45 protein-coding genes, 1 tRNA gene and 4 pseudogenes (1 of these 50 running past the window's edge) are annotated in these 57,671 nt (G+C 54.4%); 21 read left to right on the plus strand and 29 right to left on the minus strand.

The annotated features are described in order from the left end of the window. The first annotated feature begins 602 nt into the window (after window positions 1-602). The gene (gene dinB / locus FNY10_RS00005) at window positions 603-1,658 is read left to right on the plus strand and encodes a DNA polymerase IV (protein ID WP_131050412.1); all 1,056 of its coding nucleotides are present in this window, start codon (window positions 603-605) and stop codon (window positions 1,656-1,658) included. Window positions 1,659-1,663: 5 nt separating this feature from the next. Then, window positions 1,664-2,116, plus strand: a complete 453-nt coding sequence (locus tag FNY10_RS00010; RefSeq protein WP_227699383.1) for a GNAT family N-acetyltransferase — start codon at window positions 1,664-1,666, stop codon at window positions 2,114-2,116. Window positions 2,117-2,156: 40 nt separating this feature from the next. On the opposite strand, the gene pepD is transcribed toward FNY10_RS00010, so the two are convergent. Beyond that, window positions 2,157-3,614 (minus strand): cytosol nonspecific dipeptidase, encoded by a 1,458-nt coding sequence (pepD, locus tag FNY10_RS00015; RefSeq protein ID WP_141965277.1) that lies wholly within the window; start codon window positions 3,612-3,614, stop codon window positions 2,157-2,159. 257 nt (window positions 3,615-3,871) lie between these two features. On the opposite strand from pepD, the gene gpt reads away from it, so the two are divergent. From gpt to crl, 3 genes are all read left to right on the plus strand, one after another. Next, entirely contained in the window at window positions 3,872-4,330 is a 459-nt protein-coding gene (gpt, locus tag FNY10_RS00020; RefSeq protein ID WP_004858267.1) for a xanthine phosphoribosyltransferase, read from the plus strand. A 107-nt stretch (window positions 4,331-4,437) separates the two neighbouring features. Further along, the gene (gene frsA / locus FNY10_RS00025) at window positions 4,438-5,682 is read left to right on the plus strand and encodes an esterase FrsA (protein ID WP_141965276.1); all 1,245 of its coding nucleotides are present in this window, start codon (window positions 4,438-4,440) and stop codon (window positions 5,680-5,682) included. 57 nt (window positions 5,683-5,739) lie between these two features. Continuing rightward, window positions 5,740-6,138, plus strand: a complete 399-nt coding sequence (gene crl, locus FNY10_RS00030) for a sigma factor-binding protein Crl (RefSeq protein WP_100684745.1) — start codon at window positions 5,740-5,742, stop codon at window positions 6,136-6,138. A gap of 140 nt (window positions 6,139-6,278) precedes the next feature. Here the strand turns inward: crl and gabD are convergent, their stop codons facing one another. Together gabD and gstA are read right to left on the minus strand one after the other, a co-directional pair. Beyond that, the gene (gene gabD / locus FNY10_RS00035; RefSeq protein WP_100684744.1) at window positions 6,279-7,727 is read right to left on the minus strand and encodes an NADP-dependent succinate-semialdehyde dehydrogenase; all 1,449 of its coding nucleotides are present in this window, start codon (window positions 7,725-7,727) and stop codon (window positions 6,279-6,281) included. Window positions 7,728-8,062: 335 nt separating this feature from the next. Further along, a complete protein-coding gene (gene gstA, locus FNY10_RS00040; RefSeq protein WP_141965275.1) occupies window positions 8,063-8,701 on the minus strand; it encodes a glutathione transferase GstA in 639 nt (212 codons plus the stop codon). 130 nt (window positions 8,702-8,831) lie between these two features. Here gstA and FNY10_RS00045 point away from each other — a divergent pair, with 130 nt between their 5' ends. Beyond that, window positions 8,832-9,167, plus strand: coding sequence for a winged helix-turn-helix transcriptional regulator (locus FNY10_RS00045; protein WP_131050403.1), 336 nt, complete (start codon window positions 8,832-8,834; stop codon window positions 9,165-9,167). A gap of 26 nt (window positions 9,168-9,193) precedes the next feature. Here FNY10_RS00045 and FNY10_RS26705 read toward each other — a convergent pair. The 4 genes and pseudogenes from FNY10_RS26705 to FNY10_RS00065 all read right to left on the minus strand — a co-directional run. Beyond that, window positions 9,194-9,322, minus strand: a pseudogene (locus FNY10_RS26705) (transcriptional regulator); the annotation flags it as partial. 211 nt (window positions 9,323-9,533) lie between these two features. Beyond that, entirely contained in the window at window positions 9,534-10,199 is a 666-nt protein-coding gene (locus FNY10_RS00055; protein ID WP_131050402.1) for a DUF799 domain-containing protein, read from the minus strand. A 12-nt stretch (window positions 10,200-10,211) separates the two neighbouring features. Continuing rightward, window positions 10,212-10,556 carry a DUF4810 domain-containing protein gene (locus FNY10_RS00060; protein WP_131050401.1) on the minus strand — a complete coding sequence of 115 codons (345 nt, stop codon included), beginning with the start codon at window positions 10,554-10,556 and terminating at the stop codon, window positions 10,212-10,214. A 12-nt stretch (window positions 10,557-10,568) separates the two neighbouring features. Then, the gene (locus FNY10_RS00065) at window positions 10,569-11,246 is read right to left on the minus strand and encodes a CsgG/HfaB family protein (protein WP_141965274.1); all 678 of its coding nucleotides are present in this window, start codon (window positions 11,244-11,246) and stop codon (window positions 10,569-10,571) included. Window positions 11,247-11,896: 650 nt separating this feature from the next. Between FNY10_RS00065 and FNY10_RS00070 the strand changes: the two are divergent. The 3 genes and pseudogenes from FNY10_RS00070 to FNY10_RS00080 form a co-directional block, all read left to right on the plus strand. Beyond that, window positions 11,897-12,110: pseudogene (locus FNY10_RS00070) on the plus strand (transposase); the annotation flags it as partial. A gap of 10 nt (window positions 12,111-12,120) precedes the next feature. After that, complete coding sequence (locus tag FNY10_RS00075; protein WP_160702253.1) at window positions 12,121-12,429, plus strand: SymE family type I addiction module toxin; 309 nt, start codon at window positions 12,121-12,123, stop codon at window positions 12,427-12,429. 139 nt (window positions 12,430-12,568) lie between these two features. Continuing rightward, window positions 12,569-13,111: an RNA 2'-phosphotransferase gene (locus FNY10_RS00080; protein WP_141965272.1), complete on the plus strand. Its 543-nt coding sequence runs from the start codon at window positions 12,569-12,571 to the stop codon at window positions 13,109-13,111. Between the two features lie 2 nt (window positions 13,112-13,113). Here FNY10_RS00080 and FNY10_RS00085 read toward each other — a convergent pair whose 3' ends face one another. The 3 genes and pseudogenes from FNY10_RS00085 to FNY10_RS27240 form a co-directional block, all read right to left on the minus strand. Next, entirely contained in the window at window positions 13,114-13,542 is a 429-nt protein-coding gene (locus FNY10_RS00085) for a hypothetical protein (protein ID WP_141965271.1), read from the minus strand. A gap of 248 nt (window positions 13,543-13,790) precedes the next feature. Next, window positions 13,791-14,021 (minus strand): annotated as a pseudogene (locus tag FNY10_RS00090) (integrase core domain-containing protein); the annotation flags it as partial. A 1-nt stretch (window position 14,022) separates the two neighbouring features. Then, a pseudogene (locus tag FNY10_RS27240) lies at window positions 14,023-14,218 on the minus strand (hypothetical protein); the annotation flags it as partial. A 336-nt stretch (window positions 14,219-14,554) separates the two neighbouring features. On the opposite strand from FNY10_RS27240, the gene FNY10_RS00095 reads away from it, so the two are divergent. Then, window positions 14,555-15,001 (plus strand): SymE family type I addiction module toxin, encoded by a 447-nt coding sequence (locus tag FNY10_RS00095; RefSeq protein WP_141965270.1) that lies wholly within the window; start codon window positions 14,555-14,557, stop codon window positions 14,999-15,001. A 46-nt stretch (window positions 15,002-15,047) separates the two neighbouring features. Here FNY10_RS00095 and FNY10_RS00100 read toward each other — a convergent pair whose 3' ends face one another. The 11 genes from FNY10_RS00100 to FNY10_RS00145 form a co-directional block, all read right to left on the minus strand. Beyond that, window positions 15,048-15,431: a hypothetical protein gene (locus FNY10_RS00100; RefSeq protein ID WP_141965269.1), complete on the minus strand. Its 384-nt coding sequence runs from the start codon at window positions 15,429-15,431 to the stop codon at window positions 15,048-15,050. Between the two features lie 405 nt (window positions 15,432-15,836). Continuing rightward, window positions 15,837-16,154: a contact-dependent growth inhibition system immunity protein gene (locus tag FNY10_RS00105; RefSeq protein ID WP_160702251.1), complete on the minus strand. Its 318-nt coding sequence runs from the start codon at window positions 16,152-16,154 to the stop codon at window positions 15,837-15,839. A gap of 94 nt (window positions 16,155-16,248) precedes the next feature. Continuing rightward, window positions 16,249-16,689: a contact-dependent growth inhibition system immunity protein gene (locus FNY10_RS00110; protein WP_228267437.1), complete on the minus strand. Its 441-nt coding sequence runs from the start codon at window positions 16,687-16,689 to the stop codon at window positions 16,249-16,251. Window positions 16,690-16,751: 62 nt separating this feature from the next. Continuing rightward, window positions 16,752-16,943 carry a hypothetical protein gene (locus tag FNY10_RS27245; protein ID WP_141965268.1) on the minus strand — a complete coding sequence of 64 codons (192 nt, stop codon included), beginning with the start codon at window positions 16,941-16,943 and terminating at the stop codon, window positions 16,752-16,754. Beyond that, window positions 16,900-17,232 carry an immunity protein YezG family protein gene (locus tag FNY10_RS00115; protein WP_141965267.1) on the minus strand — a complete coding sequence of 111 codons (333 nt, stop codon included), beginning with the start codon at window positions 17,230-17,232 and terminating at the stop codon, window positions 16,900-16,902. The genes FNY10_RS27245 and FNY10_RS00115 overlap by 44 nt, the downstream gene beginning before the upstream one ends. Further along, the gene (locus tag FNY10_RS00120; protein WP_160702249.1) at window positions 17,232-27,215 is read right to left on the minus strand and encodes a hemagglutinin repeat-containing protein; all 9,984 of its coding nucleotides are present in this window, start codon (window positions 27,213-27,215) and stop codon (window positions 17,232-17,234) included. Before FNY10_RS00120 ends, FNY10_RS00115 begins: the two co-directional genes overlap by 1 nt. 12 nt (window positions 27,216-27,227) lie before the next feature. Continuing rightward, on the minus strand, window positions 27,228-28,889 hold the full coding sequence (locus tag FNY10_RS00125; RefSeq protein ID WP_160702247.1) for a ShlB/FhaC/HecB family hemolysin secretion/activation protein: 1,662 nt from the start codon (window positions 28,887-28,889) through the stop codon (window positions 27,228-27,230). Window positions 28,890-29,240: 351 nt separating this feature from the next. Then, a complete protein-coding gene (gene lpdA / locus FNY10_RS00130) occupies window positions 29,241-30,638 on the minus strand; it encodes a dihydrolipoyl dehydrogenase (protein WP_141965264.1) in 1,398 nt (465 codons plus the stop codon). Beyond that, window positions 30,628-32,163, minus strand: a complete 1,536-nt coding sequence (locus tag FNY10_RS00135; RefSeq protein ID WP_160702245.1) for a 2-oxo acid dehydrogenase subunit E2 — start codon at window positions 32,161-32,163, stop codon at window positions 30,628-30,630. Before FNY10_RS00135 ends, lpdA begins: the two co-directional genes overlap by 11 nt. A gap of 3 nt (window positions 32,164-32,166) precedes the next feature. Further along, window positions 32,167-33,186 carry an alpha-ketoacid dehydrogenase subunit beta gene (locus FNY10_RS00140; RefSeq protein WP_160702243.1) on the minus strand — a complete coding sequence of 340 codons (1,020 nt, stop codon included), beginning with the start codon at window positions 33,184-33,186 and terminating at the stop codon, window positions 32,167-32,169. Between the two features lie 11 nt (window positions 33,187-33,197). Next, the gene (locus FNY10_RS00145) at window positions 33,198-34,157 is read right to left on the minus strand and encodes a thiamine pyrophosphate-dependent dehydrogenase E1 component subunit alpha (RefSeq protein ID WP_160702574.1); all 960 of its coding nucleotides are present in this window, start codon (window positions 34,155-34,157) and stop codon (window positions 33,198-33,200) included. Between the two features lie 254 nt (window positions 34,158-34,411). Between FNY10_RS00145 and FNY10_RS00150 the strand changes: the two genes are divergently transcribed. Beyond that, window positions 34,412-37,177 (plus strand): LuxR C-terminal-related transcriptional regulator, encoded by a 2,766-nt coding sequence (locus tag FNY10_RS00150; RefSeq protein ID WP_416309018.1) that lies wholly within the window; start codon window positions 34,412-34,414, stop codon window positions 37,175-37,177. Between the two features lie 411 nt (window positions 37,178-37,588). Here the strand turns inward: FNY10_RS00150 and FNY10_RS00155 are convergent. Further along, a tRNA-Thr gene (locus FNY10_RS00155) sits at window positions 37,589-37,664 on the minus strand. 340 nt (window positions 37,665-38,004) lie between these two features. On the opposite strand from FNY10_RS00155, the gene FNY10_RS00160 reads away from it, so the two are divergent. The 3 genes from FNY10_RS00160 to FNY10_RS00170 are packed head-to-tail and all read left to right on the plus strand — an operon-like array spanning window position 38,005 to window position 41,358. Continuing rightward, a complete protein-coding gene (locus FNY10_RS00160; protein ID WP_227521340.1) occupies window positions 38,005-38,379 on the plus strand; it encodes a GtrA family protein in 375 nt (124 codons plus the stop codon). Further along, entirely contained in the window at window positions 38,379-39,338 is a 960-nt protein-coding gene (locus FNY10_RS00165) for a glycosyltransferase family 2 protein (protein ID WP_100686554.1), read from the plus strand. The genes FNY10_RS00160 and FNY10_RS00165 overlap by 1 nt, the downstream gene beginning before the upstream one ends. Continuing rightward, the gene (locus FNY10_RS00170; protein WP_227699339.1) at window positions 39,328-41,358 is read left to right on the plus strand and encodes a hypothetical protein; all 2,031 of its coding nucleotides are present in this window, start codon (window positions 39,328-39,330) and stop codon (window positions 41,356-41,358) included. The genes FNY10_RS00165 and FNY10_RS00170 overlap by 11 nt, the downstream gene beginning before the upstream one ends. A gap of 49 nt (window positions 41,359-41,407) precedes the next feature. Here FNY10_RS00170 and proA read toward each other — a convergent pair whose 3' ends face one another. Then, a complete protein-coding gene (proA, locus tag FNY10_RS00175) occupies window positions 41,408-42,661 on the minus strand; it encodes a glutamate-5-semialdehyde dehydrogenase (protein WP_141965254.1) in 1,254 nt (417 codons plus the stop codon). Window positions 42,662-42,671: 10 nt separating this feature from the next. Further along, complete coding sequence (gene proB / locus FNY10_RS00180) at window positions 42,672-43,775, minus strand: glutamate 5-kinase (RefSeq protein WP_004858334.1); 1,104 nt, start codon at window positions 43,773-43,775, stop codon at window positions 42,672-42,674. 291 nt (window positions 43,776-44,066) lie between these two features. On the opposite strand from proB, the gene phoE reads away from it, so the two are divergent. After that, window positions 44,067-45,122 (plus strand): phosphoporin PhoE, encoded by a 1,056-nt coding sequence (gene phoE, locus FNY10_RS00185; protein WP_131049950.1) that lies wholly within the window; start codon window positions 44,067-44,069, stop codon window positions 45,120-45,122. An 86-nt stretch (window positions 45,123-45,208) separates the two neighbouring features. Here the strand turns inward: phoE and FNY10_RS00190 are convergent, their stop codons facing one another. After that, window positions 45,209-45,775, minus strand: a complete 567-nt coding sequence (locus FNY10_RS00190) for a C40 family peptidase (RefSeq protein WP_131049949.1) — start codon at window positions 45,773-45,775, stop codon at window positions 45,209-45,211. Between the two features lie 342 nt (window positions 45,776-46,117). On the opposite strand from FNY10_RS00190, the gene FNY10_RS00195 reads away from it, so the two are divergent. Beyond that, entirely contained in the window at window positions 46,118-47,062 is a 945-nt protein-coding gene (locus FNY10_RS00195; RefSeq protein WP_131049948.1) for a LysR family transcriptional regulator, read from the plus strand. On the opposite strand, the gene FNY10_RS00200 is transcribed toward FNY10_RS00195, so the two are convergent. Further along, window positions 47,059-48,123: an ABC transporter substrate-binding protein gene (locus FNY10_RS00200; protein ID WP_141965253.1), complete on the minus strand. Its 1,065-nt coding sequence runs from the start codon at window positions 48,121-48,123 to the stop codon at window positions 47,059-47,061. The genes FNY10_RS00195 and FNY10_RS00200 overlap by 4 nt on opposite strands. A gap of 220 nt (window positions 48,124-48,343) precedes the next feature. Between FNY10_RS00200 and FNY10_RS00205 the strand changes: the two genes are divergently transcribed. The 5 genes from FNY10_RS00205 to FNY10_RS00225 all read left to right on the plus strand — a co-directional run bounded on the left by FNY10_RS00205 (window position 48,344) and on the right by FNY10_RS00225 (window position 54,702). Next, complete coding sequence (locus FNY10_RS00205) at window positions 48,344-49,912, plus strand: ABC transporter permease (RefSeq protein ID WP_131049946.1); 1,569 nt, start codon at window positions 48,344-48,346, stop codon at window positions 49,910-49,912. Continuing rightward, a complete protein-coding gene (locus tag FNY10_RS00210) occupies window positions 49,909-50,652 on the plus strand; it encodes an ABC transporter ATP-binding protein (RefSeq protein WP_131049945.1) in 744 nt (247 codons plus the stop codon). The genes FNY10_RS00205 and FNY10_RS00210 overlap by 4 nt, the downstream gene beginning before the upstream one ends. A gap of 24 nt (window positions 50,653-50,676) precedes the next feature. Further along, entirely contained in the window at window positions 50,677-52,464 is a 1,788-nt protein-coding gene (locus FNY10_RS00215; protein WP_141965252.1) for an aryl-sulfate sulfotransferase, read from the plus strand. 307 nt (window positions 52,465-52,771) lie between these two features. After that, complete coding sequence (locus tag FNY10_RS00220) at window positions 52,772-53,434, plus strand: HAD family hydrolase (protein WP_100686549.1); 663 nt, start codon at window positions 52,772-52,774, stop codon at window positions 53,432-53,434. A gap of 245 nt (window positions 53,435-53,679) precedes the next feature. Beyond that, on the plus strand, window positions 53,680-54,702 hold the full coding sequence (locus FNY10_RS00225) for an IS110 family transposase (protein WP_160702067.1): 1,023 nt from the start codon (window positions 53,680-53,682) through the stop codon (window positions 54,700-54,702). Between the two features lie 306 nt (window positions 54,703-55,008). Here FNY10_RS00225 and phnE (FNY10_RS00230) read toward each other — a convergent pair whose 3' ends face one another. The 3 genes from phnE (FNY10_RS00230) to phnD form a co-directional block, all read right to left on the minus strand. Beyond that, complete coding sequence (gene phnE / locus FNY10_RS00230; RefSeq protein WP_141965251.1) at window positions 55,009-55,890, minus strand: phosphonate ABC transporter, permease protein PhnE; 882 nt, start codon at window positions 55,888-55,890, stop codon at window positions 55,009-55,011. After that, on the minus strand, window positions 55,887-56,759 hold the full coding sequence (gene phnE, locus FNY10_RS00235; protein WP_131049943.1) for a phosphonate ABC transporter, permease protein PhnE: 873 nt from the start codon (window positions 56,757-56,759) through the stop codon (window positions 55,887-55,889). Before phnE (FNY10_RS00235) ends, phnE (FNY10_RS00230) begins: the two co-directional genes overlap by 4 nt. 63 nt (window positions 56,760-56,822) lie before the next feature. After that, window positions 56,823-57,671, minus strand: the 3' portion of a protein-coding gene (gene phnD, locus FNY10_RS00240; RefSeq protein ID WP_131049942.1) for a phosphonate ABC transporter substrate-binding protein. 93 nt of this gene lie beyond the right edge of the window; 849 of the gene's 942 nt are visible here — the last part of the coding sequence; its start codon lies off the right edge, out of view; it ends in the stop codon at window positions 56,823-56,825.

Consider the following 57,671-nt stretch of genomic DNA (forward strand, 5'->3'; position numbering starts at 1 on the left):
TATCCTGTGGTTTTGTAGGCCCGGCAAACGCCGTGCCGCCGGGCAAAACGCCGGGTGACGCTGCGCTAACCCGGCCTGTTATCCTGTGGTTTTGTAGGCCCGGCAAACGCCGTGCCGCCGGGCAAAACGCCGGGTGACGCTGCGCTAACCCGGCCTGTTATCCTGTGGTTTTGTAGGCCCGGCAAACGCCGTGTCGCCGGGCAAAACGTCCGGAGGCGCTGCGCTAATACGGCCTGTTATCCTGTGGTTTTGTAGGCCCGGCAAACGCCGTGCCGCCGGGCAAAACGTCCGGAGGCGCTGCGCTAACCCGGCCTGTTATTCTGTGGTTTTGTAGGCCCGGCAAACGTAGTGCCGCCGGGCAAAACGTCCGGAGGCGCTGCGCTAATCCGGCCTGTTATCCTGTGGTTTTGTAGGCCCGGCAAACGTAGTGCCGCCGGGCAAAACGCCGGGTGACGCTGCACTAACCTGGCCTGTTATCCTGTGGTTTTGTCGGCCCGGCAAACGTAGTGCCGCCGGGCAGCCTTTCTCGCAGCCCCATTCCCGCACTTCTCATTGCTTGTTATTTTACTGTATACTTAACCAGTAATTATTGAGGGCTGAGTATGCGCAAAATTATCCATGTCGATATGGACTGCTTTTTTGCCGCCGTGGAAATGCGGGATAATCCGGCCCTGCGTGATATCCCCATTGCCATCGGCGGTAGCCGGGTACAGCGGGGCGTGATCAGCACGGCCAACTATCCGGCGCGTAAATTTGGCGTGCGTAGCGCGATGCCAACCGCGATGGCCCTCAAGCTTTGCCCGCATTTAACCCTGCTGCCCGGCCGCTTTGAAGCCTACAAACAGGCCTCGTCCCATATCCGGGAAATCTTCTCTCGCTACACATCATTGATTGAACCGCTGTCTCTGGATGAGGCATATCTCGACGTCAGCGATAGCGTACATTGCCAGGGCTCTGCCACACTGATTGCGGAAGAGATTCGCCAGAGCATTTATCACGAGCTTCAGCTGACCGCCTCCGCCGGTATCGCGCCGGTAAAATTTCTGGCGAAAATCGCCTCCGATATGAATAAACCCAATGGTCAGTTTGTGATTGCGCCGCATCAGGTCGCGGAGTTTGTCCGAACGCTGCCGCTGGCGAAGATCCCCGGCGTGGGGAAAGTCTCGGCCGCAAAGCTGGAAAGCATGGGGCTGCGCACCTGCGAAGATGTGCAGAAAAGCGACCTCGCCATGTTGCTTCGCCGCTTTGGTAAATTTGGTCGTATCCTGTGGGAGCGTAGCCAGGGAATTGATGAGCGGGAGATCAACAACACCCGACAGCGTAAATCGGTTGGCGTTGAACGTACGCTGGTGGAGGATATCCATGAGTGGTCTGCCTGTGAGAGCATCATCGAGAACCTTTATCAGGAGCTGGAGCGGCGGTTGCTGAAGGTCAAACCGGACCTGCTGATTGCCCGTCAGGGGATAAAGCTGAAATTCAATGATTTTCAACTGACCACTCAGGAGCACGTCTGGCCGCGCCTGAATAAAGAGGATTTGCTCTCCACCGCCTACAAAGCCTGGCACGAACGGCGGGGCGGCCGTGGAGTACGGCTGGTGGGGCTACACGTGACGCTGCTCGATCCCCAACTGGAGCGGCAACTGGTACTGGGATTATAACGATGCTGAAGATCAGACCCTATCGCGACGACGACTTTACGGCGCTGTGTGCCCTTTTTCTGCGCGCAGTACAAGAGACCGCCTGCCATGATTATTCCCCCCGCCAGATAGCCGCCTGGGCGCAGGTAGACGAGGCCCGCTGGCGACTCAAAATAAGGGATTCTGTGGTGTGGGTCGCAGTGATTGACCAGCATCCGGTGGGATTTATCACCGCCGTGGACCGCTATATCGATCTCCTGTTTGTGGCGCCGGAGTATGGCCGTCGGGGGATTGCCAGCGCGCTACTCAAGGAACTGTTTACCCGGATACCGCACGGTTCCCTGACGGTAGCCGCGAGCATTACGGCAAAACCGTGTTTTGAACGGCATGGTTTCAGGGTCGTGGAAGAACAGCAGGTGGTGGTACGCGGCGAGACGTTGATTAATTACCGGATGGAGAAGGTGAGACAGCCCGGATAAGGCGCCATGCGCCGCTATCCGGACCGTTTATTGCCGTAACTTACTTCGCCGGAATCGCTTTCAGCAGTTCCGTCAGCAGCGTCCAGTACTGGCCGACGCTTTCGATATGCACCTGCTCATCCGGGGAGTGCGGGCCGGTAATGGTTGGGCCGATAGAGACCATATCCATATTCGGGTACGGCTTCTTGAACAGACCGCATTCCAGACCGGCGTGAATAATCTGGATGTTTGGCGTCTTGTTGAACAGACGCTGATAGGTTTCACGCACCAGATGCATCACCGGCGAGTTCGCGTCCGGCTGCCAGCCTGGGTATGCCCCTTTGGCTTCGGTTTTCGCGCCCGCCAGTTTACCCAGTGAATCCAGCATGCTGACCACATAGTCTTTGCCGCTGTCGATCAGCGAACGAATCAGGCAGTGGATCTCAACATTGTCGTCAGTCATGGTGACCACGCCGACGTTCAGCGAGGTCTCTACAACGCCTTTTGCCACGTCAGAGTTACGAATCACGCCGTTTGGCGTGGCGTTGAGCAGACGCACAAAGCCGTCACGGGATTGCGCGGTCAGGGCCGCTTTGTCGTTGGCGACAGAGTCCAGCAGCAGCACCAGGTTTTTCTCTTTCGCCGCCAGTTCGTTTTTCAGGATGTCCTGATAGGCGACGACCAGCGTTTTCAGGGCATCGACTTTGTCGGCCGCGACGGCGACGGTGGCGAAAGCTTCACGCGGAATGGCGTTACGCAGGGTGCCGCCGTTGAAATCCACCAGACGCAGGTCCAGCTCTTGCGCATGGCCTGCGAGGAAGCGGGCCAGCAGCTTGTTGGCATTCCCCAGGCCGACGTGAATTTCGCCGCCGGAGTGACCGCCTTTCAGCCCTTTTAAGGTCAGTTTAAAGCTCTGGAAACCCGCCGGAACCGCTTCACGGGTCAAGGCCAGGTTTGAGGTAAAGTCGATACCGCCGGCGCAACCCATATAGATTTCGCCCTCTTCTTCAGAATCGGTATTGATCAGGATATCGGCCTGCAGCCAGTTAGCCTGAAGACCAAATGCGCCGTCCATACCGGCTTCTTCGGTCATGGTCAGCAGGACTTCCAGCGGACCATGTACGACGCTGTCATCAGCCAGCACGGCCAGCGCAGAAGCCATACCGATGCCGTTATCCGCGCCCAGCGTGGTGCCGCGCGCTTTGACCCACTCGCCATCGATATACGGCTGAATAGGATCTTTGGTGAAGTCGTGAACGGTGTCGTTGTTTTTCTGCGGGACCATATCAAGGTGCGCCTGTAGAACAACCGGTTTACGGTTTTCCATACCGGCCGTTGCGGCCTTACGAATCAGAATGTTGCCAACCTGATCGCGTTCAGCGTGTAAGCCTTTTTCTTTTGCCCAGCCCATGATGTGTTCAGCGAGTTGTTCTTCGTGATAGGACGGATGGGGAATGGAGCAGATTTTGGCAAAAATATCCCAGAGCGGCTGCGGGGATAATTGAGACAATTCAGACACGATGAGTCTCCTTACGATCGCCTGCAAAAGTCTTTTACAGGTCGAGGGTTAGCAATAAAAAATACAACAGGCGCAGGCTTGCGCGGTGGGGTTGAGAATACCACTTTCCACGCCGACTGGTAGTGGAAACAACGCAAAAAGCGCCGGTGAGGCCGCTTAACACTGGTTTTTAGTGCGTCAGATCTCTATAATCTCGCGCAACCATTTTCCCCCTCGAATATCATTTAAGCCGTATAACACAGGCTGGGACACTTCACATGAGCGAAAAATACGTCGTCACCTGGGACATGTTGCAGATTCACGCCCGCAAACTGGCCAATCGTCTGATGCCTTCTGAACAATGGAAAGGCATTATTGCCGTGAGCCGCGGTGGTCTGGTACCAGGCGCATTACTGGCGCGTGAACTGGGTATTCGTCATGTTGATACCGTTTGTATTTCCAGCTACGACCACGATAACCAGCGTGAGCTGACCGTACTGAAACGCGCTGAAGGTGATGGTGAAGGTTTCATCGTGATCGATGACCTGGTTGATACCGGCGGTACCGCCGTCGCTATTCGTGAAATGTACCCAAAAGCGCACTTCGTTACTATTTTTGCTAAACCGGCTGGTCGTCCGCTGGTTGATGATTATGTTGTTGATATTCCGCAGGATACCTGGATTGAACAACCGTGGGATATGGGCGTGGTGTTCGTACCGCCGATCTCAGGTCGTTAATTCATAAGGTGAGTGCTATTTACCACGCCCGGTTATGCCGGGCGTGGTTTTTTTTGCCCGTATGCAGGTTACAATAGCCCGGAGTGGCAACACGATGGAGGCTGCACATGTCACAAGCTAACCTTAGCGAAACACTGTTTAAACCTCGATTCAAACATCCAGAAACCTCTACGCTGGTGCGTCGGTTTGCGTCGGGTTCGCAACAGCCGATCCACTCCGCGCTCGACGGGAGCAATGTTGAGCACTGGTATCGCTTGATTAACCGGCTGATGTGGATCTGGCGCGGGGTGACGCCACAGGAGATCCTCGATGTGCAGGCGCGCATTGTGATGAGCGAGGCTGAGCGTACCGATCCGGGGCTTTATGACACCGTGGTGGGCTATCGTGGCGGCAACTGGATTTTCGAATGGGCCAAACAGGCGATGATCTGGCAGCAAAAGGCCGGGCTGGAAGCCGATCCGCTGACCAGCGGCCGCCACTGGCTGCATGCCTCAAATCTCTACAGCATTGCCGCCTATCCGCATATTAAAGGCGACGATTTGGCGGAGCAGGCGCAGGCGCTGGCTAACCGCGCTTATGAAGAGGCGGCACAACGCCTGCCGGGCGAGTTGCGCGAGCTGGAGTTTCCTGTGCCCGGCGGCGCGCCGGTGACCGGCTTTTTACATATGCCGAAAGGCGAAGGCCCGTTCCCGGTGGTCCTGATGTGCGGTGGTCTGGATGCGCTGCAGACGGATTACTACAGCTTGTATGAGAACTATTTTGCGCCGCTGGGGATCGCCATGCTGACGCTGGATATGCCTTCGACGGGCTTCTCGTCAAAATGGAAACTCACTCAGGATACCAGCCTGCTGCATCAGCATGCGTTGCGGCACCTGGAGAATGTTCCGTGGGTCGATCATACCCGGGTTGCCGCGTTCGGTTTCCGTTTTGGGGCGAATGTCGCCGTCCGCCTGGGCTATCTGGAGCCACAGCGCTTAAAAGCCGTGGCGTGTCTGGGGCCGGTCGTGCATAACCTGCTGGTAGATCCGCTGCATCAGGGCCGGGTTCCGGAAATGTATCTCGACGTTCTGGCCTCGCGGCTGGGCATGCACGATGCGTCTGATGAAGCATTGCGCATAGAGCTGAACCGCTACTCATTAAAAACCCAGGGGTTGCTGGGCCGCCGCTGTCCGACGCCGATGCTGTCAGGCTTCTGGAAAAACGATCCGTTCAGCCCGGAAGAGGAATCGCGCTTAATTACCTCGTCGTCCGCCGATGGCAAGCTGCTTGAGATTCCATTTAAGCCCGTTTATCGCAATTTCGATCACGCATTGCGCCAGATTGCCCGCTGGATCAATCATAGATTTGGTTAATATATTGCTAAATTTTATTGATTTGGTAAAACAGTTGCATCACTAAAGGAGATCGCAATGACGTTACCGAGTGGACACCTCAAGAGTAAGCTGATTAAGAAATTCACGGCTCTTGGCCCTTATATTCGCGAAGAACAGTGTGAAGACAACCGCTTCTTTTTCGATTGTCTGGCAGTTTGCGTCAATGTAAAACCCGCCCCGGAAAAACGAGAGTTCTGGGGATGGTGGATGGAAATGGAAGCACAGGCATCACGCTTCACTTACAGCTATCAGTTTGGCCTGTTCGACAAAGAAGGGGTCTGGCGACCGGTCGCTATCGACGATCCGGAAGTCAGCGAGAAACTTGAGAAAACGCTACGTGATTTCCACGACCGGGCTAACGCCTTGCTGGCGACATTCAGCCTGAAGCTGGAACCCGCCGATGACTTTAGCGAGCCGCTCAGACTGCGGGCCTGATGGCTCATCGTCTTTCGGCTGCAATCTAAAAAAATCCACGCGCTTTGAGCGTGGATTTTTTTATTCACGGGCTTCTCTTCTGTTCCGGGATGGCGGCAGCCGATATGCCGGGTTCTGCGGCGTTTCGGGGCCGGCGTCGATTAAAGGCCAATACACATGTATTTGATTTCCAGATAGTCTTCAATACCATACTTCGAGCCTTCGCGGCCCAGGCCGGAAGCCTTCACACCGCCAAACGGGGCGACTTCGTTGGAAATCAGTCCGGTATTGATACCGACAATTCCATACTCCAGCGCTTCGCCGACGCGGAAAACGCGGCTCAAATCACGGGCATAGAAGTAGGCGGCGAGGCCAAATTCGGTATCGTTGGCCTGGCGGATGACATCCTCTTCATCCGTGAAGCGGAACAGGGGGGCCAGCGGGCCGAAGGTCTCTTCTTTCGCCACTTTTGCACCGTCCGGAACATCGACCAGGATCGTCGGCTGAAAGAAGTTGCCGCCGAGGGAATCCACTTTCCCGCCGGTGATGACCCGGGCGCCTTTCCCGACGGCATCGGCAATATGTTCCTGCACTTTGGCGATGGCTTTCTCATCAATCAAAGGTCCGGTTGTGACCCCCGCCTGTAGGCCGTCGCCGAGGCGCAGCTGTTCCACCGCCTGCTGCAGTTTCCCGGCAAAACGCTCATAAACTCCGTCCTGCACGTACAGACGATTGGCGCAGACGCAGGTCTGCCCGGCGTTACGAAACTTCGAGGCCATGGCGCCTTCTACCGCTTTATCCAGATCGGCATCATCAAACACAATAAACGGCGCGTTACCGCCCAGCTCAAGCGACACTTTTTTGATGTCCTGGGCACACTGTGCCATCAGCTGGCGGCCGATTTCCGTCGAGCCGGTAAACGACAGCTTACGCACCAGCGGGTTGCCGGTCAGTTCATTACCCACCGCGCTGGCGGAACCGGTCACCACGTTAAATACGCCGTCAGGGATCCCGGCGCGTCTGGCCAGTTCGGCCAGCGCCAGTGCCGAAAAAGGGGTCTGGCTGGCGGGTTTGAGTACCATCGTGCAGCCAGCCGCTAACGCCGGACCGGCTTTACGGGTGATCATCGCCGCCGGGAAGTTCCACGGCGTGATCGCAGCGGTAACGCCAATTGGTTGTTTAATCACGATCAGGCGCTTATCGGCCTGGTGGCCGGGAATGGTATCGCCATAAATGCGTTTTCCCTCTTCGGCAAACCATTCGATAAATGAAGCGGCGTAGCCAATCTCGCCTTTTGCCTCCGCCAGCGGTTTACCCTGCTCGAGGGTCATCAGCCGGGCCAGATCGTCCTGGTTTGCCATCATCAGATCGAACCAACGGCGCAGGATAGCAGCCCGTTCTTTTGCCGTTAGCTGTCGCCAGGCGGGAAGGGCGCGATGGGCGGCCTGGATAGCGTCGCGGGTCTCTTCTGCGCCCATTTTAGGTACTGAGCCCAGCACCTCTCCGTTCGCCGGATTGGTCACCGTAATGACATCGCTGCTGAGGGCATCTCGCCACTCACCATTGATAAATGCCTGCTGGCGGAACAAGGTTAGGTCATTCAGTTGCATGGTTATTTCCTGTCTCAGAACGTTAACGGGTGAACGGCGTGCTCCAGCGTAACGGAGAATGAAAAGCGGCGTTTGCGATAGCCTTCACGTTTAGCAACGGCAATCGACGCGAACCCGCGTCATGCCCGCTAAGACCCTTCCGGCCCTCTTCGTCGATACCCCCGTCAGGCACGCCTGTCTTTATTTAGTGTAGTCGCCAGACTCAGATGACAGCGGCGACTAAACAGTGACTAAACAGCGATGACGGCGTTTCACGATGTAAAACCTGCGCCTGAATTCGCGACGCCAGCCACAAAATTCACACATCGTGCGCGGTGACGGGAGTTAGCAACTCATCACGCCGTGGCAGTCAACCCTTCCTCTTTAATCGCCAGCTTAACGGCATCTCGTGCCGCAATGCGTCGATACCACGCTGCTAAATGGTGTAAATCGTCGAGGTGGATATCGAGGTTCATATAAGAGGTTAACCATCCGGCCTGCGCCCAGCCGATTAAGGCAAAAAGATAACAATCAGCAATGGAATAGGCATCCGAAAGGAGAAAGTTTTGTTCGCCGAGCCGATGGTTAATTAATCTGAAACGATCCATCAGCTTCATTTTGGCTCGTTTTATATAGTGTTCTTCAGGATCGCCATATATCACCGGGATAAACCCTTTGTGTATTTCCGTTGAGAGAAAGTTTAACCATTGCTGTAATTGATAGCGCAGGAGGGTGCCGTTTGGCGGGGCCAGTAAGGATTCTGGTTTCAGATCGGCAAGATACTGAATCACCGCCGGGCCTTCGGTTAACACCGTGCCGTCGGGGAGCGACAGGGCAGGGACGGCACCCGCGGGCGAGAGGGTAAAAAAATCTTCGCCATGATTAAAGGTGTGATTGCGTAAGTCGACTTTGACCAGCTCAATATCGAGCCCGGTTTCTTTGATGACAATATGCGGTGATAAAGAGCAGGCTGCCGGGCTGTAATAGAGTTTCATCTCAACTCCCTCATGAATTGATTCATTTGTTTTGGGTAGGAATCAATGTATCGGAGCTGATATATATTTTAAAGAAGGCACTAAATTGTGGTATAGGTACATTTTTTATACCACCTGTGGGAGGACGTTAATGAAAGAGGCGGTAACCGGGTGCCCGGTCGAAGTGGCGATGAGTTTACTGGCGGGCCGCTGGCGCTTGCTGATCGCGTACTTCCTGCTGGAGGGGCCTAAGCGCTTTAGCCAGCTACGTCGGGACATGCCCGGTATATCCCAGCGGATGCTTACTCTGGATCTCCGGGCGCTTGAAACTGCGGGGCTGGTGCGGCGAACCGCCTACCCGACGGTCCCTGTGACGGTGGAGTACGCGTTAACCGAGGATGGAAAACGTTTAACGCCCCTGGTCAATGAGATGGCCGTGTTTGGTCAGTGGCTTAAGCTCAGGGATAACGGACACAGCGGGTCCTGAGCGGGTAACTCGCCCGGCGGCAACGCAGAATAGCGCAGCGCATGGGTCATCAACACAAAGGCGGGCAGGTGCTGTTTTCGGCTGAGGTAAGAGAGCTTATAGCCAGGGAAAGTAGGGCACCATTCCTTGAGGGGCTGAATGAGTTCGCCGGAGTGAAACTGTTGCTCAATTTAACCTACAGTGATTCACCGCATTGAATACGCGACCGATTGCTGAACTTTTTTCACGTTCAGATTTCGTCACTTTCACCTTAACCGGATACAGATAACTCAGAGAGGTTTTAGCAACATTAATGTACAACATCATAATGAATATCAATCAGGTCGCCGACGCTGTGGCGACCTGATTGATAAGACTCAGGCGATTTTACAATTGTGTTTTGCCATAATTTGGCGAGCGAGGACCATACAGGAGACCACCGTTTGTCCCGGCACTGAACATACGGGCCCCCGTGATTTTGGCAATATCATGAGCTTTATCCGTTGCCGTATTGGCAATTTGCGAGACCGCTGCGGATACCAGCATCCCTATCAGCCCACCGCTGTTAGTATCCTGGCCTTCATTACTCGAAGCCGTTGCCCCGCCACTCCATAACTCTTTACCCGTGCGAGCATCTACAAGACGCGCGGTTGCTGTCACTCGCGTATCGCTGCTTACGACCTGATATGAGGTACCGTAATCACTGATCGTGATATACATCACTGCATCGGCACCAAATGTATCGTGTAACTTTTTCAGTGGGATCGCACTTATATCATCCGGGTTAGTCGCGCCGTTTTGTTTGAATGTTTCACTCGTTACCGCAACCGGGAAGACATAATACCCAGACTCCGCTAATGGCATCGTGACCACACTCAGAAGGCTGTTGCTGGCATTAACATCCGGTGACTGATTTCTCGGTGGTAACACCAGAATACTACGTGGCTTACTCTCCCGGAATGCGGAGTAGTCCGTTGCTTTCTTATTACCGGTAGTACACCCCGTTGATAATAAGATAAGAATAAGCGTAAAGAGAGAAAATAATCCTTTCATTTTACCATCCATTTATTTTTTTGCTGTCAGGAAATCAATATAAGATGCTGATTCCGGGTACTGTGTTTTCTCAGCATTAAACTCAGACATTGCCAGACCCGCCTGTCCAGTTTTGCTGTAGAGCATTCCCAGATGAGCATGGACACCCGGTGGAACGGGTTTATTACTTGCCCGAGATTGCTCAATCAGTTTCTGCAATGAGGCGATTTGTTCCTGGGGACTGGTTTCATGGGTGTAATACTGATAAACAGAGTCCTCATAACCATTCCAGGTATACGTTTTCTCGGGCGATTTTGCAGCACAACCGGCCAGCAGCAATATTACTGCGCAAGATGAAATTTTATTAAAATGTCCCATTCTAAGTTCCTTTTAGTTTGTATTTGACGGGTTCCAGCTACCGTTTTCAATACCCGCAACAAGGTTATTGACGGACTCACGGATAGCCAGATCCAATACTTTTCCATTCAGTGTGGAGTCATAGCTGGCTGTGCCACCGAAGCCAAGAATTTCGCGGTTCGACAGTTCGTATTCGCCCGCGCCCTGGGCAGTAAACACGACTTCAGACGTTTTAACATTGACCACATTGAGGGCAACTTTCGCATACGCAACCTGCGATTTACCCCGACCTAAAATGCCAAACAGCGCCCTGTCACCAGTCTCTTTGCGACCGAATTCGGTCACATCACCGGTGATAACATACGTCGCGCCCTTTAATTGCTGGCTCTTTCCGCTGATTCCCGCCTCGGTTTTGATTTCGTCCATATTGGTGCGATCCAATACATTAAAACGACCGGTCTGTTGCAAATGAGTGACCAGAATGGTTTTTGACTGATTACCCAGGCGATCGACACCATCAGAAAATATGCCATTCATGTAATCTGAGCGGTTATCAAATTTTCCGACGGTTATCAGGCTGCGCTGCCCATGCCAGCTTGTTTGAGCGGTAGCCACTTTTGCGACCTCTACAGTGTGCGATGATTCTGTTGCACATCCCGCCAGTAGCAAAATGGGTAAACACAGAGAGCTTACTACTACTTTTTTAAACATATATAACGCTTCCTTTTTGTACAAAACACCCTTTTAGTAAAATTTCTTCACCTGAATATGGAACTGTATTAATGGCATCATCTGCACGTTTATAACAGCGACTGTCACAGCTACAGGCAACCAATTCTTCACAACGACTTTGCTGCTGTGGCTGGATCAGGTGGTTATTCCCAACAACACTTGATCCGTTGCGAAGCTAGCCGTCGGAGGTGACTTTTCCTTTTTTCGTAAGTTACAGGCGGCTTTGTTGTTGGACTGCTGACACGGCAATTTTTTGTCCTGACGCGCCTTTTCAGCCCGTTACGCCATTTCCCCCAGATCTGTTAAAGAGCAACTTCCAACACTATATTACCACCATCCTTCCATGCAGTCATAGACAATATTCCCCGGGCGATAGCTTCTAATTATCCAGCGGGTAAACCTTTGAAAAATCATTGTACGTTTCATGAAAGTGATAAAATTTTGTATCAGGATTATCTTTCAGTTCTTCATGTCTTTTTATTAATTTTTTGAATAAGCTCTCTGGTACAGGATAAGGATTTGCCTCATTTTTTGCGCAGTAAAAATAGTACAGGGCCCTTTCAAACTCTGCAGGAGTTATATTATCTGTGTTACCTGTCAAATACTCAAAGGCGTAAGAACACTGTTCTTACACCACGAATGCCATCGAATCGCTGAACAGCGTGATCCGTGCCGCCATTAAGAAATGCAAGGTGTTCCCGACGGATGACTCAGTGCGAAAGGTTATTTACCTGGAAATCCAATTGGCATCGAAAAAATGGAGTATGCCGATCCAGAACTGGCGGTTGGCGATGAGCCGCTTTATTAATCGAGTTCGGTGACCGCCTGAGCGCTCAGTTTTGACGTGGTGGCAGTGACACAGAATTATTTACAGGGTCTCAGCATCCGTCACTACGATCGTCGCACTAACCGGACAAAACGCTACACCCACAGCGCCAGCCTGCGGCTCAACGGTCGCTGGATGGAAGAAGCCGGGTTTGCCACAGGCACCAAAATTGATGTTCTCATGATGCCGGGTTGCCTGGTTATTACCGCCCTCCCAAATGTCACGCCGCTAATGAAAGTGCTTAACAGCACCACACATTTACCTGAAAAAGAACAGCAGCAGGTAATGCTGTTTTTGCAGGGAGTGGCAGCTAAGCTGGCACTTGAGCATAAGTAATGAAGGCAAAAAGATCCCTATGGAGAAGATTAATACTGACTCTTCGAATGGTTTCATAATGCCTAACTTGTTAAGAACGAGTGTTATTGATTAATATCTAACATAATTAATAATCATATATTTCACTATCGAGGTAAGCATGAGCCAAAAAATTACAGAAACCAGCAAATTCTTAAGCTACATTTTACGCCATAACCCTGACTCCATTGGGTTAAGTCTCAATATTGAAGGCTGGGTGAAGATCGACTCCTTAATCAAACATGCATCAACTGCTGGAAAATGTCTCGACCGAGATACTATTCTTCTAATCGTTGAGAGTAGTGATAAGAAACGTTTTGCTATCTCTGAAGACGGCCAATCAATACGTGCAGTTCAGGGGCATTCTAACTCCAATGTTAACATTGCTTACGCCTCAGTGATCCCACCTGAATTTTTGTACCATGGAACTGCAATTCAGTTCATTGATTCCATAAAAATGCAAGGTCTATTATCTCTTACACGCCAATATGTCCATTTATCGGCTGACGAGAAAACTGCACTTAATGTTGGCAAACGCCACGGAAAACCTATTGCATTGAAAATTAATGCCTTGCAGATGTACCAACAAGGCTTCATTTTTCATCAAGCAGACAATGGCGTTTGGTTAACAAAAAATATACCTGTGCAATTTATCATTGAGTAGATTTACTCGTCTTCAGCTCGTTCTTCTTTGTAGTGAGCTGATTCAGCCCGAGCAAACTCTAACCACGCGTCAAAACCATCCAGACTATAACGTTTACTCCAGTCAATCTCTTTTATAGGAGCACCGTAATCATGAAAATAAATTTTAGAGTTGCCACTAGGGTCATCCCCATCAAAGCATGCTAAAACAACGTAGCCATCATTATAATAACCAGAAAGGTCAACAGCAATAGCGAATGGAATCAATTTCTTATTCACATACTTTTCGCACATCGAAGCATAATGACTTAGAGTTATATCATCACTTCTACGAAGAAAACTCCATGGTTCAATATCCTCTTCGAAGTTCTCACTCATCAGAACAGTATATTTTTCTGGGAACTTAAACCCAACAGGAAGAATGTTCTGATCATATAAAGAGAAATTTGTCATTATTTTTTACCCTTAATTTTTGGCGATTGATATGAGCCGTAAGGATTTTGCTCACTAAATTTTCCAGATTGGTTGTTTATTCTTCCTTGAATAGCCTCTCCCCAAGTATTGAATTTCTCCCAACCACGAGCCTTCTGGATTTCAGGCGTCAACGGATCATTGTATGCTCGTACCGTTGCTTTTACATCAATCCCTGCATCACGTGTGGATTTGACCCTTTATATCCAGACGCTTTTTCTCTCTTATGGTTACGATAACTTTCTGCGTATATATTCTCGTGGTGAGCGGTATCCCAGCGCACTGTGCGGATGATGTTCATTGTAATGGCTGAACGCCACTGCCAGATTTATCAACGCCATCTGGCTGTCCGCTTTTGGCATGATGCTGATGTAGTCCCGCTTTATCGTCTTCACGAAGCTTTCTGCGATGCCGTTACTTTCCGGGCTACGCACTCTTGTCGTGCACGGTTCAAGCCCCAGTATCGGTATCGCGGCTCAGATCGGCGACATCCTGCTGCTGATTATCCTTGTCACGGACAGTGATTGTGCCGTCAGCAACCGCCGCATGGGTTGTCCCGGACGCATCATCATGCGCCCCGATGCCGATAATCGGGATTGCGCCAGCCTAACGTCCCCGTATCCAGCGAGTTTTTATCTGCGGTAGACGTGCTGGCGATGTCCGAATCGGCGGACGGCACAAAGTAGCCGTTATTGCCGGAGGGCAGGGGATAGTTACCGTAAGAAATGAAAGAACGTTTTTACATAAAGTGCTAAAAATGCAACGTTACATAAATTGGTAATATTTCCTGAAGCGGCCTCGCAGATATTAATATTGTTCTTTCATCCAGTACTGTACTTTTATTCATCAGGGTATAATAGACGCAGCAAAGCAACCGAAAGACCGCAACAGGAAAATTGATAAAATAGAATATTCTGATTATTAAAGAGCGCGGCATGAAAGTGTTGAAGCACTTCCATGCCGCTGACCACAGACAACTAAGCTGGAGTTGAATATGGCTGACACCAATCTTAAGCCAGGAACCACCATTGCCAAAACACAATCGAACTTTTTGGCAGGAAATACAGAAAAACACGAAGTAGTACGCAAAAATAACAATCACAGCTTGCCTAAGAAAGCAGAACCCAAAGTCTTAAGGGATATGACGGTCAGCTACGTCAGCATCCGTCATTACGATCGTAAAACTAACCGAACTAAACGCTACACCCGAAGCGCCAGCCTGCGCCTGAACGGCACCTGGATGGAAGAAGCGGGGTTTACCACAGGCACCAAAATTGATGTTCGCGTGATGCCGGGTTGTCTGGTCATCACCACCCGGCCCGTGGAGACACCGCTGATGAAGGAACTCAACAACATCAGTCAGTTGCCAAAAGAAGAGCAGCAGCAGGCGATATTCTTTCTTCAGGGCGTGGCGGCTAAAGTGGCGCTTGAGACGGCGTAAGTGAGATAAATACATCCCAGCCGCAAGGGCTGGGATTCATTAATAACTACCACCATCTAGGATAATCGTTAAAGGCATTGCATATCGATTGCCTAGCAGTACCATCAAGATTTTCACTTCCTTTGGATATGGAGATACCACCATTGATATCTTCCTTCATACACGACCAATTAAGCTGACCATTTATTGGATCTAATACCAACTCAAAACTATCGTTCATATCCTTGAGACTGGCGAGCCTGTCACTTTTCATACAGCTGATAAACTCGTCAAAACACTGACATTCGATCCAGAACTGAGAGCTAACCTCGGCCTTATAACCAAATTTTTTAACCGTGATTATGACACTAAACTTTAACGATGGAACATGCTCATCAAGTTCAATGACGTCCAGCTTTATACATATAGGATTAGTAATTTCTATATCCATTTAGTGAGACCCTAAGTAACGTGCATGGATTATTGTCGGCAATTCCCCGTCAACGCGAGGCGGTTTAATTTCTAACTGCCAACCATCAACCGTAATTCGCTCTCCATATGGCATATTAGTTTTAGTTGCTGTGTTTACGGCAGCCTGAAAACTTCGGAGTTCTTGTTGGCTGGCGAGACGTACTGCTTCAGGCAAATGTGTAGCAGCTTTCGATGCCGCATATTCTGCCATGTGCTCGGTAGCATTTCCATGCACCCATACTTTTGCCCATTAGGTAAGGACATTTCAAATGACTGAGGAATTACTGATCCTGGGTGTACTGGTTGTGTTGCCTTTATCGAATCAAACACCGTTCCTGTTGATAGCTGATTGTTTGTTGCATACTTTGCTACCAAAGAATCTATCTTACTGACAGCAGCAGCACCCAGCACAGGAGTCATCGACATGATCTTCTAAATTTATCATTTTGACTGTTGCCAACGCAGAGATGAGCTCACCATCGTAATACTTGCCCGCAAGCGGATCCTCGGCCAGTATTTCTAATGTTCTTGGCATTAGCTGATCGATGCAGATTTCCTGGCGAATTGCACGACAAACATCTTCAACGGACAATTCTTCTAACGGGATATCAATGACATGCTCAAACCATTGTTCAAGCGGCGATTGTTGGTCAGCATTTTGTGTTTTATTGATATTTCCTATCAATTTGCGGAGGGTAATCATATTCCATGTCCTTTCAAAGCTGATTCAATCTTATCAATAGCATCAGTTGTTGCCAAGCATCCCGCCCGGAAAGGGCGGATTTATTGATATCCACTTATCCTTTACACCGACTTAATGCCAGTCGAAGGCCTGCTCCAATTTCAGCAGGAGAATTGTCGGTTGAAAGAATAACATCTTCAATGCTATCTCCCTTTGTTCCTCCCCAACCTTCCAGTTTTTCATGGCGAGTGGGCCGTATAGTGATAACTCCATTGACACAATGAATAATGCAATGTTTCATATCCTTGAATAAAGCACTTTTGGTTTTATAGCCGTATCTATCCATCAACCTGGCTATCCAGGCCGCATACTTCTCCTTACCTTTCTCAAGGTCAAAAAAAGCAACACGATCCTCAAATTTATTCAGTGTCCAGCTATTGTACAAAGCCTGTAATATAGTTTGACCAGCACATTCGTCGTCAGCTTCAGGTAGTAGTAAATGGGGTGGAAATAGTGGATCTGCACTAGTTCTTCCTTGCCCTGATTGAGTTTCAATTAGTAAAAACTAATTAGTACAATAACAAGTTGCCCAATAATCTTGTTCTTTATTAAATTTCATTATTTCACCTGAGTCACTTTAACGGTTACACCCAGACTTTTACCGTACTCAATAGCACTATTTATCTCTGTCCATTGTGTTTTAGTAGTATTGGCCGGAACTTTGAGTATGTGAAAATCCTCCCGCCCAGATAGGGCGGGATTGTAATCAGTTATCGTATTTAAAATCGATATTAATCTTAAGCGTTTCAATATTTACAGTAACTTCACAGCCATGCCAGAATGGCTTTTCTTGTGATTTAAAGTTCTCTACAAAAAAATTCCTCAGCTCGACCAGAAGATCCAAAAGCCGTTCACTGGCATCTGCTGTTTCAGTTACCCAATGTTGATCACCCTGTTTATCCACATAGTCATATGTAAATTCTCCACAGTCACTTTCCGGCTCTAGCTTAGCGTATAGAATAATTTTAATCGCATTTTCAGGTGCGATAGAGAGTAATACTGAACCGATATCATTATATATTTCTTGATCAGACCGCATTACTTACCTCCAGGTGAGTTATTAAATACTTTTTCAATCGGGCGACCACCATCAATTGAATACACTACTTTAAATTTCTCAGGTCTGACACTGTCCCCAATATACGACGGCTGAATGTTGACCTTAACCTCTTTTCCTTCCCCTAATGCTTTTGCCCACGTATTTTCCATCTGCTTCCAGGCTCCTTTGTTCAGATTTCCATCCATCGGAACAAGGTTCAATTTTTCACCAGGCCCATTAAAAATGCTGGCTATTAAATGACCACCTTCATCTCCATCAAAGCCACACTTACCTGCTTTACATTGTTGATAGCCATTTCTGTCTTTTACATTAGGACTAAGAGTTGCTTCAACCTGGCTTGGTCTTGCCTGAGCATCAGTTTTATAAATTTTATCACCATCTACATGATAAACTTTATTCGGCTGTGGGTTATTTAGCTCTTTGCTCCAGTTCCCTTTACCACCTGAGTCCAGCATCACCTTTTCAAGTGACTCCGCACTGATTTTCTGACCTGTCTGTTTTTCAACAGCCATCAGAGCCTTCAACTCTGACAACTCGCTGGCAGACATTTTGCCAACCGTCGCTACTGTCAGGCCCGCAGGAAGAGCATCTCCAGCGGCCATTTCCGCAACCCAGATACTGACTTCATTTGCACACAGTATAGTATTCGCACCACAGGCGCTGACTGCTGCCTGAGCGGCTGCAATTGCTTCCGGAGTCAGAGCAATCACTACCCCACCTGTAGCCCCTCCAACAAGCGCTGCTGCAATCGCTTTGTTTACAGCCTCACCGCGTTTACATTCAGCCCCACCAGGACTAGTCGAGCAGGAGGCAATATCTTTGCCATGCTCCTGAACAAACTTCGTCTGCGCATCTTCGTTACCTGCAATGAGGTTGTTTTCAGCCGCATTCTTCCCGGCAGCCGCTCCGGTAGCCACACCCGCAGTGTTCCCACCGGCAATACCACCCGCCATGCCTGCTGAGATACTCGCCAGCGTGCTCAGCGTCTGTTTCTGATCTTCGGTCAGGGTCGACAGATCTTTCACATCCGGATACATCGCTTTCGCGATGGCACTTGCGATCAGTTCTCCACTCGCAGCACCTGCCGCGCCAGCTGCGGCACTGTTACCCTGAAGAGCCGCCGTCACGCCGCCGAGAATGGCATGAGCAATGGCTTTCGCTGCATCGTTATCATTGATTCCGGCATTGTGCCCAATGAAGTTTGCCAGCTCCGGAGCCGAAGCCCCTGACAGTGCACCCGCAATATTGCCGCCCGCCAGGCCCTGAAGCGCTGCCGTCGCGGCCTGGATACCACGCTGAACTGCACCACCGGTGCCCATACCTGTCGCGTTAAAGGCTTCGTTGTAGTAGTTCTGATAAATCTGATTGCTGATATCTTCCGGTTTTGGTGTTTTGCCCGGATTTGCCTTCTCCCACTGTGTTTTGGCAGCGTCACGGTCTTCAGGCGTCACGCTGTTCATGCGCTCTTTGGCCGTTTTAATGGCGCTCAGCTCACCCTGCGTCCGCGCAATATCCGCCACCTGGCCGCCGATGTCGCTGATCATCCCGATTTCCTTCAGGCGGTTCTGCTCTTTCTCTTTGTCGAAGATCGGGCTGATGCTGTCGTTGGCATGTTCGGTGTCACGGCTCAGGTTCGCCACGTCCTGCTTCTGGTTTGCCTTGTCGCGGATGGTGAGGGTGCCGTCTGCCACAGCGGCCTGGGTGGTGCCTTCGGCATGGCCTTTGTTGCCCGCCGCCGACATCATCCCGCCAGGCATGTTGCCCTTGAACTGGTCGCCGAAGCTGCCCGCACCGCTGAGGCTGATGCCCGAGTGCTGGGTTTTGAAATCCGCTTCGTTGTGAATATCCGTGAAGCCCAGCGTCCCGGTATCGAGGCTGTTTTTATCTGCCGTGGCAGTAGAAGCGATAACCGCACCATTAAGCTGGGTGTGGTTGCCGACGGTGATATCGAACCCACCATCCCCGGCAAACATCCCGGTCTGCTCGGCTACGGAGTCGAAGCGGCTCTTCATCTTGTCCTGGCTGGCAGAGATGTAGCCGGAGCCCGTCATGCTGCCGAAGGTGAAGCTGCCGCCCGCCGCCACGCTGGTCTGTTTGCTGTCGTAGTCGTTATTGTCCTGCTGGCTGCGCATCAGCAGGTCGTGGCCCACATCGGCGACAATTTTATTGCCGTTGACCTGCGCCCCGTTGAGTACGGTGTCATTCCCGCTCTTAATGGTGACGGTTTTGCCGCTGTCGAGGGTGGTTTCGGTCCAGTCGGTGCCGTTGCCTTTGTCTTTGCCTTTTGCCGCGTTGACGTTGGCAAACACGCTGATGCCCGCACCGTTACCCCCGGCACCGATGCCCACGCCACCGCCACTGCTGCTGTTCTTGCCGCTGGACTGTTGGGTGTTAGCGGCCCCGCTGAGAATCACGTCGTTCTTCGCGTCCAGCAGCGTGTCGCCGCCCGCTTTCAGCTGGCTTCCGGCAATCACGATATCGCCGTCGCCTTTTTTGCCGTTCGCAGTGATGGAAAGGTTATTGCCCGCGTTCAGGGTGCTGCCCGCCACCGCATCGCTTTCGGCATGCTGCTGCGATTTGGATTTCTGCGTGGTCAGTGAGAGGCTGACGCCCATCGCGTTCGGGTCGGCCGTCAGGTTAGCCGCCTCAGCCGCCTGTCCGGCCTGCACGCCGGAGAGGACCGTTTTGGTGGCCTGGAGTGCCTTCAGGCGTCCGTCGCTTTCCTCTCTGGTGTTCTGCGCCGCCGTGACAGCATTATTAATCGCACTGCCCACGGTGCCGGACAGTGCCACTGTCAGCCCGCTTTTCTTCTGCTCGAAAGTTTCATCGCGGGTGCGTTTGTCGTGACCCGGGTCGATGAGCACGCTGCTGCCGCTGAGGCTCATGTCCTTCCCGGCAATCAGGTCCGCGCCGCCAATGTGCGCCTGGTTTCCGGCAGCGATAACCACGTTGCCGCCTGTAGAGCCGACAGTGCTGAAGCTCTGGCTTTGCGTGGTGCCCGCTTCACGCAGGTCATGGGTGGATTTACTGCTGCCGACGGTGATGCCGATACCGCCGGTGCCCATCAGGCCGCTCTTCTTCTCTTCCTTAAAGCGCCAGGAGGAATCGGTGTTGGTGGCCGCCACGATATCGACGTTGTTGCCCGCGCCCAGCGCCACGGTGTTATCGCCCACCACGGAGGAACCTTTCACCAGCAGGTTGTTACCCGCCTGCACGGTGACATTGTCGCCTGAAAGCAGGGTGCCTGCCTCGCGGGTCGCGCTGTCTTCCTCAACAGTGTGGGTCGTTTTCTTGCTGAGGAGCCCTTTTTTAGTCTTCGTCTCTTCCTGGTAGTGATAGTCGCTTTCCGTCGCCGTCGTCAGGTTCACGTTCCGGCCAGCCGCCACGCCGATATCGCCACTGGCGGTCACCTGCGCCGCTTTGCTGTTCACGTCGCGTCCGGCGAGTATCGTGGTGTTGCCGGAGCTGGCGATTTCAGTGCCCTGCTGGCGCACGGACTCGTCGATAACGATTTTCTTGCTGCTGTGGCTGCTGCTGCCATTAACCGTCGCTTCGGCCTGCAGATTGACGTCGCGTCCGGCCTGGATGCCGACATTGCCTTCCGCCGCGATGCCTGCGGCCTGGCTGGTCACGTCCCGCCCGGCTAACAGCGTCACGTTCTCGCCCGCTGAAAGGGTGGTTCTGTCTGCGCTGCTCTGATGGCTTTCGCTGCCACCTGTGCGGCTGGTCTGTCCGTTGCCCGCCGCGTTCAGGTTCAGGTCATTGCCTGCCACCAGCTGCGCGGTTTTGCCTGCGTCGATGGCGCTCGCCGTCACGTTCAGGTCGTTGCCCGCCTGCATCACCGCGTTGCCGCCCGCCGTGAGGCTGCTGCCATGGCTGGAGATGGACGACGTCGCCGTGTCTTTTTGCCCCCAGAATCCCGACTGGCTGCTGCTGTCGGTTATCTGGTTCGCGGCGATGTTGATGTTGTTGCCCGCGCCCATCGCGAGGTCGCCGCCTGCGGCCACGTTCGCGCCGGTGATGTTGATGTCTTTTGCTGCCGACATACTCAGGCCGTCGGTAGCCGTGATGGCGGCGGTTTGCCCGACGTCGGTACCGCTGACGTGCACGCTGCCGCGACGGCTGTCGTCGCCCACGCGCCACTGCTGCGTCTGGGTGATGTTGTTGATGCTGCCGCCGACGCTTTCCAGCTGGACGGTTTTGCCGGACATCGCCGAGCCGATGTTGTTGATATCGCCCAGCGCGCTCAGGTCGAGCCCACCGCCCGCGTTGATCAGCCCGGCGTTGAGGTTGCTGAGGCTGTTGCTGCTGTCGATGGCAAGGCTGTTCTGCGCCAGCAGCGAGCTGCCGCTGTTGGTGAGGTTGCCGCCCGCCAGCTGCACGTTGCTGCCGCGGATCACGCTGCCGCTCTGCACCGTCACGTCTTTTGGCGACAGGTACACTTTGGGCACCATCACGGTCTGACCGTTAATGGTGGCGCTTTCGTACCACAGAATACTGTGGTCAAGTGCCGCCACTTGTTCGGCACTCAGCGCCACGCCAAACTTCAGGCCGAGCGAGCTCTGCGCATCGGCGGCGCTGTCCATCAGGTAGCGCATCTGGTCGAGATCCGAGCCGATGCCGTTGATATAGCGCGTCCCGGTCTGGTTCAGCACGGTGTTCGACACATAGCGGGTATCAAACGCCGCATCGCCGAGGAAGCGATAGTCCTTGTCCGGGTTCAGACTGAGGCGGCCCAGCATGTACGACGAACCGAGGAACTGATTCATGTCCGTGTACTGGCTGCCCGTCTCGCGCGGGGCCGCGCCCGGGTTCATACCCAGCAGCTGATACAGATCGCCAAACAATGAGGGATCGAGCTGACCCAGGCCATCGAGCTTAGGGTTAACGGTGATCAGATACGGGCTGTCCGGATCGCTGGACGGCACAAAGTAGCCGTTATTGCCGGAGGGCAGGGGATAGTTGCTGTCGATGCCGTCAGGTGCCAGCCCTGTGCCGCCACCGATAGTCTGGCTGGCAGTGGTGTCCTTCCAGTCCGGGCCGGTGATAGCCTGGGTTCCGGCATCCGTCAGCGCCTGTGGGCCCGCACCGCCATCCACAGACTGTGCGGATGGTGTGTTGAGGCTGGGGGCAACAATGGTGTTACTGATTTTGCCCGCGTTGGCAGTGGTGTTGGTGTTGCTGATGTCGTTGGTGAATGTTGCGTTGACGTTGCCACCCGCCTGGATCACCGCCCGGTATTGCTGGTTATCTGCTGCGTAATCAGTCCAGGTATCTGCAAGATCATAGGCGATCCCCGAATCCTTATCCTCCTTCATCGCCTTCAGCCAGCCTTCCACCGTCTGCCCGCTCGGGAACGGGTCGTAATCCGTGGTGCAATACGGTTTGCAGCTCCAGGTAAATTTCTCCCGGGTCGACCACTTGCCAGCTTCAGCAGACGTATTATTCAGGGTACCCCCGTGCAGGGTGATATCACCGTTTGCCAGCAGGTAGCTGGATTCATTGGTCAGCGTACCGGCGTTCACCGTCAGATTGTTGCCGGAAGCAATACGACCTGCCCCACCGTTCGCGGTGACGGTCGTTTCTTTCTGATTCACCAGCACCGTTTTTTCATCATAGGTGAAAGCCGGCACCAGCCAGTAAGAAGTCGTACAGTGGGTATTCACTCCTCCGGAACACAGGGTATTCGATGCCACCCCAAGGTTATCTTCACCGAGAGACACATAGGAAACATGCAGCCATGACTGGTCAGACGGCATAAACTCCTGGTATGTGGTGTCCACCTTCAGACCGTCACGGGTATTCAGAAGGTTTGCGGTGTTGATGCTGATGTTGCCATTGACTGTCTCAATACTGCCGGAACGATTAATCACCTCACTGTTTGCCGTGCCGCTGGCGTCTTTCTGCATCACCAGGTTGTTGCCCGCCAGCATATCGCCGCGCAGGTTCTGGATGCTGCTGGCAAACAACGACAGGTTATGGCCCGCATAGAGCAGGGCGGTGTTAACGATCGACCCGGCCGCGTTCAACAGCAGGCTGCCTGCGGTGCCGGTGAACCCGTTGAGGCTGATATCGCCCTGGCTGGTCAGGCTGACGTCGCCGCCTGCCTGTAAACTGCCGCTGGCGTTCAGCGCAATCTGGCTGCCGCGCAATACCGTGGTGCCGCTGCCTGCGGTCAGCTGGCCGTTGTTGGTCAGACTGCCCGCGGCATTCAGCGTGATGCCGTTGCCCTGCAACGTGGCTCCGTTGGTGATATCGCCCAGGCTGCTGATGGCGAGCTGTCTGTTCGCGGCAATCACGCCCTGCGCGCTGAAGCCGTTGGTGAGCTTCAGCGTCAGGTTGCCGAGCGCCACCAGCTGGCCCGCGCCGCTCAGCGAGACCATTTCGGCAAGCATATCGCCGCCGCTGAACACCTTCCCGCCCGCGTTGTTAAGGCTGTTCCCTTTGAGCGTCAAACCCTGAGTGCCGAGCAGTGTGCCGCTGTTGGTCACGGTCCCGGCGTTCACGTTCAGCTGAGTGGCCTGCAGAATGCCGTCGTTGGTCAGGCTGTGGCCGGTGAGCGTCGCCTGGTTCGCGGCTATCACGGTGCCGTTACTGGCTAACTTCGCCACGTTCAGCACCAGGTTCGTCGCCTGTAGCCAGCCGCTGCCGCTGTAGTCCGGCGTGATGAAGGTCAGGTTGCCGCCGGAGAGCATTTTGCCGCTATTGCGGGCCTGCGTTGCCGCGCTGAGCGTGGTGTTGCCGTGGCCCTGAATCGTACCGTCGTTAGTCAGCACCGGCGCGGTGAGGTTCAGCGCGTTCTGGCTCAGCAGCACGCCGCTGGCCTGGTTGGTCAGGGCATCCAGCAGGGTGAGCGTGAGATTGCTGTCGCCCTGCACGCGCCCGCTGTTGGTGAGCGAGCTGGCATTGATTTGGGTATCCGCTCCCTGAAGCTGTCCGCTGTTGCTGATGTCTTTGGCGTTGACGTTAAGCTGCCCGCCGGTCAGCATTTTGCCCTGCTGTTGCAGGTTGCCGTTGAGCGTCACGTTCAGGCCGTTAACGCCGCTGATTTCGCCGCCGTTGCTGAGCGAATCGCCTTTCACCTCCAGCGTTTTGGCGCTAATCAGACCTTGGTTGCTCAGCGCTTTGCCGTTCAGGCGGGCGTCGCCCAGGGCGGTGATTTTGCTGCCGGTAGCAGCGATCACATCGCCGCTCAGGGTCAGGGCTAAATCCAGCGCGCTCTGGATCGCGCCGCTGTTGTTGAGAGAAGCGCCGTCCAGCGTGATGTTCTGGCCCTGAAGGCGACCGCTGTTAGTCACGTCCCCTGCGCTAACCGCCAGCGCTTTCTGGCTCAGCAGGTCGCCGCTGTTGTTAAGCCCGCCCGTGCTGTTCAGCATCAGGCCGTTCAGGCCAGTCAGCATGCCCTGGTTGTCGATACTGTTCTGGCGAAGCCGGAGCGTGTCGCCCTGAAGCGTGCCGTCGCTGGTGAAGGTTGTCCCGGTGAGCGACAGGTCGCCCGCCGAGAGAATACGGCCGTGGTTGGTCAGCGCGGGCGCGTTCAGGTCGACGTTGCCCTGGCTCATCAGGTCGCCGCTGTTGAGTAACGACGTCGCCAGCGCGGCATTGAGATTGCCGGTTGCCAGTACGGAGCCGCTGTGCGTCCAGCTGTCGGCCTGAGCGGTGAGGTTCTGTCCCTGCGTGGTCCCCGCGGTATTCAGGGTTTTGCCCTTGAGGGAGAGATCGCCCGCCGTCAGCCAGCGCCCGCGGGCTCCCTGCGTGAGCGTGTCACCGGCAAGCGTCAGTGAGCCGGTTCCCTGCACCAGGCCGTCACCGCTCAGCGTGGTCGCGTTGACCTTCAGCGTGTCAGCCATGATTTTGCCGGGATTGCTCAGCGTCGTGGCGTTAAGCGCCAGGCCTTTGTCGCTGGTGATAAGCCCGCTATTGCGGATATCCGGGATATCCAGCGTCAGATTCGCCGCGCTGTAGAGGGTGCCGTTGTGCTGGTTGTCCAGCTGTTGTGTGTCAATGAGCAGGGCCGAATTGCCCTGCATCAGTCCGCTGTTGGTCAGGCGCTGCGACTGCGTGTTCAGGCTGGAAGCCACCAGCACGCCGCTGTTGGTCAGCTCCGACGCGTGAAGGGTGAGCGATGCCGCGCTGCTTTTACCGCTGTGGGCCAGTTTTTCGCGGGCGTTCACCGTCATGGCTTGTTGTGCCGCCTGGGTGCCCGCCAGCGTTGCTTCCCGCGCACTGAGGCTGAGATGACCGCCGCTCTGCAGCTGTGCGCTCGCGGCGGTACTGAGACTGTCGCCCTGCAACCGTAGATCGCCGCCGGCACTGGTTTCCCCGTCCAGCATCGCCGTAGCGGTATTCAGCGTCATGGCCGCATCGCTGTGGGTCACCGAATTTTTGCCGGAGGTCAGGGTCTGCGCATTGACCGTCAGCCCTTTACCGCCGGACAGCACGCCGTTCTGCGTCACATCCTGCGCCTTCAGTGCCAGCACATCGTCGCTGACCAGCGAGCCGGTGTTGCTCAGCTTCCCGCTGGCGGTGATCTCCGCTTTGCCTTTCGCGCCGGTGCTGCCGCTTTGGGTAAAGTCTTGAGTATTGATGGCCAGGTTGCCGCCGCTCAGCAGGGAACCGCTGTTACTGAGCGTTGAACTGTCCACGCGCAGGGAAGCACCCTGCACGGTGCCGCGGTTATGCAGCGTGCCCGCATTCAACTGAGCGCTGTTCTTCGCCAGCAGCTTGCCGTCCTGGGTCAGGGTGTTGCTGCTTACCGTCAGGTTTTGCCCGGCGGTCATCTGTCCCTGCGTTTTCAGCGTGTCACGGGCGTTAGCCGCGATATCGCGGGCGGCGTTAATCTGGCTGGCGCCATCCTGACGGATGTTTTTCGCGGTCAGCGTTGCATCGCGTCCGGCGGTCAGCTTTTCATTGGCGTGCGAAATCGTGCCGCTGGCGTTGAGTACCAGGTCGCCGTCGCTGTTCAGCGAACCGTTGCTCAGGGCAATGTCGCCCTGGCTGTTGAGCGATATATTGCCGCTGGCTTTATGATCGCCCGTCAGAGCGAGGCTTTCACTTTTGGCGGACAACGCCCCGCTGGCGAGGCTGTCAGTGACCGTCAGTTTGCCGCTGGCATCGAGGGTGATGTCCCCCTGGCGGGCATTCAGGTTTCCGAGATTAACCCCGACGCCTTTTTCGCTGGACACCAGATGAATGCGGTTGGCGTACATCCCGCCCAGCGCGCCGGTATCTACCGCCACCGTGGGGGCGCGGCCTTCACCCTGCTGCGCCTGTACGCTGCCATCTGCGCCAACCCGGTTGGCCCCGGCAACCACCTTTAAATCCCGGGCATGGATGGCGGCGTTCACTTCGGTTGCGCGTGAAATGATTGACAGCGCATCACTGCTGCTGGCATCCAGTCCTTGCCCCTCGATGGTGATGCTGCCTTTTTTCACGTCCAGCGCCTGTAAATTGCCGCTGGCGTCAAAGACCGGTTTCCCCGTGGTCAGCGTGACCTGCGGGGTGTTGATAAATCCACAGCCGTTGCAGGTAATGCCATACGGGTTCGCCACCATCACGTTCGCCGCTTTACCTGCCACTTCCGTATAGCCCTGAAGCTGTGAACGGTTGCCGCCGGTCACTTCATTGATGATGCCTTTCGCTTCCTTGCCCGCGGTCAGGTTCGGATTGCCGGTGATAACCCCGCCGAGCTGAGTCTGGTTCAGCTTGTCGGTGGCGTTGTTCAGGATCAGACCTTCTTTGCCGACGTTGTAGTCCTGGAACGCGTTGTGCGAAATCCCTGCGCCGTCTGGCGTGGCGATGTTCACCACCGGGACCCCGTTCGCCGCATTGCCTGCGGAGGTGTCGCCCGTTGGCGTCAGCGTGGCGGAAATCGCAGGCAGCAGAGGCTGTCCGGCGAGCAGGGCGCTCATCAGATAGCTGAGCAGGCGATAGGTGAAGCGAACAGGAGGCTGCTGATCCATGACGATAATCCTTTAAAACGCGACGGCAACGCGGGAGTAAATGCTGACATGATCCGGCCCAAGCCAGCCCGGGTAAATCAGAGGAAGCCCGACGGTGAACGAGGTGGACAGCCACCGGCTGGCGGTTCTCAGCCCTGCGGCGGTGCCCCAGAGCGTGCCTCCGGCATAAGGATCAAGCCTGTCGGAGTGCAACCAGCCACCATCGACGGCGGCTAACGCGCTGACCTGGCCGATGACCGGCAGCGTAAACAGCGTGTAGTTGAGTTCGTTTCGCCAGTACGCGCCGTTGTCACCTGAAATATACTGTTCTTTAAAACCGCGCACGGAACTCTCGCCCCCCAGCGTCAGGCGCTCGCTGCCGTACAGGCGGTCCGGCGACCACTGCCCGTAGGCGCTCGCCAGCCACCACAGATTCTCAGCCACCGGGCGCTGAAAGCTGGCATTAAGACTCCATTTACGGAACTGCGCTTTCGGCAAATCGCCGTTTTTGTTGCCGTCGCTTTCGGCGTTCAGCCACGGCATGCCGCGGCTGAGGGTCGGGTTAAACGTCGCCACGCCACCGAACATTTTCTGGGTATGGCTCAGGCCAAACTGCAGGCTGGTGAGTGTGCGGCTGCTGCTTTTCAGCAGGACATCGTCGAGATAGTTATGGTTGATGCGATGGCTTAAGCCCACGGAGACGCCGGTTTTGATATCGCCGTTGCGGAACAGGACGTGCGAGAGATTGACGCGGTGCGTTTCGGTATCACCGCTTGAGCGCCAGAAGTCGCCGTTGTTATCGAGGGTGCTGAGATAGTTGTTCCAGCTGTAGCTGTAATCCAGCAGGCTGTAGCCGTAGGGGATGCTGACGCCCGCCGCAAAACTTTGAGCGTCTTTAGCATTCGAAAACGCGCTGCTGCGCCCGCCGTAAATAAACCAGTTGTCGGCCAGCCCCAACAGGTTATTGCCGTTCAGCCCGGCGTTAATTTGCCCGACGCCCGTACTTTTCTGGCCGCTGTTATCAACGCTGACTGAGCCGGAAAGAGGAAATTCTGGTGTGGCGGTCAAATGAACAATCGACCATCCTTGCTTATCGGCTGGCAATATTTCAATCTGAACCGGCGTGGTACGGGCACGGTTAATTTGTTCCATGCCCTGTTCAATATCCCGCAGGTTAAGAATATTGCCTTCCAGTCCTGGAAACGTCATTTTCAGCTCGCGCTCAGGCGCGCCATCCATGCGTATTTTCTCGAGTCGCCCTTCCAGAATAGCCAGACGCAGCTCGCCAGAACGTAAATCCTGCTCCGTCAGAAAAGCGCGACTGGTGATATATCCCCGGCTGATGTACCAGTCAGAAACCGTATTTGTCAGTTGATTAATACGCGCCATATCCAGGCACTGGTTCAGCCAGGGCGCGACTAATTTCTGCTGTTTGCGGGCATCAATAAGGGTGGCGCCATCAAGCACAATACGCTTGATGGTGAAACAGGGGCCGGACGTCGGCACAGGCTGTTCAGGCTGAGAGGGGCGCGCCAGCGGCGCGGCGCGATCCAGCGACTCACGCTGCTGCTGGTTCTGAAGGAGCAATTGCTGCTGCTGTTGTTCGATACTGTTGCGATCTGCTGGTGACAACGGGGCTGCGAAGACTGACTGACTCAATGCCAGTAACACCCACACCGGGTATAAAACTTTCATCCCTGATCCTGTATGCCTTTGCGACTTACGTTATGAATGTATTTCATGACATTCATTTACATTTGCGGCTACTTTATACTCAAAGGCGGGGCTATTAAAACAGCAAAAGTACGGATACGGACAATTTTCAGATTTGTCTCCGCGCTGTGTTAAAAAAAATCAGAATATTATGATAAAAAATCCGATGCGATATGTTAAACGCGCTCACTGCTCAGTGAGCCTGAACGGCGGCAATATATCTGCAGGCTGTCACTTCGATAACCGTTCACGGTGAGTCTCTGATAAGGAAAATACAGGAGGGATAACCGGAGATTGACTCAGTATCACGAAGCTATCGCCTCCCTGATTTTCTTATTGATGCAACGGTTGGCCACAGGCAGCCAGTATTGATTCATGCATCGCTTCTGAAAGCGTCGGATGTGCAAAGATCATCGACAGGAGACTTTCATGTGTGGCTTCCAGGTGACGGGCGATACCAAAACCCTGGATCTGTTCGGTGACCTGCGCGCCAACCATATGCGCTCCCAGCAACTCGCCGGTTTCAGCATCGAAAATAGTCTTTACAAAACCCTCCGTCTCTCCGCTGGCCAGCGCCTTACCATTCCCCTGAAAGGAGAACTTACCGATCTTGACTGGCCGTCCTCTGGCCAGGGCAGTCGATTCTGTGAGGCCCAGACTGGCAACCTGGGGTCGGGAATAAGTACAACCGGGCACATAGTCGCGATCAAGAGGGTGTGTGCCTTCGACGCCAGCCAGTGTCTCAATGCAGATCGCTCCTTCGTGGCTGGCCTTGTGCGCCAGACACGGCGGGCCGGCTACATCGCCGATGGCATAAAGCCCGAATACGTTAGTGCGACAAGCCGTATCCGTCTTGATAAAGCCGCGGTCTAACTCGACGCCCAGCGCTTCCAGCCCGAGATCTTCAATATTAGGCTGTACGCCAACCGCCAGCAGCACACGTTCGACTTCCTGGAAATATTCGGTGCCGGTGTTTTTCATCGTGCAGCGCACCCCAGTATCGGTGAGCTGTACTTGCGTCACCAGAGTCTGGGTATGGACCTGTATGCCGCGCCTTTCAAATGATTTACGCACCGCAGCAGACACTTCAGCGTCTTCAACTGGCAGAATCTGCGGGGCTAGCTCGACCAGCGTCACTTTGCAGCCAAGATCGTTATAAAGGCTGGCGAACTCGACGCCAATCGCCCCTGAACCGATGATTAATAGCGACTTTGGCAATCGCTCAGGCTGCAGTGCCTCGAAATAGGTCCAGATATATTCACCATCTGGCGTTATGCCTGGTAATGCTCGTGGCCGGGCCCCCGTTGCCAGGATCACGTGATCGGCCCGGTAATCGTGCTCTTCCCCTCGGGCATCCGCGACCGTGATTTGTCCCTTGCCGCGCAGTCGCGCGGTGCCATCAATCACCCTGACGCCATTTTTCTTCAACAGGTACTCAACCCCACCGGTGAGCTGTTGCGACACGTTACGGCTAAACTGCACCAGTTTCTGCAGATCGAAATTCACCTCACCCACACTGAAGCCCAACTGACTGGCATGGGTGATACTGTGCGCGACCTCGGCACCATGCAACAGCGCCTTGGTTGGAATGCAGCCCCAGTTCAGACAGATGCCTCCCAAATGTTGTTTTTCCACTAATGCGGTACGAAGCCCTAGTTGACCGGCACGGATGGCGGCAACATATCCCCCAGGCCCACCGCCGATGATCAGCACATCGTATTTATCGTGCATAGCTCGTCTCCTGGATAAACATCAAGGTTGGTGTTTCAATCAGTCGCTTGAGTTCCCGGAGAAAAGCCGCGCCTTGCGCCCCATCGATGATCCGGTGATCGCAGGATAGCGATACCGTCAGTTGGTGGCGCGCGACGATTTGCCCGTCGCGTACTACCGCCCGGACCTCGCCGGCGCCAATTGCGAGGATTGCGCTTTGCGGTGGATTGATGATGGCGTCAAACTGCCGTACTCCGAGCATACCCAGGTTTGACAAGCTAAAGGTCCCCCCCTGGAATTCTTCGGGCTTCAGCGTGCCCGCTTTGGCTTTGGTCACCAGGGTGTGAATTTCGTTCGATATGTCGCTGACCGATCTGCGGTTCGCCGAGCGAACAATAGGGGTAATTAACCCGCCAGGCAGCGCAACGGCCACCGAAATGTCGGCATCCGCAAAGCGGCGGATACTTTGGGTTGCTTCATCAAACTGTACGTTGACATCCGGCACCGCCACCAGAGCCAGGGCACAGGCCTTAACCAGCAGATCGTTAACCGAAATCTTGACGCCGGGTACTTCGCTGTTAATTTCCTGACGTAACGCTAACAGTCGTTCCAGATCAAGATCGACACTCAAACGGAAATGGGGGGACTGTTGCTTGGACGTTTGCAGGCGAGCAGCGATAGCCCGCCGCATACCGGACATGGGGATGTTCTCAAAGGTTGCCGGGATACTCTCCTGCACAGGACGGGTCTGCGAGTGTTCGTCGAGTAACAACGCCGTGGCCAGCACATCATCACGACTCACCCGGCCACGTGAACCGCTGCTTCGGCAGTCATGTAAGTTGATACCCATTTTGCCAGCCAGACGGCGCGCCAGCGGGGTGGCCGATACCTGGCTATCATCGGCATGCGAGCGGGGGGCTTTGCTGCGACGAACGGGGGGCGTTGGAGAGACGATGCGGCCACCGGCGGCAACGATCGCGCTTTCCACGTCAGACACAGAGATACGATCGCCACGTCCGCTACCGCGGACCTTTTTCAGGTCGACACCCCAGCGTGCAGACAGACGTAACGCATGGGGAGTGGCATTAACCTGAGTCACATCGGTCACGCCTTGCAGACTGACGGGGACTTCGGTCTGCCCAACGGGCGCCACGGGGTTGTTGGAGGGGAGCGAGACAACGGCAGGCGGCTTAGCGCCTGCCTGCGCAGTGACGTCCGGCTCGGTAGCCTTCGTGCCAGAGGCTGCTGTTTTCTCCGTAGCCAGACTGGCCGCAAATTCGTCCAGTTCAGCATCGCTGACCGAAGCGTCAGCGGCCAGTGCCAGCACGGCTCCTACCTGGAGAGTATCCCCCTGTCGGGCGATTATCCGACGTAATGTACCGGCAAAGGGGGCCTCCAGCACATTGACGATTTTACTGGTTTCAATCTCACAGATTTCCTGCCCTTTGGTGAAGCTGTCACCCTCCTGGATTGCCCACCGGGCGAGCAAACCTTCCTCCATTGAAAGCCCCCATTTGGGCATTTCAAGCGTCTTGATTTCGCTCATAGATTAATCCTCCAGCACTTGACGGACGGCTGCTTCGATACGTTCAACGCCAGGGACCCAGAGTTTTTCGAGAGCAGGGGAGAACGGGACCGGAGTGTGTGGTGGCGTCACCAGCAGAACGGGCGCTTTGAGGAAATGGAATGCCTGGGAAGCAATCAGTGCCGCGACATCATGAGCGAAACCGAAGCGTGCTGCTGACTCGTCGACAATCACTACACGCCCCGTAGAAGCCACCGATTCCAGAATACCTTCTTCGTCCAGTGGCGAAATAGTACGTGGGTCGACCACCTCGACCGAGATCCCCTCCCTGGCCAGTTTGTCCGCAACCTGGTTTGCTTTATGTACCATTGCCGACAAGGCAATGATGGTGACGTCCTCTCCTTCGCGAGTATAGTTGGCTACACCTAGCGGGATGGTATAGCTCTCGTCCGGTACTTCGCCCTTGAGGTCGTAAAGCATTTTATGCTCGCAGAATACCACGGGGTCGTCGTCGCGAATTGACTGGATTAACAGCCCCTTGACGTCATAAGGTGTCGATGGCACCACCACCTTCAGTCCTGGCGTGGTCGCAAAGATATTATAGGGTGACTGTGAATGCTGGGCGGCGGCAGAAAAACCTGCGCCGATCATACCTCGCATCACCAGTGGTGCCCGGGCTTTGCCACCAAACATGTAGCGGAACTTAGCCGCCTGGTTGTACAGCGCATCGTGGCTCACACCAAAAAAATCCATGAACATCAATTCCGCTACTGGCCGCAGACCGGTTGCTGCGGCGCCGGCAGCCATACCGATGATTGCCGACTCTGTAATGGGGGTGTCGATCACCCGCTCAGAGCCGAACTGCGTCCACAGCCCTTTAGTGACACCGAGTACACCGCCAAAGGCTTCTATCTTCGCGTCTTCGGGCGCATTTCCGCCATGACCGCCACGTAAGTCTTCACCAATGAGCACAACGCGTTCGTCGCGTTCCATTTCCTGAGCCAGGGCTTCCTTGACCGCTTCACGATAGGTTTTTATCGCCATTGTTATCACCCTCAGTATGAGACGTATACGTCTGTCAGCAGGTCTTCCGGAGCCGGATAGGCAGCGGCGCGGGCTTTCAATACAGCATCGTTGACAAGCGCTTCTACTTCCTCATCAATTGCCGTCAGTTCTTCCTGGGTGATATGTTGCTTGACCCTGGATGTGAAAATCTTCAGCGGATCATGTTTTTCACGCAGGCGTTGAACTTCACCTTCAGCACGGTATAACGCGGGATCGCCCTCAAAATGACCATGCCAGCGGTAGGCTTTGGCCTCAATGACGCTTGGGCCACCCCCTTCACGTGCGCGCTTGACCGCCTCTGAGGTGGCCTCATAAACGGCAAAGAAATCGGTGCCATCAACGGTCACTGCCGGTAGGCCGAAGCCAGCGGCGCGTCGGGCGATATCACGCCCACCAACGGCGTAGTCATGACCGGTCCCTTCGCCATAACCGTTGTTCTCGAAAATAAAGATGGCTGGAAGCTGGAGCACGACGGCCATATTGATGGCTTCAAAGACCAGGCCCTGATTAGAACCACCATCGCCAGTAAAAGAGACTCCGACGTTGTTGGTTTTAAGCGTTTTTGCCGTCAGCGCTGCGCCGATGGCCAATGGAGGGGCTCCACCAACGATAGCGTTCGCACCCAGCATTCCTTTCGACAGATCGGCAATGTGCATAGAGCCTCCCTTACCGCGACATAACCCGCTGTCTTTACCGAATATTTCGGCCATCATGCCGTGAATGTCGCAACCTTTAGCGATACAGTGACCATGTCCACGGTGTGTTGAACCAATGAAATCAGCGCTCGTTAAATTTTCGCAGACCCCCACCGCGATGGCCTCCTCACCGGTATAAAGGTGAATGAAACCTGGGATATCGCCGCTGGTATTTTCCTGATGCAAACGCTCCTCAAATGTCCTGATCTCCCGCATCTTACGGTAAGCCTGCAATAAAGCCTGTTTGCTAAGCATCATTTAATTCTCCTCAATAAAGGTCACCCAGGCGGGGCCAACAGACAGGGGGAATGCACCCTGGCCACACCAATGCAATGAATCTACGAGTGGTTCGAGAGAGTGCGAAGCCACCTTCATGGGGGGGTAGGTGGGGGTTTTCATGCTTGAGGTCAAACTTTATAAATTTTGTGTATCAATCAAGTTTGGTAGCCCCATGTCATCCCGAGGTCTGGCGTACAATTGAAAAAAACAAAGCGAGTAGACAACCGCGGATGAAGCCATCGGATTTAAAAGGTCGCCAATCACCATCGCTGGTCTCCGGACCATTGCGGATGACGAGAGGCTTGCCGCTTATCCTGACCAAATTCGTCCCGCCTCGCTCCGCGATACAATTGCTGGAGCGTCCACGACTTCTTCAACTTCTCAATCCAGTTCAGCGGTGCCGACTGGGTATCGTTTGTGCAGGCGCTGGATTTGGCAAAACCACGCTATTGGCGCAATGGCATCAGCACATGGTAGCCCAGGGGGAGCGTATCGCCTGGCTTAGCCTCGATGAGGATGATGATGACGTATGGCAGTTTATTCCTTATCTGCTGCAGGCATTGCGTCCACTTTATGCTGATTGGGACGTTGATTTCTGGCGCGACATGGAAGAACAGAAGCTCTCCAGCTCCGAGCAGCTGCTGGCCGGGCTAATTAACCAGCTACATTATTGCCCGCACGACTTGTACCTGATTATCGACGACTTTCATGTGATTAATGATCGTGGGGTACATGAAGCCCTGGGTTATTTAATCAGGCATGCGCCTGCCGCCTTGCATTTGATCATTGGCAGCCGTTTCCACCCGAGTCTTTCTCTGGGCCAGCTGCAGGCACAGGACCAGCTGGTGGAAATCTATGATCGAGACCTGCAATTCACGCTCGAAGAAACTCAAAACTATTTTAGCCGCACGGTTGCGGTACCACTCAGCAGCCAGCATGCACAGCGGCTACAGTCCGCGACCGAGGGCTGGATCGCGGGCATGAAGATCGCTTCATTGTCCGCAGAGTTGCAGAATGATCCAGAGCATCTGTTGCGCAATATTCATGGAGGAACACGGTCCATTGCCCGTTACCTGAAAGAGGTGGTACTGGATCCGCTGCCGGCAGAGGTTCTCGATTTTCTGGTGAAAACGTCATTCCTCAGCCGGTTAAATGCCGAATTATGTCATGCAGTTACAGGACGTGATGATAGTAAAGCGATGCTGGCATGGATTGAGCGACACAACCTTTTTTTGTCAGCCCTTGACGAACAAGGCTACTGGTTTCGCTACCATCCTCTGTTGCAGGAAAACCTTCGGACTATGTTGCAGCAGAGCAACGATATTGACCGCAAGCAGTTACATGAATTAGCCAGTCATTGGTTCGTCGAACAGAGACTGTGGTCTGAGGCGGTACGCCATGCACTCAGAGCAGGCAAGCCGGTGCATAGCCCCGGGCAGGATGGTGCAAGCGCTCAGTCACTGGCAGAAGAAGGGGATATAGATACCCTGATTTCCTGGATGCATCATTTACCTGCCAGTACGGATCCTTCGCGCATTGACCTGCAAATTAATCTGGCCTGGGCACTGGCGCATTATTTCCACTTTGATGAATCAAGGCAGTTGCTTGATAATCTGGATCAGATGGTAGTTAATCACCGTGATGATTTAACCCGCAGCACCTGGTGCAAATTGCGTGTTGTGCGCGCAATTTGCGAAGCCTTTGCGGAAAACATCCCAGAGAGTCTGGCAATTGTTCAGCCATTGCTGGCCGAAGTGCCCTGCGGGGATACCTGGGTTGATGGTCTGATATGCAATATTCTCAGCTATTGCCATGTTGTTAACCAGCGCTATACCGAAGCTCTGGAGGTTCAACAGCATATGCCCTCTCCAGAAAGTCCCTTAGACAATCTGTTTGTCTCGGTTTACCGCGCTTTTATCATTGCCCAGTGCCATCTTTGTCAGGGTGATCTGGAAAAAGCCGGGTGGTATGCAGAGAAAACATTGCGCCAGGCGGAATGTTATACCGGTACCCAGTCGACCAGTGGAGCGACACTGGCGCCACTGCTGGCGGAGATAGCTTACGAATGCAAGAGTCGTGACTCGCTCGAGCATCTGTTAGCCGATCGGCTCGAATTGATCGATCGATTCAGTCCACCCGACGCGCTGAGTCGTTGCTATATCTATCTTGCGCGTCAGGCCTTAGATGACGATATGCCGTATGAGGCAGAGCGATTGCTGGAGCATGCGCAGCGACTTGCCGTGTCTCGCGGATGGCAACGGTTACAGGCTATGTTGTTAGCAGAGCAAGTGCGGGTACGGCTGCAGCGCGGAGATTTCACCGGCGCAGAGCAACTGCAACGACAACTTGCACAAATGGTCGCCAACTTCAGAATTGATGCCGAGCATCCATGTCAACGAGCCATCGTTCGGTATGCATCCCTTAGCCGCAGCCGCCTTCTTCTCGCCAGAGGCCAGGCGCCGCAAGCCGGCATTCTACTGGCTGAAATGGTCTCTGATCAGGAAAGTCGGGGTGACGGGTTAAGCGCAGCACGTCTACGTACGCTCTGGTCATTAGCCTTGTGGAACAGTGGCAAAACTGCGGCGGCTTGCACTACATTTCAGCCAGTACTGCAACTAGCAGAGCAACAGCATCTCAAGGGCATCTTTCTTGAGGCGGGTGATGCATTACAACCTTTGCTTGCCTGTATGAACGAATCCTCTTCGGCTTGTAAAGAGGAGGGAACAGGACATGGCCACTGGGTAGACAAGAGCGATCCGGGAGGAGGGACACCGTTTAATCGTGGAGGTCTCGATATTAATGGCGAACTCAGTGAGCGAGAACTTCAGGTATTACACCTGATCGCCGAAGGGCAGATGAACAAAGAAATCGCTCGCTCCCTCGATATTTCTGTTGAGACGGTAAAATGGCACATCAAAAACATCTACGCGAAGCTCAGAGTGAATAGTCGTACTCAAGCAATGAGTCGGGCGCTGGAAATGAAACTACTGGGTTAACCGTTTGATAGTACGGCCCTGACATAAAATATTATTCAGATGTAATCACTAATAACTACGTTCTTAACTGGTTGTATATTCTGAAAACAGGCGGGGTTTTCTGCACATATACAGGCCACCATCCATTCTACGTAGTATCGGAACGACGCGCAGTCTCGGTTTTTCGCCGCATATCGTCTCTGAAAGATGGGCAACAGGCCTGTAAAGCTATGAACGCTCGTTTTAAAACTTGTGAAGTGTCGACTTCTGCCCATCAGAGAATATCCTGAGCAGTGTATGACCGTTTGGGGACCATATCTCAGCGATAAGAACATTGAGTTTAAGTGCGTTGACCCCAGGGGAAAAAGTAACCCTGGCGTAACCCCAGAGAGGAGTTTAAGGAGAGTGGTTTCTTTAACTGTTTGATTTAAATGGTGCCGATAATAGGAGTCGAACCTACGACCTTCGCATTACGAATGCGCTGCTCTACCAACTGAGCTATATCGGCCCTGAAGAGGACGTGCCCACGAATGTGAATCACGGGGTAGAAGGTTAAAACTAAGTCGAGGGGGCGTCAATGCCCTCTTGTATTGAATGGCTATTTTTCCAGCACTTGCACGGCGTTAAGCAGAAAATTGTCCCACTTCCACGACGATCGTTGACCGGGTCCAGGTCACTGAGGGTGTTGGCCGCTCTGAAGCCGTGTGTTTTTTGAATACCGTCGCCGCAGCTCACAGGATTTGCAAAAATGCTAACTGCATGCCATTCAAGGACATTGGCTAACCTTAGTAGTTGTCAGCTTTCCCCTGAATGATAAAATTAGTAGCGGCTAATAACAGGATGATGCAGTGAAAAGAATACTTTCTAATCCCGCGTTGAAATACGTAATGGTGGGGTTGTTGAATACAGCAATAACTGCGGTGGTGATATTCTTATTAATGTCTGCCGGAGTTGGGGTATATATATCAAATGCCATGGGATATGTAGTCGGTATTCTTTTTAGCTTTGTCGTTAATTCGTTGTTTACGTTTTCAATAGCGCTGACCGGCAAACGGTTTATAAAATTTCTGGCATCTTGTGCTATGTGCTGGGTAGCAAATATTATAACGATCAAAATATTTTTATTGATATTTCCTGATTTGATTTATATATCTCAGTTATGTGGCATGATCGTTTACACAATTGCTGGTTTTTTAATTAATAAACTCTGGGTGATGAAATAATGAAAAAACCAAAGTTGGCTATTGTTGTACCATGTTACAATGAAGAAGAGGTATTTAGTTACTGCTTATCTGAATTACAAGCGGTTCTTACACAGTTAGTCTCGGCGGCACTGATTTCGGCAGATAGCTATATTTTATTTGTTGATGATGGTAGTCGTGATGCAACGTGGCAGTTGATTGCTCAATCATCGAGAGATTACTCCATGGTTAAAGGGGTTAAGCTTTCAAGAAACCGTGGTCATCAGGTTGCCCTGGTTGCGGGTCTTGAAGCCGCCGAATCTGATATTACCGTGAGCATTGATGCGGATCTTCAGGATGATACTTCCGTTATTGCATTAATGGTTAAAGAATATCTCAATGGAAATGAGATCGTATATGGCGTACGTAACGATCGGACTTCAGATTCCCCATTTAAAAGAAAAACCGCAGGCCTCTTTTATAGCTTCATGAAATGGATGGGAGTGCAACAGATTCCTCAGCATGCTGATTTCAGATTGTTAAGCGATCGTGCTAAAAAGGCGCTGCTGAGCTTTAAAGAGCAAAATTTATATTTACGTGGGTTGGTGCCGCTGATTGGTTATCGTGCCACTCAGGTAGCATATTCGAGAACAGTGCGTCTGGCCGGCGAGTCGAAGTATCCATTGAAAAAAATGCTTGCTCTGGCCATTGAGGGTATTACTTCGCTGACCATTACGCCATTAAGAATTATCGCTGTCTCAGGGTTTGCGATCAGTGTTATTTCGGTTTTGGCAGCAATTTACGCACTGTTCGAAAAATTCACTGGAAATACCGTTGAAGGTTGGACTTCAGTCATGATCGCAATTTTCTTCCTCGGCGGAGTGCAGATGCTATCGTTAGGTATTATAGGTGAATATGTAGGTAAAATTTATATGGAGGCCAAACGTCGGCCTAAATATTTTATCGAAAAAACAACGCAGCAGAAGGTTGATGATGAATAGCGAAAAAATTATCAGGGGAATACTGTATGTGGCTTCTGTGGCCATATTATCAGCACTTTGCTATTCGTTTGTGGCAAGTGAAAATCAGGCTTATACGTGGGATTCCCGATTTTACTGGGTAGTATGGAATGAATATACTGGGTTATTGCATGATTCATTTAGCCAATGGCTTGGTAATATAAAATATTCAGTCTATTCAACAGATTACAACTCATTGCCAATAATTGCGCTGATCCCGTTTAACTATCTGCCGATAGGAAACCGGGAAGCTTACATATTGGGTGTGTATATTCTTTATCTGTTGCCATTTGCTTATATTGCCATGCGTTTGTTCGCGGTTGCTGCAGGTGTGGATAAAAAATATCAGCCGTATGTCTTTGTTTTTCTGGCAAGCTTTATTCCTTTTATCACACCAACATTACGCGGCTATCCTGATATTATAGGAATGATTCCATTATCGCTGTGCTGCTTGATTCTGTTCAAAGTTAATATCTTAAATTATCGCGGATACCGTTTTGTATTGCTTGCAATCGCCGTGGGGGTGTTGCTGTGGCTGCCCTTTGCTTTCCGGCGGTGGTATGCATATAGCGTGGTTTCATTGTTTATCACTTTACCTTTTCTGAATACTTTTTTGTTTGGTGGGAAGGCGAGGTTTAGTAAAGAAAGAATATTTAAATACTTTGCTTTCTTTACCATTTCTGCGGTGGTGGTTATTTTTGCAGTCTGTCTCTTTCAGTTTGAACTGGCGAAAAGAATACTGACGACCAACTATTCTGATATTTATTCAGCATACAAAGCGACTGAAGAGGCAACGTTACTCATAACCCTTAACTACGCAGGGTTATATCTGCTGCCATTGATTTTTCTGGGTGTGGCCTATATCTTCTTCGGTTCCAGTTCCCGACTTAAAGTTCTTTGTGCTTTTGCACTGGCTAACTTTATCATCACCTATATTATATTTACCCGAACACAGACGCCCGGGATGCAGCATGGGATGCCGCTCTGTTTTTGGTTGGCGATACTTGTGCTTTCGGCTTTAAAGCTATTCTTTGATAAGTTAAAAAAAGGGCTGGCGACAACGCTTACCATCGCATTCGCATTATTGACGGCTGCGGTCTTCATTAGCACCTATTCAAAACCATTTGGTAAACCGGAATGGGTCAGCCGCTATCTTCCCGGTAAAGAATATCCGCTCAGATTAGAAAACTTTGACCATTATCATGAGCTTATTGCCTTTATGAGTGCGCGTGTCGGTGCGGATGATAAGGTAGCTGTTTTTGCCTCCAGCGGTTCGCTGAATAATGATCTGTTTGCAGCTATTTCACCGGCATCATTTGTCAGTCATATCGCCAATGTCTCACAGGTAGACTTGCGTGATAAACTGACGATTGAAGCCTTTAGTTCTCGTTATGCTATTGTGACCGACCCCACACAAACGCACCTTGATATTCATGGGCAGCAGGTTATCTCTCTGCCAAATAACCTTATCCTGGAAGGCAAGGGGATCGGTGCTGCTTATATAAGAGTGAGCCAGCCCTTTATACTCAGTGGCGGTGTTCAGGCATACGTCTATGAAAAAACAAGACCGTATACGATCGATGAATATCGAAGCATGATTGATGAATTTGCCCGCTCCTATCCTTCATGGAAAGCGGAATATGAAAATAATCTAACGGAGAGTTATCTGAGCGCGGCGGTACAGAAAGGCGACACCTGGGGTCAGTTTAGTATGTATCGTGAAGGGCGAATCTACGCCCATCCGGGCGCAACGACGCCGACTGTTGTCAGGATGTTTGTCGGGGAATATGACACGTTACGTATTACTTCCGTCAATAAAAACTGCGGGAAAACCGATGGGGTGAAGGTGATCATCGAGGATGCAACGCAGCGTGTAGAAAAGCATATTGCCACGGCGGAGAGCGAGGTTGTCGATATGCGTGATTTTCACAACAAAGATATTACCCTGATTATTGATAACAATGGCTCTTCTGCCTGCGATGGCCTGGAGATTAGCCAGTAAATAAAAATGGGGGCAATCGCCCCCATTTCACTGCTGCTGTCGATTTGACTTAAGCACGAATCGTATCGTCGCCGAAACCAATCCATTTATAGGTCGTTAACGCTTCCAGGCCCATCGGGCCGCGCGCGTGCAGCTTCTGGGTGCTGACCGCCACTTCTGCGCCGAGGCCGAACTGGCCGCCGTCGGTAAAGCGGGTAGAGGCGTTAATATAGACCGCTGAAGAATCCACTTCGTTGATAAAGCGGTTGGCATTGCTCAGCGTACGGGTCAGGATGGCATCAGAATGCTGGGTACCGTGCTCGCGGATATGCGCGATGGCCTCGTCGAGGCCGGCAACCACTTTGACATTCAGATCCAGCGACAGATACTCATCGTTGTACTGTTCCGCCTTCACCGGCTCGACGCTTGCCGGGCCGTCATGCAATACCGGCAGGGTGGCGGCGTCAGCATGCAGCGTTACGCCGCTTTCCGCCATCTGTGTGCTCAGGGCTGGCAGGAAACGGTCGGCAATATGCTGATTCACCAGTAAGGTTTCTACCGAGTTACAGGCGCTTGGGCGTTGAACTTTGGCATTGACGATGATCTTCAGCGCTTCAGCAATGTCGGCGGAATCATCAATATAGATATGACACACGCCAATCCCGCCGGTGATCACCGGAATCGTGGACTGCTCGCGGCACAGCTTGTGCAGACCGGCGCCGCCGCGTGGGATCAGCATATCGATGTACTTATCCATCTTCAGCATCTCGCCAACCAGCGCGCGATCCGGGTTCTCAATCGCCTGGACCGTTGCGGCCGGCAGCCCGCACTCCTCCAGCGCCCGCTGAATCACTCTCACCGTGGCGGCATTGGTGCGCCAGGTCTCTTTTCCCCCGCGCAAAATCGCGGCATTGCCGGTTTTCAGGCACAGGGAAGCAACATCGACAGTGACGTTAGGGCGGGCTTCATAAATCACCCCCACCACGCCCAGCGGCACGCGGCGGCGTTCGATGCGCAGGCCGCTGTCAAGCAGACCGCCGTCGATCACCTGGCCGACCGGATCGGCCAGATTACATACCTGGCGCACGTCGTTTGCAATGCCATTCAAACGCGCCGGGTTCAGCGCCAGGCGGTCAAGCAGCGCCTCGCTCAGGCCATTGGCGCGCGCTTCCGTCAGGTCGTCGGCGTTTGCGCGCAGAATTTCTTCACTCTGCGCTTCGAGATAATCGGCGATCTTTTCCAGCACCTGATTCTTTTCACGGCTGGAGAGTTGCGCGAGTTGGTAAGAGGCCGCCTTGGCAGCAATGCCCATTTGTTCCAGCATTTTCAGCTCCTTAACGGATAATCATATCGTCACGATGGACGGCAACCGGGCCGTATTCGTAGCCCAGAATGGCATCAATCTGCTGCGAGTGCTGGCCAGCAATCAGGCGCAGCGCATCGCTGTTGTAGCGGCTGACGCCGTGGGCAATATCGCGTCCTTCGCTATTGCGGATGCGAATAACTTCACCGCGGGAAAAGTTACCCGTGACGGTTTTGATGCCTTTTGGCAGCAGTGAACTGCCGCGTTCCAGAATCGCCTGGGTGGCGCCGGCATCCACGCTGATTTCACCCGCCGGCGGGGCGCCGAAGATCCAGCGTTTGCGGTTCTCCAGCGGCGATTCCTGGGCGTGGAAACGGGTACCGACCGATACGCTCTCCATCACATCGGCAATCACGCCGGGACGGTTGCCGGCGGCAATAATGGTGTCGATACCTGCACGGCAGGCGACATCGGCGGCCTGCAGCTTGGTTCCCATACCGCCGGTGCCCAGGCCGGAAACGCTATCGCCAGCGATGGCGCGCAGGGCGTCATCAATGCCATAGACATCTTTGATCAGCTCAGCCTGCGGGTTATTACGCGGATCGGCGGTGAACAGACCCGGCTGGTCGGTCAGCAGCAGCAGCTTATCGGCGCCGGCAAGGATCGCCGCCAGCGCGGAGAGGTTGTCGTTATCGCCAACTTTAATCTCGGCGGTCGCCACGGCGTCATTTTCGTTAATGACCGGCACGATGTTGTTATCCAGCAGCGCGCGCAGGGTATCGCGGGCGTTGAGGAAACGCTCGCGGTCTTCCATATCCGCACGAGTCAGCAGCATCTGGCCAACGTGAATACCATAAATGGAAAACAGCTGTTCCCACAGCTGGATCAGACGGCTCTGTCCCACCGCAGCCAGAAGCTGTTTCGACGCAATGGTCGCGGGCAGTTCCGGGTAGCCGAGGTGCTCACGCCCGGCGGCAATGGCCCCGGAGGTCACAATGACAATTCGGTGGCCCATGGCGTGCAGCTGTGCGCATTGACGCACTAATTCGACGATATGGGCGCGGTTCAGGCGACGGGATCCGCCCGTTAAAACACTGGTGCCCAGTTTTACCACCAGCGTCTGGCTATCACTCATGATTCTCTGCCGTTCAAAAAGGAATATCGATATCGAGCTGATGTTGTAACAGGACTCAGGCCGCTTGCCAACACCTGGCGTATTGGGAGGGCCACTTTATTGCGCGAAATCGGTCATTATGGAGGAGTGTGATGACAATTTTATGACAGAAACATCTAAATACTCTTTTTTATAAAAAGTTCCATATTGTCATAAAACTTTAATATCTGAGCGTTAAAAAACCTCCTGTTTTTCACGGGGCCTTCGCCCGGAATTGATTAGCGCGTATAAATAAATCACCAGGACTGAATAATGAAAAAGAGCTCACTGGCATTACTGATGATGGGTGTTGTTGCTTCTTCAGCTACACAGGCAGCAGAAGTTTATAATAAAAATGGCAACAAACTGGACGTGTACGGCAAAGTCAGAGCGATGCACTACTTCAGCGACTATGACAGCAAAGATGGCGACCAGACCTATGTACGTTTCGGCATCAAAGGCGAAACGCAGATTAACGACCAACTGACCGGCTACGGTCGTTGGGAATCCGAATTCTCCGGCAACAAAACGGAAAGCGACTCCACCCAGAAAACCCGTCTGGCGTTTGCTGGTCTGAAATTGAAAAACTTCGGTTCTTTCGATTACGGTCGTAACCTCGGTGCCCTGTATGACGTTGAAGCCTGGACCGATATGTTCCCGGAATTCGGCGGCGACTCTTCCGCGCAGACCGATAACTTCATGACCAAGCGTGCCAATGGTCTGGCGACCTACCGTAACACCGATTTCTTCGGTGCGGTTGATGGCCTGGATATGACCCTGCAGTATCAGGGTAAAAACGAAGGCGGCCGTGACGCTAAGAAACAAAACGGTGACGGTTTTGGTACCTCTTTAAGCTATGACTTCGGTGGCAGCGACTTCGCCGTCAGCGCGGCGTATACCAACTCTGACCGCACGAATGCGCAGAACCTGCTGTCCCGCGGCGTGGGTAAAAAAGCAGAAGCCTGGGCAACCGGTCTGAAATATGACGCCAACAATATCTACCTGGCGACCATGTATTCTGAAACCCGCAACATGACCCCAATCAGCGGCGGTTTTGCTAACAAGGCACAGAACTTTGAAGCGGTTGCTCAGTACCAGTTCGACTTCGGTCTGCGTCCGTCCCTGGGCTATGTGCTGTCAAAAGGCAAAGATATCGAAGGTGTGGGTAACGAAGATCTGGTCAACTATATCGATGTTGGCATGACCTATTACTTCAACAAAAACATGAACGCCTTCGTTGATTATAAAATCAACCAGCTGAAGAGCGATAATAAACTCGGCATCAACGATGATGACATCGTGGCTGTGGGTATGACTTATCAGTTCTGATTAGGCTGACGCCAGGACGGCGTAAACGATACAGGGAAGGATCAAAAAAGCCGCGGCGCCTGGCGCCGCGGCTTTTTTATGTGCAATCAGTGATTTTTAGCGACGTGCAGGTTGTCATTATTCATGGTGATCTGCGCGTTATATTCTTTCGGCAGGCGACGCGCCTGGTAGAACACCGAATCCCAGTAAGGGTTGTCCAGCGAAGAACGCATAACGCCCTGGCTGCTGGAGGCGTGCAGGAAGCTGTGCTCGGTGTCATAGAAACCTACGTGCATCCCGCCATGAATCCGGAAGAAGACCAGGTCCCCCGGACGGAGCTGCTGCCTGCTGACGCGAATGCCCATATGCAGGAGATCGCCCGTCGTTACGCGATCCATGGGCAAATTGAAGCGGTCCTTGAGCGTTCGCCAGACGAAGCCGGAACAGTCGACGCCGCTTTGCTCGGTCCCGCCCCATTCATAGGGGGTGCCGTGCCAGGTGTGCATTTGATCGTGAAGGGCGGCAACCACAGGAATCAAATCGTCAGATCCGCTATCGATCGGCGCATATTGATCTCCGGCGGCGGTTTTTGACGGATGTTTAGATGAAGATGAGCATCCTGCCAGAATCAAAAACGGCATCAATAATAAAGCGTGAGCAAGTTTAGGCGTCATATCGTTATTTTTCGTAAAGGAGAATGGGCCGTGGGTATTTATAGCGTATCCGCCATATTGGCAGAATGGTTCACTAAAAAATTTACGAAACCTTACGTAGAGTAAATCTGTTACTTCACACTCTTCATTTGCGCAGTTAAATATAAGAGAAAAAAGTGGGGGTGTTTGTTAATAAATTTTTTCACTATGAAACACTATTTCACGATCGCATAAATAAGACGCATCTGATGTTAATGACCATATTCTCTGCGCAGAAGGTGAAAGATCCTCATCATCCGGCCATTGCGCGCCGGGGGCGGCGTCCAGTACTTTGTCCGCTCAAGGTTCCTGTGAGGCAAGCTTATGCATCTTGATTTTCGCCAGCTGCGCAATTTTGTCGCTTTGGTTGAATACGGTAGTTTTCACCGCGCCGCCGAGGCGGTATGCCTGTCGCAATCGGCCTTCAGCCGCAGTATTCAGTCGCTGGAGCAGAGCGTCGGCCATCCCTTATTCGACCGGCAGAATAAGCTGCCGACGCTGACGCGACACGGGCAAAAGCTGCTGCCCTACGCCCGCCGTTTCCAGGAACTAAACATTGAGCTGAGCAGCCTGCTTGGGGAAACGGACGATAGCGAAAACGGCGAAGTGGCGTTCGGTTGCGGCCCGGCGCCCGCGACGCGCCTGATCCCGGCAGCCATCGGCGAGTTTCATCGCCGTCGACCGCAGGCGAGGGTACGTTTTCAGGTCGATAACTGGTTTGCCCTGCATCACGCGCTGACGACCCAGCAGTTTCCCTTCGTGGTGGCCGACAGCTGGCATGCGGAACTGGATCCGCAGCTGCGGGTACAGCCTCTCAGTCCGCAGCGCTGTTTCTTCATCTGCCATGCCGACCACCCCCTGGCTCAAAAGGGGCCGGTTGCCATTGAGGAGATGCTGCGCTACCCCTTTGCCGCGCCGTATCTGCCTCCGGGAGTGCGAAAAGTGTTGGCGACCCTCAGCCAGCAGCAGGATTTCACCCCAGCGATTCAGTGCGATCACGTCTACGCCTTGCTGTCGACGCTGGCGCACACTCGGGCGATAAGCTTTGCCAGCGAAGATGGCTTCGCTCTGTGCCAGCACAGCCATCGTCTGGTGAAACTGGAGCTCAGCAACCTTCCGGAAGAGTGGCGGCTGATGCAGACCCGCTTTGCGGTGATCTCCCCGGTTCATGCCGCGCTTTCGCCGCTGGTCGCCAGGTTTATCGATATTATCCTGCATACCGACCGCCAGCTGCAGCTCCCGCAGCTGGCGCAGGAGGAGGGGGCTTAGCCAGCGTTCGCCTGGCCTTTGCTATCGTACTGCGGCCAGTGGTTTTCCAACTGCAGGGTCTTTAGCGCCCGTTCGACAAACTGCCCGTCTGCCCACGACGTCACCGCAAAGGCGTTGCGGATAAGGCGGCCCGCTTTGGCCTGCTCAATGCTACCGCCGAAGCTGTCGGTCAGGAAGGGGTCGATGCGCGGCGAAGTGCGGAAGTTGAGATCCTGTGGCTGCAGCTCCTCAAGGAACAGCGCCTGTGGGATTTGACTCTGCTGCGCCATCTCTGCCGACCAGAGCTTGCGATTCGCCGGGTCGCTGATTTCCGCCGCGTTTTTCACCAGCACGTCGATAATTTGCTGGGTGGCCTGCGGCCAGGTCTGAATAAAGTCCTGGGTTGCGAGAAAACCCGCCTGGGTCGTGTTTTGTCGACCTGAATCACCGCTTTTTACCACTACGTCAATCTTATCGCCGCGCAGCGCCAGCAGTGAGACGCCGCCCCATACCGCATCAACGCGACCGGCGGCCAGCGCGGCTTTCCCGGCACTCCAGTCCAGATTAATGACCTGCATATTGCGTTCGCTAAGCCCGGCGGTTTGCAAGGCGCGATCGAAGGCCAGCTGGTCTGCGGTACCGCGATAGACCGCCACGCGTTTCCCTTTCAGGTCCGCCAGCTGTTTAATTCCCGATGCTCTGGTGACCGCAAGATACGATTCCGAGCCGCGGCTGCCCAGCAGCAGGCGGGTTGGCAGGCCGTTGGCTTTGCCGATAATTGCCGCCAGATCGCCGAGATAGACAAAATCGAGCTGGCGGTTGGCCAGCGCTTCATTCACCGCCGGACCGGCACCCTTAAAAAACTGCCACTGTACCTCGACACCCTGCGGTTTAAACACGGCCTCCAGCTGATGACGGATAAAGGCCATCCCGACCGGCCCTGCAATAAACGGTTTGCTGCCGGCGCTTTGATCCGGCACGCCAATGCGAATGGTGCGCAGGCTCTCGGCCTGCGCGCTGGCCAGTAGCGTAACCACGGCGACCAGCGCCAGCGCCGTGCGGGTAAAAATAGCTTTCATCATTGGTCGTGTCTCCCTGAGTTTTTTCTCACCCTAAAGAGGCTCACCGCGTGCTGTTAAATGCTTTTATTCGCAGAGCAAAGGCAAAAATAAGCTAAATCAGAGCCTACCTGCCCACCAGGCTGAGATGCATTTGTTGCATCGGGATTATTCAACAAACGCAATGACGGCAGACGATGAGGACGGTTTTATAGGGTGATGATTTCACTCAAAACGGACCGCTATGTCGCAGATGATCTTGAAAACACGCCGGTTCACCTGGCCCGCCATCAGGCTAAACGGCTGGCCCCTGCTGCTGCCGGCGCTGATCGCGCTGCTGTGGCACATCGCCGCCGCAGAGCGCTGGATGCCGGAGCAAATTCTGCCCGCCCCGGCGGTCGTCGCCGAGACCGCGCTGTCGCTCCTCAGCGGCGATCTGCTGGCGCAATGGGGGGTTAGCCTTCAGCACCTGGCCGTCGGGCTGCTGCTGGGTGTGGCGGCGGGTACTCTGCTGGGGGCGGTGTTTGGTCTCGTACCGGCCGCGGCCCAGCGGATAGAGCCGCTATTTTATGCCCTGGCGCAGATCCCCACCCTGGGCTGGATCCCGCTGTTTATGGTGTTGTTTGGCATCGATAACGGCCTGAAGCTGGCGGTTATTGTCAAAACCACTCTTGTCCCGATGACCATCAATACCCAGATGGCGGTCACCAGCGTCTCGCCAGCGCTGGGGGAAGCAGCGCAGGTGATGAATTTTTCCCGCTGGCAGCGACTGCGCTGGCTGGTTATCCCCGCGAGCCTGCCGGGCTGGTTTACCGGCCTGCGGCTGGCGTTATCTCAGGCCTGGGTGTCGCTGATCGTTGTCGAGCTGCTGGCCTCGTCGGAAGGGATCGGCTACCTGATGGTCTGGGGTCGCCAGCTGTTTCAGCTGGATATCGTCTTCGTCACCATCGCGGTGGTGGGGCTAAGTGGGTTGTTGATGGAGTGGGCGGCCAACCGGGTCTATGCCCGGCTGGTCTTCTGGCCGCAGGCCGCTGCCGGGCGGCTGGCCTGGAAGCCGCAGGCCAGCTGGCATGCATGCCAGTTGCCGCTGATCCTGCTGGTGCTGTGGCAGTTGGCCAGCCATCGGGGCTGGATCGACGGCACATTGTTCTCTTCGCCGCTGGCGGTGGCGCAGCGCTTTATGGCCGGAGCGGTCAGCGGGGAACTGCCCGCCGCGATGCTGGCCAGTCTGGGGCGGGCCTTTGCCGGCGGTACGCTGGGGATTGCTATCGGGCTGCTGTGCGGTTTGCTGCTGGCCCTGCGTCCACGCGCCGGGCAGATATTGACTCCGACGCTGAACATTCTGCGCCATATCGCGCTTTTTGCCTGGCTGCCGCTGCTGACGGCGTGGGTGGGTAATGATAACGGCGGCAAAATCGTGTTTATCGCCCTGGCTTCTTTCTTCCCGATGTTTTTCAGCACCTTGCAGGCCGTCAGCCAGCGCGATCCGCAGCTCGATGAAGTGGCGAAGGTGCTGAGTTTTGGCCCGCTGACTCGCCTGCGGGCGCTGATTTTACCGGGGGCGGCGCCGGGTATATTTGCCGGTCTGCGCCTGGCGTTGATTTATGCGTGGCTGGGCAACATCGGCGCGGAATATTTCATGTCCTCCGGGACCGGTATCGGCAGTCTGATGATCAATGCCCAGCAGTTGCTGGATATGCCGACCATTCTCTGCGGCATGGTGCTGATTGGTATCACCGGCGCGGTGCTGGATAAAGCCGGACGTTTACTGGAATCTCGCGTCACCCGCTGGCGCCAACAGGAGCAACGATGACTGTCTCGACCCTGGTCTCTTTTCGCCACGTGCGTAAATCCTGGCAACAGGTGACGGCACTCCAAAACTTCAGCCTCGATATCGCCGCCGGCGAGTTGGTGGTGCTGGTTGGCAGCAGCGGCTGCGGCAAATCTACGCTGCTGCGGATGTTGATTGGCCTTGAGCCGGTGACGCAGGGGGAAATTCGCATCAACGGCGAGCCGGTACGCGGCGTGGGCAAAGAGCGCGGCATCGTCTTTCAGGAGCCGCGGCTGTTTCCATGGCTGACGGTGATCGACAACGTGATGCTGGGCCTCGCGGATGAAAAGCTGAGTCGCGGGATGAAGCGCCAGCGCGCGCTGGCGATGCTGGAGCGCGTACAGCTACAGGAGTTCGCCCATACGCTGCCCGCCCGGCTTTCCGGCGGGATGGCCCAGCGGGTGGCGATTGCCCGTGGACTGATCGCCCGGCCGCAAATTCTGATGCTTGATGAGCCTTTCGGCGCGCTGGATGCCCTGACGCGCCATACCCTGCAGCAGGAACTGCTGCATATTCATCGCAGCACGGGGACCACCACGCTGCTGGTGACCCACGATGTGGAAGAGGCGGTGGCGCTGGCCGACAGAGTAGTGGTGTTGTCTCCTCGTCCTGGACGGATACGTGAGGTGGTGACGCTGGCGCTCCCCCACCCGCGACAGCGCGATGATGAGTCGTTTTCCGCCGCCTGCCGCCAGATTCGTACCTTGATTACTTGTGCCTGATTTGACTATTTAAGGAGTGACAATATGGGACATCCTTCCGTCTACCCGACCGGCGCTACGCTTTACGATCCGCAGCGCGCATGGAGCGGCTATACCGTTTTTCAGGCCACCGAACGCGGGGCGATTCTGGTCGATATGAATGGCAACGTAGTCCGCGAATGGCCCGAGCTGCACGGTTTTCCGAACAAGATCCTGCCCGGCGGGACGATTCTGGGCCACAGCGGCGAACGTGATCCCCGCTACGGCATGCAGGATATGCTCGACCTGATTCAGGTGGACTGGGAAGGCAATATCACCTGGAAATTTGACCGCTATGAACAGGTGAGCGACCCGGGTCATGCGCCGCGCTGGATGGCGCGCGCGCACCATGATTATCAGCGCGCCGGGAATCCGGTGGGCTATTACGCGCCGGGGCTGGAGCCGCAGGTTGACGGCGGTAACACCTTAATTCTGGCCCACACCAACCTGGTGAACGAAGCGATTTCCGACAAGCTGCTGCTCGATGACACCATCATTGAAGTCGACTGGCAGGGCAATGTGGTGTGGGAATGGCGCTGCAGCGATCATTTTCACGAGCTGGGTTTTGACGATGCGGCGCGCGCGGCGCTGCACAATAACCCCAACATGCGCGCCAGCGGCGGCGGGATGGGTGACTGGATGCACATCAACTCCATGTCGGCGCTGGGGCCGAACAAATGGTATGACGCCGGCGATTCGCGTTTTCATCCTGACAACATTATCTGGGACGCGCGTGAATCTAACATTATCGCCATTATCGATAAACAGAGCGGCAAGATCGTCTGGCAGCTTGGCCCGGACTACAGCACACCGCAGCTGAAGCATCTGGGCTGGATTATCGGCCAACACCATGCGCATATGATCCCCCAGGGATTACCGGGGGCGGGCAATATTCTGATCTTCGATAACGGCGGCTGGGCCGGGTACGGCGCCCCCAATCCGGCATCGGCGGACGGGGTGAAAAATGCCTGGCGCGACTATTCGCGGATCCTTGAGATCAACCCGCTGACGCTCGATATCGAATGGCGCTACTCGCCGTATGAGGCGGATCTACCGCAGCCAACCGACTCATATCGGTTCTATAGCCCGTATATCAGCAATATGCAGCGCCTGGAAAACGGCAATACCCTCATCAACGAAGGTTCCAACGGCCGCATTTTTGAAGTGACCCGCGACCATGAAATTGTCTGGGAGTATATTTCGCCATTCTGGGGCAAGACGTTGAATAACAATATGGTTTACCGCGCCTACCGTATTCCGTATGCCTGGATCCCGCAGCTGACGCAGCCGTCCGAAGTCCCGATTGCGGCGGTTGACGTGCGCACGTTGCGCCAGCCCGGCGCCGCCGCGGCAGGCCCGGCGCAGAGCGTGGTGCGCGTTGCCGGCGTGCAACCCTACAGTAAAAGCGCCGATGCGCTGTGCGTGGCGACCGATAACGATACTCTGCGTCGCAGCCCGAAACTGTTCCGCGTGGCGGAGAGCCGGTTCACCCCGCTGAGCGCGGAAAGCGAATTACATAGCGCGTCTACACTGCTGCTGTTCGTCGGCGCCGAACGTTGCGTGCACTGCCGTAAGCTGTGGCAACTGCTGCGTCAGACGAGCGTCGCCAGTCACCTGGCGACGCTGGAGACGCGCTATCTGGATGCCGATCGCCACCAGGAACTGGCGACAGCGCTGGGGGTCCGTGGTTTACCTGCGCTGCTGGTGGTGAAATCGGGTCAACCGACGGCGCGGGCCCCGGCGGATCTTTCCGTGGAAAGCCTGCTGGACTGGCTACAGAGCGCGGCGCTGTAATCCGGTCTGGAAAGGGCAGTGAGCCGCATCCGGTGCGATGTACTGGCTGCCCGTTGGCTGACGCCTCTGCCGGATCGCTGGCATGCGCGGAGTTACCCGCTGTTGTCGCTGGCGGTACTGTTGGCGCTAAGCCTCTGGGATAACCGTGCGGCGATATGTCGCCATGTTTCACGGTATATCGCCGCTAATCTGCCCGTTTTCCCTCTCTTTTTGCTACCCTTTGTCCGGTGCGCAGGCGAGTCATTCTCCTGTCATCTTGCTTAAGCATGCTCTGGCGAGCCAATTTTGCTGATTAGGGAAAATAATGATGGCCAAAAATCTGACGATTTTCGATCTGGATAATACCTTGATTAAGGGCGACAGCAGCACGGTATGGAGCCGGTTCCTGGTGCGCGAAGGGTGGGTGAGCGATCCGGCGTATCTGGCGCGGGAAGCGACGCTGATGGACGATTATGATCGCGGTGAAATGAATATCGCCGACTACGTGGCCCTGATTCAGGCCCCGCTGATCGGCGTGCCGAAGCCGGAAGTGGACTCTCTGCTCGCGCGCTGCGTGCGCGAAGAGATTGTGCCGCGCGTTTATCCGCAGGCGTGGGACCTCATTCGTACTCTCCAGGCGGGAGGCGAGCAGATGTTGGTTATCTCGGCGTCGGTCAGCCTGCTGGTGCAAGCGGTAGCGGCGGAGCTGGGGATTGAGCAGGCGTTAGGTATCGATGTGGAGATGGCCGATGGCTGTTATAGCGGGGTGATTGCCGGGACGCCAAGCTATCAGCAGGGGAAAGTCGTACGTCTGGCGCAGTGGCGACAGGCGCATCCCGCGTATTCTGGTGAGGTGACCTTCTATACCGATTCGATAAACGACTTGCCGCTGTGTCTGCATGCCGACCATGTCCGGCTGGTTAACCCATGCCCGCAGCTGGCGGCGGCGAATGCCAGCCACAACTGGCCAGTGCTGGAGTGGCGGCTGTGATTTTCCCCGGAGGCGGTGCTGCGCACCTGTCCGGGCTACGGGCTGGGTACTGCGGTGGTTAACTACCGCTGGCGCGGGCACGATAATCTGGCGTGTTGATGCCTTCCCGGAGGCGGTGCTACGCACCTGTCCGGGCTACCAAACAGCATGAACCTGTAGCCCGATGTGATGGACACCTCCCACCTTACGGCATCAGAGTGCCAGACTGAGGTGTTAACTTCAGAGTCCCGGAGGAGGTGTCCATTATGAATATTAAACGTATTGGTCTCGACCTGGCTAAAAATATCTTCCAGATACATGCCGTGGATCACCATGAACAGGCTGTCCTGCGTAAAACCCTGCGCCGTGACCGCATGATGGCCTTTTTCTTTCAGCTCTCCCCGTGCCTTATCGGTATTGAAGCCTGCGCTGCCGCCCACTACTGGGCCCGCGAGCTGACCCGGATGGGACATACCGTGCGCATTATCCCTCCGCAGCGGGTTAAGCCTTATCTCAAAGGCCAGAAAAATGACGCCAACGATGCGGAAGCTATCTGTGAGGCTATCAGCCGCCCGGGAATGCGCTTCGTGGCCGTCAAAACGGAAAGGCAGCAGACGCTGCAGGCAGAGCACCGCGTCCGGGCCAGGCTGATCCGTGCCCGGACAGCCCTGAGCAATGAGATGCGGGGCCTGCTGGGTGAGTTCGGTCTGGTCCTGCCTGTGGGGATAAGACAACTGCGTAAGGCGTTGCCGGAGATACTGTCGCAACAGGAACAGTGGGATGACCGCTTTATCCGCCTGCTGGGAGAGTTGGCGGAAGAGTTGCAGATACTGGATGAGCGGGTCGCCCGGCATGACAGGCGGCTTGAGCAGTCGGCGCGGGATGATATCCGGATAAAAAGGCTGCTGACAATAGAAGGCATAGGTCCGGTGGTGGCCAGCGCGCTGGTGGCGGCGGTTGGGGATGGCAGACAGTTCAAAAGTGGCCGGGAGATGGCGGCGTATCTGGGGCTGGTTCCCCGGCAGCATTCCAGCGGCGGGAAAGAGCGGCTGGGACATATCAGCAAGCGGGGAGACAGCTACCTGCGGACACTGATAATCCACGGTGCGCGAGCGGTGCTGAATGCGTGTCAGAATAAAACCGACAGACGCAGTCAGTGGCTGCAGGCGTTGTCGGAAAGGCGAAACCGGAATATCGCGACAGTGGCGCTGGCGAACAAGAATGCGCGAATAGCGTGGGCGATACTGAGCGGTGAAAAAGAGTACCATGGACAACAGGGTGCCGGTTAACCGGTGTCCTGTTGTCCATGCAGTAAAAGAGCAGTAACCAGCCGTGAGTATGCGGTCAGCAAAGCGTGATGAGTAACAGGTAAGACCGGCATCTGTCATTCCGACTTGTCCGAAGGCTCCCTGGTAAACAAAGCCGCTAGCCCGAATGGAAACAGATGCGCAGATAACATCATGGCCCGGATACGACGGTATCGTAAGAGAGGCCGGATATACGAACGCAACTTACCCCGTTACACAGAATGCAGAGATGGCTTGCATAACGGGAGGTGTCCATATACGGATAAGCGCAGCGCGATCCGGGAAACGCTAATCGGCTTTAAATAGCGGTACCACGCTACCGCCAATATAGCGGCGGCGTAACCACGCCGAGAGCGTATCCATCGCCATGACCACGACCACCAGCAGCAGGGTAATAAACATCACCACGTCCCAGTTCCACAGCCGCATGTTTTCCGCATAAATCAGGCCGATACCGCCGGCGCCGACAAAGCCTAACACCGCGGCGGAACGGGTATTCGACTCAATCTGATACAGGCTCAGCGCCAGAAATGTCGGGAAAGACTGGGTAAAAATGCCGAAGCGGTGCTTCTGTAGACCGTTCGCGCCCACCGCGGTCAGCCCGCGTCCCGGCGAGCGGTCAACCGCCTCATGCCCTTCCGCATACAGCCGCCCGAGCAACCCGGTATCCTGCATAATAATCGCCAGCACCCCGGCCAGCGGCCCGAGGCCCACGGCGCGGACGAAAATCAGCCCCCAGATAGCCATATCAATGCCGCGCAGCACGTCAAACAGGCGGCGCATCAGCAGAGCGATAAATCCGGGAATCAACCCGCGCATAATATTACGCGCCGCGAGGAAAGAGAGCAGCAGCGCAATCACCGTCGCGGTCAGGGTCCCGACGAAGACAATCGCCAGAGTGATGCCGATCTGCGTGAAATAGTAGGCAAACGGCCAGTTGAAAAAGTCGTGCCAGACGAACATCCGCAGCAGATAACGGCCGATTTGCTGCAGACCGGTAGTGAGCTGCTCGCCGCTGATGCCAAACTGGGTAAAAAACCAGACGTAGTAAAGCAGGCCCGCCAGCGTCAGCAGACCGACGAAGCGCAAATAGCGCCCCTGGGCTTGATACAGTTGCCGATGCTGCCGACGGCTGGCGGCGACATCCGGTTGGCTCTGCCATTGACTCATTTTTTACCCTCAAGAACCCACTGTCGCAGGCGACCGGACAGCATATCCAGCAGCGACACCACGATGATGATCAGCAGCAGCGTGATGCTGACCTGATCGTAACGATCCAGCTTGATGTTGGTCATCAGCTCCTGACCGATCCCGCCGGCGCCCACCAGCCCAAGAATGGTTGACGAGCGAAAGTTAATCTCCAGACGCATAAAGCCGTAGGAGAGAAAAATCGGTTTGACCTGCGGCCACAGCGCGAAGCGAATGCGCTGGACAGGTGAAGCCCCGCAGGCCATCAGGCCGCGTACCGGTTTGTCCTGTGCGCTTTCCACCGCTTCGTAAAACAGCTTAGTCAGGCTGCCGATGGTGTGCAGCATCAGGGCCAGAAACCCGGGAATGGCGCCGATGCCGAAGGCCATCACGAAAATCACCGCCCACGCCAGCTCCGGCATAGTGCGTAAAAACGCCACCAGAACGCGGATGGCGAAACGCAGCGGCGGCGGCGACCAGGCGTTATTGGCGGCGAGGAACGCCAGCAGGGTGGCAATGACCACCGCAATCAGCGTGGAAGCCAGCGCCAGTTGTAATGTTTCCCAGATAAGCGGCAGCTGAATCGGCAGACGATAGCCCCAGTAGGCCAGCGAGCCTTTGGTGTGGACATCGGCGAACAGCGTGCTGACGTGGAGCGTCGGCAGCGTCTCAAACATATAATCGAGAAAATTCGGCAGAGAGTGCCAGATGGTGAAGAGATTAAATTCAGCGGCGCTGCCGGCGGCGAAATACAGCACCAGCAGGAGCACCGACCAGCTAAAGGTATCGCGCTTTTGTCGCGCCCGTATCTGCTGGTAATAACGTTCAAATTCGGTGTTCGATATATTCATACGCGGGTCTTCAGGATGCCGCCGCCTCACGCGGACTGCCACGGAGGCGGCGTTGGGGCGAGATTAACGGGCGCTTACCAGCTCGCGTTTCATATCGATAATCTGCTGGAAGTCGGCCACGCTGCCCGGACCGATATGCTGAGTACCGCCCATCGCTTTCACAAAGCAGGCGTGGTTGTCGGTATCCAGCTTTTTGATAGCGGTGATGACTTTGGCTTTAAAGTCAGCCGGCAGCGCGTTGCTGACCAGGATCGGGCCGTTAGGGATCAGCGGCGATTGCCAGATGATACGGATCTGTTTCATCAGATCCGGATGATCCATGCGAATCAGACGGTTGAAGGCACCGACGCTGTAGCCGCTGTTGTAGTCGCCGACCATCGAGGTCCAGGTGACCGCACCCGCGAACTGGCCGTTCAGCACGCCCAGGATATCCTGCTCGTGGCCGCCGGAGAAGGTGACGCTGGAGAAGAAGTTGTTGTATTTGTTATCCGAAGTGCCGCCGAATTTCTGTTTGAAGGCGTGGTTCGGGATCAAATAGCCGGAAGTGGAGTCCGGGTCGGCAAAGCCGAATGCTTTACCTTTCAGATCTTCTAACTTCTTATACGGGCTGTCGGCTTTGACAATGACCACCGAGTGGTAGCCACGGGACTGATCTTTATCATCCACGGCGATACCAACAATATCGACCGCTTTCGGGTTATTGATATAAACCGAAGCGTAAGACGAAGGCGACATACTCAACACGACGTCCACTTTACCGCCCAGCAGACCCTGAATAACGCCGGAATAGTCAGAGGAGTTGCGTAATTTGGTATCGACGTTCAGCTCTTTGTCGAGAAACTGTTTTACACACTGGTTATCACCAATTTGCTGGGTGGCGTTCTGACCCCCCAGGATCCCCAGGTTTAATTC

The sequence above is a fragment of the Klebsiella sp. Lac1 genome (assembly GCF_009825425.1).
Lineage (GTDB): Bacteria > Pseudomonadota > Gammaproteobacteria > Enterobacterales > Enterobacteriaceae > Klebsiella > Klebsiella electrica.

What these genes read in the sequence shown, in the direction of transcription:
- dinB (WP_131050412.1), top strand. Translation starts at nt 603, where the DNA reads ATGCGCAAAATTATCCATGTCGATATGGACTGCTTTTTTGCCGCCGTG.
- proB (WP_004858334.1), bottom strand. Translation starts at nt 43,775, where the DNA reads ATGAGTGATAGCCAGACGCTGGTGGTAAAACTGGGCACCAGTGTTTTA.
- phnE (WP_141965251.1), bottom strand. Translation starts at nt 55,890, where the DNA reads ATGAGTCAATGGCAGAGCCAACCGGATGTCGCCGCCAGCCGTCGGCAG.
- FNY10_RS00045 (WP_131050403.1), top strand. Translation starts at nt 8,832, where the DNA reads ATGAAAGAGGCGGTAACCGGGTGCCCGGTCGAAGTGGCGATGAGTTTA.
- phoE (WP_131049950.1), top strand. Translation starts at nt 44,067, where the DNA reads ATGAAAAAGAGCTCACTGGCATTACTGATGATGGGTGTTGTTGCTTCT.
- FNY10_RS00060 (WP_131050401.1), bottom strand. Translation starts at nt 10,556, where the DNA reads ATGGGACATTTTAATAAAATTTCATCTTGCGCAGTAATATTGCTGCTG.
- FNY10_RS00125 (WP_160702247.1), bottom strand. Translation starts at nt 28,889, where the DNA reads ATGAAAGTTTTATACCCGGTGTGGGTGTTACTGGCATTGAGTCAGTCA.
- FNY10_RS00225 (WP_160702067.1), top strand. Translation starts at nt 53,680, where the DNA reads ATGAATATTAAACGTATTGGTCTCGACCTGGCTAAAAATATCTTCCAG.
- FNY10_RS00135 (WP_160702245.1), bottom strand. Translation starts at nt 32,163, where the DNA reads ATGAGCGAAATCAAGACGCTTGAAATGCCCAAATGGGGGCTTTCAATG.
- FNY10_RS00210 (WP_131049945.1), top strand. Translation starts at nt 49,909, where the DNA reads ATGACTGTCTCGACCCTGGTCTCTTTTCGCCACGTGCGTAAATCCTGG.
- FNY10_RS00145 (WP_160702574.1), bottom strand. Translation starts at nt 34,157, where the DNA reads ATGCTTAGCAAACAGGCTTTATTGCAGGCTTACCGTAAGATGCGGGAG.
- gstA (WP_141965275.1), bottom strand. Translation starts at nt 8,701, where the DNA reads ATGAAACTCTATTACAGCCCGGCAGCCTGCTCTTTATCACCGCATATT.
- frsA (WP_141965276.1), top strand. Translation starts at nt 4,438, where the DNA reads ATGTCACAAGCTAACCTTAGCGAAACACTGTTTAAACCTCGATTCAAA.
- FNY10_RS00200 (WP_141965253.1), bottom strand. Translation starts at nt 48,123, where the DNA reads ATGATGAAAGCTATTTTTACCCGCACGGCGCTGGCGCTGGTCGCCGTG.
- FNY10_RS00085 (WP_141965271.1), bottom strand. Translation starts at nt 13,542, where the DNA reads ATGACAAATTTCTCTTTATATGATCAGAACATTCTTCCTGTTGGGTTT.
- FNY10_RS00170 (WP_227699339.1), top strand. Translation starts at nt 39,328, where the DNA reads ATGATGAATAGCGAAAAAATTATCAGGGGAATACTGTATGTGGCTTCT.
- FNY10_RS00195 (WP_131049948.1), top strand. Translation starts at nt 46,118, where the DNA reads ATGCATCTTGATTTTCGCCAGCTGCGCAATTTTGTCGCTTTGGTTGAA.
- phnE (WP_131049943.1), bottom strand. Translation starts at nt 56,759, where the DNA reads ATGAATATATCGAACACCGAATTTGAACGTTATTACCAGCAGATACGG.
- gpt (WP_004858267.1), top strand. Translation starts at nt 3,872, where the DNA reads ATGAGCGAAAAATACGTCGTCACCTGGGACATGTTGCAGATTCACGCC.
- FNY10_RS00140 (WP_160702243.1), bottom strand. Translation starts at nt 33,186, where the DNA reads ATGGCGATAAAAACCTATCGTGAAGCGGTCAAGGAAGCCCTGGCTCAG.
- FNY10_RS00115 (WP_141965267.1), bottom strand. Translation starts at nt 17,232, where the DNA reads ATGCGGTCTGATCAAGAAATATATAATGATATCGGTTCAGTATTACTC.
- FNY10_RS00065 (WP_141965274.1), bottom strand. Translation starts at nt 11,246, where the DNA reads ATGTTTAAAAAAGTAGTAGTAAGCTCTCTGTGTTTACCCATTTTGCTA.
- gabD (WP_100684744.1), bottom strand. Translation starts at nt 7,727, where the DNA reads ATGCAACTGAATGACCTAACCTTGTTCCGCCAGCAGGCATTTATCAAT.
- FNY10_RS00105 (WP_160702251.1), bottom strand. Translation starts at nt 16,154, where the DNA reads ATGATTACCCTCCGCAAATTGATAGGAAATATCAATAAAACACAAAAT.
- FNY10_RS00215 (WP_141965252.1), top strand. Translation starts at nt 50,677, where the DNA reads ATGGGACATCCTTCCGTCTACCCGACCGGCGCTACGCTTTACGATCCG.
- FNY10_RS00120 (WP_160702249.1), bottom strand. Translation starts at nt 27,215, where the DNA reads ATGGATCAGCAGCCTCCTGTTCGCTTCACCTATCGCCTGCTCAGCTAT.
- FNY10_RS00100 (WP_141965269.1), bottom strand. Translation starts at nt 15,431, where the DNA reads ATGGATATAGAAATTACTAATCCTATATGTATAAAGCTGGACGTCATT.
- FNY10_RS00095 (WP_141965270.1), top strand. Translation starts at nt 14,555, where the DNA reads ATGGCTGACACCAATCTTAAGCCAGGAACCACCATTGCCAAAACACAA.
- lpdA (WP_141965264.1), bottom strand. Translation starts at nt 30,638, where the DNA reads ATGCACGATAAATACGATGTGCTGATCATCGGCGGTGGGCCTGGGGGA.
- FNY10_RS00165 (WP_100686554.1), top strand. Translation starts at nt 38,379, where the DNA reads ATGAAAAAACCAAAGTTGGCTATTGTTGTACCATGTTACAATGAAGAA.
- FNY10_RS00150 (WP_416309018.1), top strand. Translation starts at nt 34,412, where the DNA reads ATGAAGCCATCGGATTTAAAAGGTCGCCAATCACCATCGCTGGTCTCC.
- FNY10_RS00080 (WP_141965272.1), top strand. Translation starts at nt 12,569, where the DNA reads ATGAGCCAAAAAATTACAGAAACCAGCAAATTCTTAAGCTACATTTTA.
- FNY10_RS00220 (WP_100686549.1), top strand. Translation starts at nt 52,772, where the DNA reads ATGGCCAAAAATCTGACGATTTTCGATCTGGATAATACCTTGATTAAG.
- FNY10_RS00205 (WP_131049946.1), top strand. Translation starts at nt 48,344, where the DNA reads ATGTCGCAGATGATCTTGAAAACACGCCGGTTCACCTGGCCCGCCATC.
- FNY10_RS00055 (WP_131050402.1), bottom strand. Translation starts at nt 10,199, where the DNA reads ATGAAAGGATTATTTTCTCTCTTTACGCTTATTCTTATCTTATTATCA.
- FNY10_RS00190 (WP_131049949.1), bottom strand. Translation starts at nt 45,775, where the DNA reads ATGACGCCTAAACTTGCTCACGCTTTATTATTGATGCCGTTTTTGATT.
- crl (WP_100684745.1), top strand. Translation starts at nt 5,740, where the DNA reads ATGACGTTACCGAGTGGACACCTCAAGAGTAAGCTGATTAAGAAATTC.
- proA (WP_141965254.1), bottom strand. Translation starts at nt 42,661, where the DNA reads ATGCTGGAACAAATGGGCATTGCTGCCAAGGCGGCCTCTTACCAACTC.